Annotated in this window: 59 protein-coding genes and 1 other RNA gene (2 of these 60 only partly in view); 36 read left to right on the top strand and 24 right to left on the bottom strand. The window is 57.6% G+C overall.

Annotated elements, in window-relative coordinates; genetic code table 11:
- The 3 genes from GOW09_RS04800 to GOW09_RS04790 form a co-directional block, all read left to right on the top strand.
- Window positions 1-1,623 carry the 3' portion of an ATP-binding protein gene (locus GOW09_RS04800; RefSeq protein ID WP_371807735.1) on the top strand. It extends 60 nt beyond the left edge of the window, so 1,623 of the gene's 1,683 nt are visible here — the last part of the coding sequence; its start codon lies beyond the left edge, outside the window; the stop codon is at window positions 1,621-1,623.
- A 12-nt stretch (window positions 1,624-1,635) separates the two neighbouring features.
- The gene (locus tag GOW09_RS04795) at window positions 1,636-2,970 is read left to right on the top strand and encodes a sigma-54 dependent transcriptional regulator (protein ID WP_050603452.1); all 1,335 of its coding nucleotides are present in this window, start codon (window positions 1,636-1,638) and stop codon (window positions 2,968-2,970) included.
- Between the two features lie 508 nt (window positions 2,971-3,478).
- Complete coding sequence (locus GOW09_RS04790; protein WP_171116055.1) at window positions 3,479-6,349, top strand: ribonuclease E/G; 2,871 nt, start codon at window positions 3,479-3,481, stop codon at window positions 6,347-6,349.
- 49 nt (window positions 6,350-6,398) lie between these two features.
- On the opposite strand, the gene GOW09_RS04785 is transcribed toward GOW09_RS04790, so the two are convergent.
- The gene (locus tag GOW09_RS04785; protein ID WP_152457900.1) at window positions 6,399-6,632 is read right to left on the bottom strand and encodes a sulfurtransferase TusA family protein; all 234 of its coding nucleotides are present in this window, start codon (window positions 6,630-6,632) and stop codon (window positions 6,399-6,401) included.
- Window positions 6,633-6,738: 106 nt separating this feature from the next.
- Between GOW09_RS04785 and GOW09_RS04780 the strand changes: the two genes are divergently transcribed.
- From GOW09_RS04780 to GOW09_RS04765, 4 genes are all read left to right on the top strand, one after another.
- Window positions 6,739-7,491, top strand: a complete 753-nt coding sequence (locus GOW09_RS04780) for a cytochrome c biogenesis CcdA family protein (protein ID WP_171116053.1) — start codon at window positions 6,739-6,741, stop codon at window positions 7,489-7,491.
- A gap of 62 nt (window positions 7,492-7,553) precedes the next feature.
- Complete coding sequence (locus tag GOW09_RS04775; RefSeq protein ID WP_171116051.1) at window positions 7,554-8,756, top strand: hypothetical protein; 1,203 nt, start codon at window positions 7,554-7,556, stop codon at window positions 8,754-8,756.
- Between the two features lie 2 nt (window positions 8,757-8,758).
- Complete coding sequence (locus tag GOW09_RS04770) at window positions 8,759-10,108, top strand: cytochrome P450 (RefSeq protein ID WP_171116562.1); 1,350 nt, start codon at window positions 8,759-8,761, stop codon at window positions 10,106-10,108.
- A gap of 73 nt (window positions 10,109-10,181) precedes the next feature.
- Complete coding sequence (locus GOW09_RS04765) at window positions 10,182-11,063, top strand: fructose bisphosphate aldolase (RefSeq protein ID WP_171116049.1); 882 nt, start codon at window positions 10,182-10,184, stop codon at window positions 11,061-11,063.
- Window positions 11,064-11,067: 4 nt separating this feature from the next.
- Here GOW09_RS04765 and GOW09_RS04760 read toward each other — a convergent pair whose 3' ends face one another.
- Genes GOW09_RS04760 through fumC form a run of 4 tightly spaced genes read right to left on the bottom strand, consistent with a single transcriptional unit; the run spans window position 11,068 to window position 13,517 of the window.
- Window positions 11,068-11,670 carry a DNA-3-methyladenine glycosylase I gene (locus GOW09_RS04760; protein ID WP_171116047.1) on the bottom strand — a complete coding sequence of 201 codons (603 nt, stop codon included), beginning with the start codon at window positions 11,668-11,670 and terminating at the stop codon, window positions 11,068-11,070.
- Between the two features lie 58 nt (window positions 11,671-11,728).
- Window positions 11,729-11,950: a ribbon-helix-helix domain-containing protein gene (locus GOW09_RS04755; RefSeq protein WP_171116045.1), complete on the bottom strand. Its 222-nt coding sequence runs from the start codon at window positions 11,948-11,950 to the stop codon at window positions 11,729-11,731.
- Window positions 11,947-12,123 carry a DUF4169 family protein gene (locus GOW09_RS04750; protein WP_171116043.1) on the bottom strand — a complete coding sequence of 59 codons (177 nt, stop codon included), beginning with the start codon at window positions 12,121-12,123 and terminating at the stop codon, window positions 11,947-11,949. Before GOW09_RS04750 ends, GOW09_RS04755 begins: the two co-directional genes overlap by 4 nt.
- Window positions 12,123-13,517, bottom strand: a complete 1,395-nt coding sequence (gene fumC / locus GOW09_RS04745) for a class II fumarate hydratase (RefSeq protein WP_171116041.1) — start codon at window positions 13,515-13,517, stop codon at window positions 12,123-12,125. The genes GOW09_RS04750 and fumC overlap by 1 nt, the downstream gene beginning before the upstream one ends.
- A 205-nt stretch (window positions 13,518-13,722) precedes the next feature.
- Between fumC and GOW09_RS04740 the strand changes: the two genes are divergently transcribed.
- The gene (locus GOW09_RS04740) at window positions 13,723-14,286 is read left to right on the top strand and encodes a hypothetical protein (RefSeq protein WP_171116039.1); all 564 of its coding nucleotides are present in this window, start codon (window positions 13,723-13,725) and stop codon (window positions 14,284-14,286) included.
- Between the two features lie 27 nt (window positions 14,287-14,313).
- On the opposite strand, the gene GOW09_RS04735 is transcribed toward GOW09_RS04740, so the two are convergent.
- The 10 genes from GOW09_RS04735 to GOW09_RS04690 form a co-directional block, all read right to left on the bottom strand.
- Complete coding sequence (locus GOW09_RS04735; protein ID WP_171116037.1) at window positions 14,314-14,772, bottom strand: SspB family protein; 459 nt, start codon at window positions 14,770-14,772, stop codon at window positions 14,314-14,316.
- A gap of 76 nt (window positions 14,773-14,848) precedes the next feature.
- Window positions 14,849-16,102, bottom strand: a complete 1,254-nt coding sequence (gene chrA / locus GOW09_RS04730) for a chromate efflux transporter (protein WP_171116035.1) — start codon at window positions 16,100-16,102, stop codon at window positions 14,849-14,851.
- Complete coding sequence (locus GOW09_RS04725) at window positions 16,099-16,914, bottom strand: sulfurtransferase/chromate resistance protein (RefSeq protein ID WP_171116033.1); 816 nt, start codon at window positions 16,912-16,914, stop codon at window positions 16,099-16,101. The genes chrA and GOW09_RS04725 overlap by 4 nt, the downstream gene beginning before the upstream one ends.
- Before the next feature lie 125 nt (window positions 16,915-17,039).
- Complete coding sequence (locus GOW09_RS04720) at window positions 17,040-17,471, bottom strand: ester cyclase (protein WP_171116031.1); 432 nt, start codon at window positions 17,469-17,471, stop codon at window positions 17,040-17,042.
- A gap of 101 nt (window positions 17,472-17,572) precedes the next feature.
- Window positions 17,573-17,920: a transfer-messenger RNA gene (gene ssrA, locus GOW09_RS04715) on the bottom strand.
- Between the two features lie 36 nt (window positions 17,921-17,956).
- Window positions 17,957-18,319, bottom strand: a complete 363-nt coding sequence (locus tag GOW09_RS04710; protein WP_171116029.1) for a DUF4345 family protein — start codon at window positions 18,317-18,319, stop codon at window positions 17,957-17,959.
- Between the two features lie 17 nt (window positions 18,320-18,336).
- Window positions 18,337-18,987: a TenA family protein gene (locus GOW09_RS04705; protein ID WP_171116027.1), complete on the bottom strand. Its 651-nt coding sequence runs from the start codon at window positions 18,985-18,987 to the stop codon at window positions 18,337-18,339.
- 59 nt (window positions 18,988-19,046) lie between these two features.
- Window positions 19,047-19,700, bottom strand: coding sequence for a hypothetical protein (locus GOW09_RS04700; RefSeq protein WP_171116025.1), 654 nt, complete (start codon window positions 19,698-19,700; stop codon window positions 19,047-19,049).
- Between the two features lie 13 nt (window positions 19,701-19,713).
- Window positions 19,714-21,114: a selenium-binding protein SBP56-related protein gene (locus tag GOW09_RS04695; protein ID WP_171116023.1), complete on the bottom strand. Its 1,401-nt coding sequence runs from the start codon at window positions 21,112-21,114 to the stop codon at window positions 19,714-19,716.
- Window positions 21,115-21,231: 117 nt separating this feature from the next.
- The gene (locus GOW09_RS04690) at window positions 21,232-21,963 is read right to left on the bottom strand and encodes a FadR/GntR family transcriptional regulator (protein WP_171116021.1); all 732 of its coding nucleotides are present in this window, start codon (window positions 21,961-21,963) and stop codon (window positions 21,232-21,234) included.
- A gap of 115 nt (window positions 21,964-22,078) precedes the next feature.
- On the opposite strand from GOW09_RS04690, the gene GOW09_RS04685 reads away from it, so the two are divergent.
- The 19 genes from GOW09_RS04685 to GOW09_RS04600 all read left to right on the top strand — a co-directional run bounded on the left by GOW09_RS04685 (window position 22,079) and on the right by GOW09_RS04600 (window position 38,849).
- Window positions 22,079-22,843 (top strand): DUF2182 domain-containing protein, encoded by a 765-nt coding sequence (locus GOW09_RS04685; RefSeq protein ID WP_171116552.1) that lies wholly within the window; start codon window positions 22,079-22,081, stop codon window positions 22,841-22,843.
- A 4-nt stretch (window positions 22,844-22,847) separates the two neighbouring features.
- Window positions 22,848-23,552 carry a DUF1326 domain-containing protein gene (locus tag GOW09_RS04680; RefSeq protein ID WP_171116019.1) on the top strand — a complete coding sequence of 235 codons (705 nt, stop codon included), beginning with the start codon at window positions 22,848-22,850 and terminating at the stop codon, window positions 23,550-23,552.
- Entirely contained in the window at window positions 23,552-24,079 is a 528-nt protein-coding gene (locus GOW09_RS04675) for a DinB family protein (protein WP_171116550.1), read from the top strand. Before GOW09_RS04680 ends, GOW09_RS04675 begins: the two co-directional genes overlap by 1 nt.
- Window positions 24,080-25,183 carry a dimethylsulfoniopropionate demethylase gene (locus GOW09_RS04670; RefSeq protein ID WP_171116017.1) on the top strand — a complete coding sequence of 368 codons (1,104 nt, stop codon included), beginning with the start codon at window positions 24,080-24,082 and terminating at the stop codon, window positions 25,181-25,183.
- An 89-nt stretch (window positions 25,184-25,272) separates the two neighbouring features.
- Complete coding sequence (gene acuI / locus GOW09_RS04665) at window positions 25,273-26,268, top strand: acryloyl-CoA reductase (protein WP_171116015.1); 996 nt, start codon at window positions 25,273-25,275, stop codon at window positions 26,266-26,268.
- A 181-nt stretch (window positions 26,269-26,449) separates the two neighbouring features.
- Window positions 26,450-27,013 carry a ribosome recycling factor gene (gene frr, locus GOW09_RS04660; protein WP_171116013.1) on the top strand — a complete coding sequence of 188 codons (564 nt, stop codon included), beginning with the start codon at window positions 26,450-26,452 and terminating at the stop codon, window positions 27,011-27,013.
- A gap of 9 nt (window positions 27,014-27,022) precedes the next feature.
- Window positions 27,023-27,754 (top strand): isoprenyl transferase, encoded by a 732-nt coding sequence (locus GOW09_RS04655; RefSeq protein ID WP_171116012.1) that lies wholly within the window; start codon window positions 27,023-27,025, stop codon window positions 27,752-27,754.
- Window positions 27,751-28,533: a phosphatidate cytidylyltransferase gene (locus GOW09_RS04650; RefSeq protein WP_152457923.1), complete on the top strand. Its 783-nt coding sequence runs from the start codon at window positions 27,751-27,753 to the stop codon at window positions 28,531-28,533. Before GOW09_RS04655 ends, GOW09_RS04650 begins: the two co-directional genes overlap by 4 nt.
- Complete coding sequence (gene dxr / locus GOW09_RS04645; RefSeq protein WP_171116009.1) at window positions 28,533-29,705, top strand: 1-deoxy-D-xylulose-5-phosphate reductoisomerase; 1,173 nt, start codon at window positions 28,533-28,535, stop codon at window positions 29,703-29,705. Before GOW09_RS04650 ends, dxr begins: the two co-directional genes overlap by 1 nt.
- Before the next feature lie 4 nt (window positions 29,706-29,709).
- Window positions 29,710-31,062: an RIP metalloprotease RseP gene (gene rseP / locus GOW09_RS04640; RefSeq protein ID WP_171116006.1), complete on the top strand. Its 1,353-nt coding sequence runs from the start codon at window positions 29,710-29,712 to the stop codon at window positions 31,060-31,062.
- Between the two features lie 78 nt (window positions 31,063-31,140).
- Window positions 31,141-31,269 carry a hypothetical protein gene (locus tag GOW09_RS22770; RefSeq protein ID WP_256367495.1) on the top strand — a complete coding sequence of 43 codons (129 nt, stop codon included), beginning with the start codon at window positions 31,141-31,143 and terminating at the stop codon, window positions 31,267-31,269.
- Window positions 31,270-31,504: 235 nt separating this feature from the next.
- Window positions 31,505-33,757, top strand: coding sequence for an outer membrane protein assembly factor BamA (bamA, locus tag GOW09_RS04635; RefSeq protein WP_371807866.1), 2,253 nt, complete (start codon window positions 31,505-31,507; stop codon window positions 33,755-33,757).
- Window positions 33,758-33,763: 6 nt separating this feature from the next.
- Window positions 33,764-34,342 (top strand): OmpH family outer membrane protein, encoded by a 579-nt coding sequence (locus GOW09_RS04630; protein ID WP_171116002.1) that lies wholly within the window; start codon window positions 33,764-33,766, stop codon window positions 34,340-34,342.
- A 73-nt stretch (window positions 34,343-34,415) separates the two neighbouring features.
- Complete coding sequence (fabZ, locus tag GOW09_RS04625) at window positions 34,416-34,889, top strand: 3-hydroxyacyl-ACP dehydratase FabZ (protein WP_152457928.1); 474 nt, start codon at window positions 34,416-34,418, stop codon at window positions 34,887-34,889.
- A complete protein-coding gene (gene lpxA / locus GOW09_RS04620) occupies window positions 34,886-35,671 on the top strand; it encodes an acyl-ACP--UDP-N-acetylglucosamine O-acyltransferase (RefSeq protein WP_171116000.1) in 786 nt (261 codons plus the stop codon). Before fabZ ends, lpxA begins: the two co-directional genes overlap by 4 nt.
- Before the next feature lie 4 nt (window positions 35,672-35,675).
- A complete protein-coding gene (locus GOW09_RS04615) occupies window positions 35,676-36,470 on the top strand; it encodes an LpxI family protein (RefSeq protein ID WP_171115997.1) in 795 nt (264 codons plus the stop codon).
- Window positions 36,470-37,636: a lipid-A-disaccharide synthase gene (gene lpxB / locus GOW09_RS04610; protein ID WP_171115995.1), complete on the top strand. Its 1,167-nt coding sequence runs from the start codon at window positions 36,470-36,472 to the stop codon at window positions 37,634-37,636. Before GOW09_RS04615 ends, lpxB begins: the two co-directional genes overlap by 1 nt.
- Complete coding sequence (locus tag GOW09_RS04605; protein WP_171115993.1) at window positions 37,629-38,204, top strand: hypothetical protein; 576 nt, start codon at window positions 37,629-37,631, stop codon at window positions 38,202-38,204. Before lpxB ends, GOW09_RS04605 begins: the two co-directional genes overlap by 8 nt.
- Before the next feature lie 99 nt (window positions 38,205-38,303).
- The gene (locus GOW09_RS04600; RefSeq protein WP_171115991.1) at window positions 38,304-38,849 is read left to right on the top strand and encodes a carboxymuconolactone decarboxylase family protein; all 546 of its coding nucleotides are present in this window, start codon (window positions 38,304-38,306) and stop codon (window positions 38,847-38,849) included.
- Here the strand turns inward: GOW09_RS04600 and mnmA are convergent.
- Window positions 38,846-39,991 (bottom strand): tRNA 2-thiouridine(34) synthase MnmA, encoded by a 1,146-nt coding sequence (mnmA, locus tag GOW09_RS04595; protein ID WP_171115989.1) that lies wholly within the window; start codon window positions 39,989-39,991, stop codon window positions 38,846-38,848. The two genes, GOW09_RS04600 and mnmA, sit on opposite strands and share 4 nt — an antisense overlap.
- A 128-nt stretch (window positions 39,992-40,119) precedes the next feature.
- Here mnmA and GOW09_RS04590 point away from each other — a divergent pair, with 128 nt between their 5' ends.
- The 5 genes from GOW09_RS04590 to GOW09_RS22765 all read left to right on the top strand — a co-directional run bounded on the left by GOW09_RS04590 (window position 40,120) and on the right by GOW09_RS22765 (window position 45,914).
- A complete protein-coding gene (locus GOW09_RS04590; protein WP_152457935.1) occupies window positions 40,120-40,413 on the top strand; it encodes a DUF1153 domain-containing protein in 294 nt (97 codons plus the stop codon).
- Window positions 40,414-40,499: 86 nt separating this feature from the next.
- Complete coding sequence (gene ctrA, locus GOW09_RS04585; RefSeq protein ID WP_152457936.1) at window positions 40,500-41,216, top strand: response regulator transcription factor CtrA; 717 nt, start codon at window positions 40,500-40,502, stop codon at window positions 41,214-41,216.
- 123 nt (window positions 41,217-41,339) lie between these two features.
- Window positions 41,340-43,592 (top strand): NAD-dependent DNA ligase LigA, encoded by a 2,253-nt coding sequence (gene ligA, locus GOW09_RS04580; protein WP_171115987.1) that lies wholly within the window; start codon window positions 41,340-41,342, stop codon window positions 43,590-43,592.
- Complete coding sequence (gene recG / locus GOW09_RS04575; protein ID WP_171115985.1) at window positions 43,589-45,679, top strand: ATP-dependent DNA helicase RecG; 2,091 nt, start codon at window positions 43,589-43,591, stop codon at window positions 45,677-45,679. Before ligA ends, recG begins: the two co-directional genes overlap by 4 nt.
- A 112-nt stretch (window positions 45,680-45,791) precedes the next feature.
- Window positions 45,792-45,914, top strand: coding sequence for a hypothetical protein (locus GOW09_RS22765; RefSeq protein WP_256367496.1), 123 nt, complete (start codon window positions 45,792-45,794; stop codon window positions 45,912-45,914).
- 183 nt (window positions 45,915-46,097) lie between these two features.
- On the opposite strand, the gene GOW09_RS04570 is transcribed toward GOW09_RS22765, so the two are convergent.
- Window positions 46,098-46,736 (bottom strand): MarC family protein, encoded by a 639-nt coding sequence (locus GOW09_RS04570; protein WP_152457939.1) that lies wholly within the window; start codon window positions 46,734-46,736, stop codon window positions 46,098-46,100.
- Between the two features lie 59 nt (window positions 46,737-46,795).
- The gene (locus GOW09_RS04565) at window positions 46,796-47,248 is read right to left on the bottom strand and encodes an iron-sulfur cluster assembly scaffold protein (RefSeq protein WP_152457940.1); all 453 of its coding nucleotides are present in this window, start codon (window positions 47,246-47,248) and stop codon (window positions 46,796-46,798) included.
- A gap of 48 nt (window positions 47,249-47,296) precedes the next feature.
- Between GOW09_RS04565 and hisI the strand changes: the two genes are divergently transcribed.
- Complete coding sequence (hisI, locus tag GOW09_RS04560; protein WP_171115982.1) at window positions 47,297-47,686, top strand: phosphoribosyl-AMP cyclohydrolase; 390 nt, start codon at window positions 47,297-47,299, stop codon at window positions 47,684-47,686.
- A gap of 10 nt (window positions 47,687-47,696) precedes the next feature.
- Here hisI and gluQRS read toward each other — a convergent pair whose 3' ends face one another.
- The 4 genes from gluQRS to GOW09_RS04540 all read right to left on the bottom strand — a co-directional run bounded on the left by gluQRS (window position 47,697) and on the right by GOW09_RS04540 (window position 51,606).
- Window positions 47,697-48,578: a tRNA glutamyl-Q(34) synthetase GluQRS gene (gene gluQRS, locus GOW09_RS04555; protein WP_171115980.1), complete on the bottom strand. Its 882-nt coding sequence runs from the start codon at window positions 48,576-48,578 to the stop codon at window positions 47,697-47,699.
- The gene (locus GOW09_RS04550) at window positions 48,575-49,189 is read right to left on the bottom strand and encodes a class I SAM-dependent methyltransferase (RefSeq protein ID WP_171115977.1); all 615 of its coding nucleotides are present in this window, start codon (window positions 49,187-49,189) and stop codon (window positions 48,575-48,577) included. The genes gluQRS and GOW09_RS04550 overlap by 4 nt, the downstream gene beginning before the upstream one ends.
- Window positions 49,190-49,226: 37 nt before the next feature.
- The gene (trmFO, locus tag GOW09_RS04545) at window positions 49,227-50,567 is read right to left on the bottom strand and encodes a methylenetetrahydrofolate--tRNA-(uracil(54)-C(5))-methyltransferase (FADH(2)-oxidizing) TrmFO (RefSeq protein WP_171115975.1); all 1,341 of its coding nucleotides are present in this window, start codon (window positions 50,565-50,567) and stop codon (window positions 49,227-49,229) included.
- 253 nt (window positions 50,568-50,820) lie between these two features.
- On the bottom strand, window positions 50,821-51,606 hold the full coding sequence (locus GOW09_RS04540; protein WP_171115973.1) for an enoyl-CoA hydratase: 786 nt from the start codon (window positions 51,604-51,606) through the stop codon (window positions 50,821-50,823).
- A gap of 58 nt (window positions 51,607-51,664) precedes the next feature.
- Here GOW09_RS04540 and GOW09_RS04535 point away from each other — a divergent pair, with 58 nt between their 5' ends.
- The gene (locus GOW09_RS04535) at window positions 51,665-52,108 is read left to right on the top strand and encodes a PaaI family thioesterase (protein ID WP_171115971.1); all 444 of its coding nucleotides are present in this window, start codon (window positions 51,665-51,667) and stop codon (window positions 52,106-52,108) included.
- Between the two features lie 61 nt (window positions 52,109-52,169).
- Here GOW09_RS04535 and GOW09_RS04530 read toward each other — a convergent pair whose 3' ends face one another.
- Entirely contained in the window at window positions 52,170-52,397 is a 228-nt protein-coding gene (locus GOW09_RS04530) for a DUF1127 domain-containing protein (RefSeq protein ID WP_171115969.1), read from the bottom strand.
- A 99-nt stretch (window positions 52,398-52,496) separates the two neighbouring features.
- Here GOW09_RS04530 and GOW09_RS04525 point away from each other — a divergent pair, with 99 nt between their 5' ends.
- Window positions 52,497-53,900, top strand: a complete 1,404-nt coding sequence (locus GOW09_RS04525) for a PLP-dependent aminotransferase family protein (protein ID WP_171115967.1) — start codon at window positions 52,497-52,499, stop codon at window positions 53,898-53,900.
- Window positions 53,901-53,903: 3 nt separating this feature from the next.
- Here the strand turns inward: GOW09_RS04525 and GOW09_RS04520 are convergent, their stop codons facing one another.
- Window positions 53,904-54,269, bottom strand: coding sequence for a nuclear transport factor 2 family protein (locus GOW09_RS04520; RefSeq protein ID WP_171115965.1), 366 nt, complete (start codon window positions 54,267-54,269; stop codon window positions 53,904-53,906).
- Between the two features lie 243 nt (window positions 54,270-54,512).
- On the opposite strand from GOW09_RS04520, the gene rplM reads away from it, so the two are divergent.
- Window positions 54,513-54,569 carry the beginning of a 50S ribosomal protein L13 gene (gene rplM / locus GOW09_RS04515; protein ID WP_039536983.1) on the top strand. The gene runs 402 nt beyond the window's last position, so only the first 57 of its 459 coding nucleotides appear in the window; it begins with the start codon at window positions 54,513-54,515; the stop codon falls past the right edge of the window.

The following is a 54,569-nucleotide window of genomic DNA, read 5'->3' as shown; positions in this document are numbered from 1 at the left end:
GAATCCACCCGCAACCGGGCCGAGCTTCGCCTTGCGCTGTATTCCGGCAATTTGCTGAGCGAACTGCGCCGCAACTCGATCGTGCCCCAGTTGCTGGCGCGGGACCCGACACTGATTTCGGCGCTGCAATCCAGGGACTATTCGTTGTCGACGCAGCGTTTGATTTCGTTCGTTGAGGAAATCGGTGCGGCGTCGTTGATGCTGTTGGATGGTGACGGGCGAACGGTTGCGGCGACGGATCGGAACAGGCTGGGCGAGGCGCACAGGAATATTCCGTATTTTGTGGACGCGATCCGGTCAAACGCGACGATCTTTTCCGTTATTCCCAAGGAATCCGGCGGATACAGCTTTGTCTATTCCCGCCGGCTTGAAAACAGTGCGGAAATACTGGGCGTGATCGTTGTCGAAGTTGATCTGCAAAAGTTTGAGCAGGCATGGGCCGGTATTTCGGATGCGGTGATGGTCACTGACAGCACCGGAACCATCATTCTGTCCACCGAACCGCGCTGGCGGGGTCTGGATGAGGGGGCGGCCCTGCTGCGTCAACCGCCGCAAGGGGCGATCCAGCGGGCCATTCGCGCGACGACCGATTGGACCGCTTTGCCACCTGACGCCTACCTGCAAGGCGAGGCCGTGATGCGTCTGGAAACGCGCATCCCGTTCCGCGGCTGGCAAATGACATCTTTCACGACCTATGCCTCGATCCGCGAGAAAGTGAACAGTGTTCTGGCGCTCGAGATCATGGGCTTTGCGATTCTTCTGGCGCTTGCGTTCTACGCGCTGAGCCGACGCGCGACGCTGCGCATGACCCTGTTTCAGCGCGAGTCGGCAGAGCTTCGCGCATTGAACGCCAGGCTACAGCGGGAAATCGCTGAACGCGAACGGGTTGAAAAGACGTTGGATTTGGCCGAACAGACCCTTGCTCAAAGCTCGAAACTTGCAGCTCTGGGTGAGATGTCAGCGGCGGTCAGTCACGAGCTGAATCAACCTCTGGCTGCAATGAAAACCTATCTGGCCGGCGCCCGTCTGCTGTTGCGTCGAAACCGGCCGGAAGAAGCGCTTGCAAGTTTCGGTCGCATCGATGGTCTGATCGAGCGGATGGGGGCGATTACGCGGCAGCTCAAATCTTACGCTCGCAAGGGGGCAGATGCGTTTTCACCTGTAAATCTTGGCGAAGCGCTGGCCTCGGCCTTGTCGATGATGGAGCCGCAGTTGCGTCAGCGCCATGTGAAGATCACCCAGATCCTGCCGGAAGAACCAGTGGTGGTGATGGGGGATCGGATGCGGATCGAGCAGGTGATGGTCAACCTCTTGCGCAATGCGCTGGACGCCACCAAATCAGTGGCAGAGCCGGATGTGGAAATCATCTTGGCGGCGGGTGACACGGCTGTCCTGACGGTACGCGACAACGGGCATGGGATCGAGGATATCGAGAACCTGTTCGAGCCGTTCTACACCACCAAACAGCCCGGAGACGGGGTGGGCCTGGGGCTTGCCATCTCGTCGGGGATCGTGAACGACCATGGGGGACGGCTGACTGCGCGCAACGGCCAATACGGTGGCGCGGTGTTTGAAATGCAGTTGCCAGCACTGGGAAGCGACGGCCTTGAGGCCGCGGAATAACGAGGAATGACTATGGCACAGGCCATGAAAATCGCCATTGTGGATGACGAACAGGACATGCGCCAATCGATCAGCCAATGGCTTGCTTTGTCCGGATATGACACGGAAACCTTTGCCAGCGCGGAAGACGCGCTCAAGGTTCTGGGGCCGGATTATCCGGGGATCGTGATCTCGGACATCAAGATGCCGGGTATGGATGGCATTCAGCTTCTGAAAAAGTTGATGGGGGCTGACAGCACCTTGCCGGTGATCATGATCACCGGGCACGGTGACGTGCCGATGGCGGTTGAAGCGATGCGCGTTGGCGCGTTCGACTTCCTTGAAAAACCGTTCAACCCCGATCGAATGTCCGAACTGGCCAAACGCGCCAGCAATGCGCGCCGTCTGACTCTGGACAACCGCGCCTTGCGGCGCGAACTGTCCGGCGGCACCCAGATCATGAACAAGCTGATCGGTGCCAGCCCGGTCATGGAGCGGCTGCGTGAGGATATTCTGGATCTCGGCCAGGCTGACGGCCATGTGTTGATCGACGGTGAAACCGGTACCGGGAAAACGCTTGTGGCTCACGCGCTTCATGCCGTTGGCAGCCGTGCCGGCAAGAAGTTTGTTCTGGTGTCCTGCGCCGCGCTTGAAGAAGACGCACTGGCCAAGCGTCTGTTTGGCCCCATGATGCCCGAAGATGCGCAACTGCCCGCCATCGAAGAGGCGCGTGGCGGTACGCTGGTTCTGGAAGATGTGGAAGCGTTGAGCGATACGTTGCAGGCCAAGCTGCTGAGCGTGATGAACGAGCAGGGCACACCTGCGGAGACCCGGATCGTTGCCATTTCGAACTTGCAGGAGGCGGGAAAGACATCGGAAGACGTTCTGCGCCCGGACCTGTTCTATCGCCTGGCAGCACTGCGCATCACCATGCCGCCACTGCGGCAGCGGGGCGAAGATATCCTGACCCTGTTCACCCGTCTCAGTGAGCAGTTTGCCGAAGAATACGGTTGTGATGCACCCCAGGTGAGCGCGCAGGAGGCTGCGCAATTGTTGCAGGCCCCTTGGCCCGGCAATGTGCGTCAGTTGATCAACATTGCCGAACGGGCGGTTCTGCAATCGCGCCGTGGCTCGGGCACCATCGCGTCTTTGTTGATGTCCGATCACGAAGAGATGCAGCCGGTGATGACCACCGAGGGCAAGCCGTTGAAGGAATATGTCGAAGCGTTCGAACGTATGCTGATTGATAATACGATGCGCAGGCACAAAGGCTCTATTGCGTCAGTCATGGACGAGCTTTGCCTTCCTCGCCGGACGCTGAACGAGAAGATGGCCAAATACGGCCTTCAGCGTTCGGACTATCTGTAAGCGATGCGATTTGGGGGCTCTGCCCCCGTCGCCTATGGCGCCTCCCCCGGGATATTTTTGGCCAGATGAAGGGGATCCGTTGCGCTGGTTGGTGGCGGAGTGCAGTTTGCCCATTGTCTTTTCCACAGGGTTGCTTTTATTGTGTCGGAACGGGCCGGGCGATTTTGACGCCTGCAAGTCCCGAATCTTTGAGTTTCGCTGCTGATCCGTTGGTGAGGGTCAAGACCTCGCGGTTCAGCAGACCGATTATGCCCCTCAAGGGGCAGTGGAGTACCTGAGCCCGGGATCACTGGGCGAAAGGAATAAATGGGCAGGCTGCGTTCAGACGCGCCTGTCGGAGAAGAACCGCGATGACGCGCGCGCAACGATTGAGAGAACGGGCAGGGGGCCACAGCGCCAGACCCTGCCGCGCGCCGTCTGATATCGCCCTGACAAGACACCTCCCCAAAAGCGCCTGTCCGCCTGGACAGGTCAGGACAACGCGGTTGGCGCGGTGCACCAAGGACAAATGGCTAAGAAAATGCTTATCGATGCCACCCACGCGGAGGAAACCCGCGTCGTGGTGGTTGACGGAAACAAGGTCGAGGAGTTCGATTTTGAATCCGAAAACAAACGCCAGCTTGCCGGCAACATCTATCTTGCAAAAGTAACGCGGGTTGAGCCGTCGCTTCAGGCGGCCTTTGTGGATTATGGCGGGAACCGGCATGGCTTCCTGGCATTCTCTGAGATTCACCCGGATTATTACCAGATCCCCGTCGCCGACCGTGAGGCGTTGATGGAGGAAGAGCGCGCCTATGCCGAGGCCATGAAGGCGCGGGATGAGGCTGAGGAGGCCAAATCCAAGAAGCGGCGGACCCGGTCTCGCGCGAAGGCCGCTGACGTGAAATCGGATGATCCGGTTGAAACGATGGAGGTTTCGACCGAACCAACCGGCATGGAAACCATCGATCTGGACGAGGGTGAAGAAGCAAATGTTGATGTTCCGGAAGGAACGTCGCCGATGGAAGTCGTCGCTGAAACTCCGGTAGAGGAGCCGGTTGACGATGACGCGCCGGCCACTGAAGAAGCAACCGAAACCGCATCGGATGAGGCTGCGTCAGACGACGTTGCCGAGGAAGCCACTGAACAGGCCATTGAGGCGTCGGGTGACGACGCGGAGGATCAGGCCGAAGAGCCACTGGAAGCCGTTGAAGACGTTCAATCGGAGGGGGATGAAGCCCAATCCGAGCCGGAGCAAGCAGAAGAACCTGTTGAAGCTGCGGATGATGAACAAGACCCTGATGAGGACGTTGACGAAACCAAAAGCACAGACGCTGCATCAAAAGACGCATCGATTGAATCGGTTGCTGATGATGATGACAGCGAAGACATTCGTCCGCCGCGCAAACCGCGCCCGCGTCGTTACAAGATTCAGGAAGTCATCAAAGTACGTCAGGTCCTTCTGGTGCAGGTTGTCAAGGAAGAGCGCGGAAACAAGGGTGCTGCGCTGACCACCTATCTTTCGCTGGCAGGACGGTATTGTGTTCTGATGCCCAATACCGCACGTGGTGGTGGCATCAGCCGCAAGATTACCAACGCGGCGGACAGGAAAAAGCTGAAAGAAATCGCAACGGATATCGATGTGCCGACCGGGGCGGGTTTGATCATTCGAACTGCCGGGGCCAAGCGAACCAAATCCGAGATCAAGCGCGACTATGAATACCTCCAGCGTTTGTGGGAGCAGATCCGGGCGCTGACACTGGAATCCATCGCGCCGGCAAAGATTTATGAAGAAGGTGATCTGATCAAACGGTCGATCCGAGACCTTTACAACCGTGATATCGACGAGGTCTTGGTCGAAGGCGAGGGCGGGTACCGCATCGCCAAGGACTTCATGAAGATGATCATGCCGTCGCACGCCAAGAACGTGAAACGGTACGAAGATGCGCTGCCTCTGTTCGCGCGCTATCAGGTGGAAAGCTATCTGGCCGGGATGTTCAATCCCACCGTACAGCTGAAATCCGGTGGCTATATCGTAATCGGCGTGACGGAAGCACTGGTGGCGATCGACGTGAACTCGGGCCGTGCCACCAAGGAAGGTTCGATCGAGGAAACCGCACTCAAGACCAACCTCGAGGCCGCTGAAGAGGTTGCACGTCAGCTGCGCCTGCGCGATCTCGCTGGTCTGATCGTCATCGACTTTATCGACATGGACGAGCGCAAGAACAACTCGGCTGTCGAAAAGCGTTTGAAAGACAAACTGAAAACGGACCGCGCCCGCATTCAGGTCGGTCGTATTTCGGGTTTTGGTCTGCTGGAGATGAGCCGTCAGCGTCTGCGCCCCGGCATGATCGAGGCAACGACACAGCCGTGCCCGGCCTGTCACGGCACCGGTCTGATCCGCTCGGACGACAACATGGCCTTGTCGATCCTGCGTCAGATCGAAGAAGAAGGTACCCGCCGCCGTTCGCGCGAAGTCCTGGTGCGCTGCCCTGTCAGCATCGCCAACTTCCTGATGAACCAGAAGCGAGAGCATATTGCGCAGATCGAGGCGCGGTATGGGCTTTCGGTGAGGATCGAAGGGGATATCCATCTGGTCAGCCCGGACTTCTCGATGGAGAAGTTCAAGACGGCCAGCCGGATTGTTCCCGAGGCCACGGCGCCTGTTGTTTCTGTCGATGCGTCGCTGATGGATCTTGTCGATTCATCGGACGCGGAAGAGACCGAAGAGGAAATCGCTCAGACCGAAGAAGAGGCAAAGCCCAAGCGCAAGCGCCGTCGTCGTCGTCGCAAGAAAGGCGCGGGCAATGGCGATGCGCCGGAGCAGGCCGCGGAAGAGGGTGAAGCGCCAGCACAAGAAGACGCAGAGAGCGATACGCCTGACGTCGAAAGTGCTGAGCCGGCTGAAGCTGAGGCTTCGGAGGAAGAAAAACCGGTAAAGCCCAAGCGCAAACGCGCCCCGCGCCGTCGCAAGAAAGATGCGGTTGCCGAAGAAGTTGCGGATCAGCCTGAAGAGCCATCCGCCACGACGGCCGACGCTGCAACGGAAGAGCCGGCAACCGAGGAAACCGGCGAGAGCATCGCGGGCGAAAGCGCAGAGATCGTGGCAGAGCCGGTTGAGGAGGCCGCTGAACCAGCCGAAGCCCAGGCTGACGCTCCGCCGTCGGAAGAGCAACCTGCAAACGGTGTGGATGCGGCACAAGCGGTTGAAGAAGCGGATGAGGCGGAAAAGCCATCTGCGGAAGCTGTAGAAGCCTCTGACGTTGCAGAAGCCGAAGATCCTGCCGAAGACTGGCCAGCAGAAGCAACGCCCGAGCCGGTTCTTGAAAGCGTGGCGGAAGAGCCTGAACCCGTACCCGCCAAGCCCAAACGACGCGGTTGGTGGTCGCTGGGAAGTTAATGAAAAAGGCGGGCTGATCGGCCCGCCTTTTTTTGACCTGCAACAAAGGTCAGCTGGATTTTTGGATCAGATAGATCTGATGTGCGCCGTCAGTGTCCTGCGAAAGCAGTGTATGCCCGGCCTCGGCACAAAAATGCGGAACATCCACGATGGCCGCAGGATCATCGGCCAGCACCCGCAGAACGGCACCCTCCGGCATGGATTTCAGTCGTTTGCGGGCTTTCAGGACGGGCAAGGGGCACAACAGGCCCAAAGCGTCCAGGGTATCTGTAATCTCTGACATGATTTTCGGGATAGGGTGAAGTTGTAATATTGTCCAGATTCCGAGCACGAGGATGTGACTGTTTGGCCCCGTGACGGATCGCTCTTCATCACATATGTGCAGAAACATGTTCGGAATCGAAATCATCGACGCGGGACTGCTGCCCGCCATGTTCGTCGCGCTGCTGGGTGGCCTGATCAGCTTTCTGTCGCCTTGCGTATTGCCAATCGTACCGCCTTATCTGGCGTATATGAGCGGCGTTACCATACATGAGATGCAGGACGAGGCCCGTGCGCGGCGCAAGGCAACCCTGTCGGCGCTGTTCTTTGTCATGGGCTTGTCGACCGTGTTTCTGCTGCTTGGCTTTACCGCATCGGCCTTTGGTGCGTTTGTGCTGCAAAATCAGGTGCTGTTCGCCAAGTTGTCCGGTGCCGTTGTCATCGTCTTTGGCCTTCACTTTCTGAATGTCTTCCGGATTCCTTTTCTGGATCGCGAAGCACGGATTGAAACCGGTGATTCCGGTGGGTCGGTCTTTGGCGCTTACATCCTTGGCCTGGCTTTTGCATTCGGCTGGACCCCGTGCATTGGGCCTCAACTGGGTGCGATCCTGTCACTGGCGGCGAACGAAGCGTCTGTCGCGCGTGGCACGTTTCTGCTGGGGGTTTACGCTGCGGGTTTGGGTATTCCGTTTTTGTTGGCGGCCATGTTCCTGAATCGCTCCATGACCGTGATGAACCGGATCAAACCGTATATGGGCACGATCGAAAAGATCATGGGCGGGCTGTTGCTGTTTGTGGGCATCATGCTGATAACCGGGCTTTTCACCCGTTTCAGCTGGTGGTTGCTGGAGACTTTTCCGGCGCTGGCAAATTTCGGGTGATCAACTGACCCTCTTACCTTGGCTTCAAGCCTGCGTTAACCTGCGCATCAGAAGGTAAGGGCATGAGCAGTCACACAAATCAGCCGCAGGTGCGCAGACGTCGGGTGTTCTATATACCCGGCTATGATCCGATGCCGCCCCGGCGATATCGCGAGCTGTATCGCACCGAGTCTCAGAAGCAGGCCCGGATCTCGGGGTGCGAGATCGCAATCGCCCCAAAGACAACGGACGGACGTTTTGGCTGGCGTGTGAACTCGGAACAAGATGGGCTGACTGTTGAAACGGAATTCGAGGTTCTGGTGTGGTCCGACATCGTGCGCGACAGCATGTCGGCGTCGATCCCGGCGACCTATTGGCAATTGGCCCGCACGGCGTGGATTTACGTATCAACCGGTACGTTGTGGCGTCTGATGCGATTGCGCAAGGGCCCGGTGATCGCTGCGTTGTACCCAGTGGCGATGTTGGTGTCTCAGCTGCTGATCGCGCTTGCGTTGACATGGGCGTGCATAGCCATGGCTGGTTGGTGGGGGATATTCCCCGGAGCGGCCATCGCCGTCGCGTTACTGCTGTGGTTTCGCAAGGTTGATAACCGGCTGTTTGCGTATTACCTGATGCATGATTACGCCTATTCAGCGCAGCTGAGCGGGCAAATGCCGGTCGAGCTGCGGGAAAGGTTGTCGTCGTTTCGTGAAGCGATCCAAGACGCGTTGAATTCCGATGTGGATGAGGTGCTGGTCGTTGGCCACAGCTCGGGCGCGCATCTGGGGGTATCTGTTCTGGCCGAGCTGATCCGAAAATCGAAAGTGCACGAGCAAGGCGCGGTGCTGTCGTTTCTCAGTCTGGGACAGGTGGTTCCCATGGTCTCGTTTCTGCCCCAGGCACACGATTTGCGGTCCGATCTGCATTTCCTGTCCACACGGTCTGAGCTCAGCTGGATCGATGTCTCGGCCCCCGGTGATGGCTGCGCCTTTGCGCTGTGCGATCCGGTTGCGGTCACGGGGGTGGCCGATGCTGATAAACGCTGGCCGCTGGTCCTGTCAGCGGCTTTTTCGCAAACCTTGTTTCCGGAACGCTGGAAAGCTTTGCGATGGCGGTTTTTTCGCCTTCATTTTCAGTATCTTTGCGCCTTCGACAAGCCGGAAAGCTATGATTATTTCCGGATAACGGCTGGCCCGTTGACGCTGGGGCAAAGGTTTGCGGATCGTGAGGCTTCTCGCAGCCGTATCGAGACGCCTGCCTCCAAGTTCACCTCGGTACAGCCATGACCATGACCCCGCCCAAGCCAGACCCGCGCCCCGAGAAGGTTTCGTTGCTGCGCTATGTGAAACTGTTCAGGCAAGACCTGCTGTCGGCGCAGCCAGCCCGGCTGTATCGCGCGTGGATGGCAGAATTCAAAACTCCGTTCTTCCGGTCGTTCCTGATCAATCAACCGGATCTGGTTCAAACCGTCCTCAAGAAACGGCCTGACGATTTTCCCAAATCCGGCAGGATCAGCGAAGGCCTGCGCCCGTTGCTTGGCAATTCGGTATTTCTGACCAATGGCGAGACCTGGAAACGACAGCGGCGGATTATCGATCCCGCGTTCGAAGGGGGGCGTCTGAAGGATACATTCCCGGCCATGCTGGCCGCTGCCGAGGCGTGTGTGGAACGGCTGCGGCCTCATGTCGGAGGGGAACTCGAATTCGAAGAACAGACAAGCCATGCAGCGGCGGACGTGATATTTCGCACCCTGTTTTCCGTTCCTATCGACAACGCTATCGCCAGCCAAGTGTTCGAAAAGTTCCGGGCCTATCAACGCGCGCAACCTTTGCTGAATCTGGCAGCTTTTGTTCCCTTGCCAAAGTGGCTGCCCCGGCTTCATTCCGGGGCGACCAAACAGAACGCGCGGGATATCAGGGCGCTGATTGCCGAACTGACCAGAACACGCGCAAAGGCCATTAAGGACGGAACGGCACCTGACGATCTTGCGACCAAGATCATGACGACGGCTGATCCCGAAACCGGGCAGTTCTTCGACCCCGAGGAAATGGTTGATCAGGTGGCGATCTTTTTTCTTGCCGGGCATGAAACCAGTGCGTCAGCCTTGGCCTGGACGCTGTACCTGATGGCGCTTTATCCGGAATGGCAGCAGAAGGTTGCAGAGGAGGCCGCTGTTCTGGATGATCCTTCATTTGCCTCTGTTTCAAAACTCCGGATCAGCCGGGATGTGTTTCGCGAAGCGCTGCGCCTTTATCCTCCGGTGCCGATGATGGTCCGCGAGACCACGTGCCTCGAACGGTTCCGTAACCGGGATGTACCGGTTGGCGCGCAGATCGTGATCAGCCCGTGGCATTTGCACCGTCAGGCGCGTTTGTGGGACGATCCGGACGGTTTTGATCCCAACCGTTGGGTCACGGAAAACGGCAAGCGGTGTCAGCGCGACGCTTACATCCCGTTCTCTGCGGGCCCCCGAGTGTGCACCGGGGCCGGGTTTGCAATGGTCGAAGGGCCGCTGATCCTGTCGATGCTCTTGCGCCGCTACCGGTTCGAAACAATCCCGGGAAAAACACCTCTTCCGGTCGCTCACCTGACGGTTCGATCCAAAGATGGCATATGGTTACGCCTGTTTGAGCGCTAACAACCTACCATCGGTTCACGCCCTGTTGTATGCGGGGAAGAACATCGGAATCATCATTGAACGGGAAAACAATATGTCCAAAGCAGAACAGCGCGCGCAGATGATCAACGGCACGGGCTTTATCGCGGCACTGGATCAAAGCGGCGGATCAACCCCGAAAGCGCTTGCGTTGTATGGTGTCGAGGCATCCGACTACAGCTCGGAGGAAGAGATGTTCGGTGAAATCCAGAAGATGCGTGCCCGCATCATTCTGGCCGACGATTTCACAAAGGACAAAGTGATTGGCGCAATCCTGTTCGAACGTACCCTGGGCGAAGAGATCGAAGGCCGCAAGGTTGCCGATTACCTTTGGTCGGTCAAAGGTATCGTGCCTTTCCTGAAGATCGACAAAGGCCTGGAAGAACAGGCAAATGGCGTTCAGATGATGAAAACGATCCCCGGTCTGGCCGAGACCCTGGCCAAGGCCGATGGTGTGTTCGGCACCAAGGAACGTTCGGTCATTCACGAAGCGAATGCCGATGGCATCGCGGCGGTGGTTGCCCAACAGTTCGACGTCGCCCGCGAAGTCACCGATGCCGGTATGGTTCCGATCGTGGAACCCGAAGTGAACATCCATTCGGCAACCAAGGCCGAGGCGGAAGACATCCTGAAGGCTGAAATCCTCAAGAACCTCGATCAACTGGCCGAGGGTCAGGAAGTGATGCTGAAGCTGACGATCCCGACAAAGGCAAACCTGTATGACGCGCTGGCTGACCACCCGCGGGTCTTGCGCGTTGTGGCCCTGTCGGGCGGTTATTCGACGGAAGAAGCCTGTGATCTGTTGGGCCGGAATGGCAAGATGATTGCATCCTTCTCGCGGGCCTTGACCGAAGGCCTGTCGAAGCAGCAGTCAGATGCCGAATTCAACGCGGCGCTGGGTGGCAACATCGACAAGATTTACGAAGCCTCGGTCTGATCCGTCAGACAGGTTTGGCGAAAGAGCGGCGCAACTGTGCCGCTTTTTTTCTGCCGATGCAGGTCTCGGCATGATCATTGACCAGCCCCATGGCCTGCATGAACGCAAACACGGTTGTAGGGCCAACAAACTTCCATCCCCGTTTCTTGAGATCTTTCGACATGGCCACCGACTCGGGCGATGTGGACGCCGTTTGCGGAGGCGGAGGCGTTTCAGCCTCGTAACGCCAGACATAGGCCGCCAGAGATCCTTCGGCCGCCACAAGGTCCTGCGCACAACGCGCATTGTTGATCACCGCTTCAATCTTGCCGCGATGACGGATGATCCCGGAATCCTGTAGCAGCCGTTCCACATCTGCATCAGAAAACGTGGCCATCCTGTTGAAATCAAACCCGCAAAAAGCCTTCCTGAAGTTTTCGCGCTTGTTCAGGATCGTTCGCCAGCTAAGACCTGACTGAAAGCTTTCGAGGCACAGTTTTTCAAACAGCCGTTGGTCGTCGCCGACAGGGTAACCCCATTCATTGTCGTGATATTCAAAGAATTCGGGCGCGGCCTGACACCATGCGCATCTTTGCTGCCCATCCGGCCCGGTAATGGTGTCGCTCATGGTTGTACCCTTTTTGTTCCCGCTCACGTTACACGTCGAGGCGAGGGCGTGACAAGTCTCAATCAGGGTTGCGGAACCAGTTCAGCACAAAGACGCGTATGGCCGATGCAAGACCCGTTTCCGGGTCGCGGGCCACATCTATTTCGGCCGCCAAGACATTGATTGGCTTGCCTTGTTCCTGAGCGATCTCGCGAAAAGCACGCCAGAATTCATCCTCGAGTGATACCGAGGTTCGGTGTCCTTGCAGGGTCAAAGAGCGTTTGACAGGACGGCCGCTCATTCGTCCAGCTCATGATCGTCGAGGTCGCGCTTTTGTTTTTTCTGTTGAAGCTTCACGACTTCTTTTTCAGCTTTTGTACGCCCAAACGCGACGGCGTTCCGGTCAGCGCGGGCCTTTCTTTCGGTCCGCGCTTTTTCTTTTCGATACCGGTTCAGATTGACCGGCTTGCCCATCAGTCTCTTGGGCCGATCATCTGTTCGGGACGGACGACGGCATCAAAGGTCGCTTCGTCCACAAAGCCCAGCGCGATGGCTTCTTCCTTGAGCGTGGTACCGTTCTTGTGGGCGGTTTTCGCAACGGTGGTCGCATTGTCATAACCGATGGTAGGGGCAAGCGCCGTGACCAGCATCAGCGATTCCTTCATCAGCTTGTCGATGCGCGGCTCGTTCGCTTTGATGCCCATCAGCATCCGCTCGGTAAAGCTGTCGGTGGCATCCCCCAACAGCTGGATCGATTGCAGCAGGTTGTAGGACATCATCGGATTGTAGACGTTCAATTCGAAATGCCCTTGCGACCCGGCAAAATTCATCGCTGCATTGTTGCCCATCACATGCGCGGCGACCTGCGTCAGCGCTTCGGCCTGCGTCGGGTTTACCTTGCCGGGCATGATCGACGAGCCGGGCTCATTTTCCGGCAGGATCAGTTCACCCAGGCCGGAACGAGGCCCGGAGCCCAGGAAACGAATGTCGTTTGCGATCTTGTAGCAGCTGCCGGCAATCGTCGCCAAAGCGCCCGAAAGGAAGACCATGGCATCATGGGCGGCCAGCGCTTCGAACTTGTTCGGCGCCGTCACGAAGGGCAGGTCGGTGATTTGGGCCATATGGCCTGCGACGGCTTTGTCCCAGCCGTGCTGGGTGTTCAGGCCGGTGCCAACGGCCGTTCCGCCCTGGGCCAGTTCATAAATCCCCGGCATCGCCGCATGTACGCGTGCGATCCCCTGACGAATCTGGTGGGCATAGCCACTGAACTCCTGACCCAAGGTCAGCGGTGTCGCGTCCTGTGTATGGGTTCGGCCGATCTTGATGATGTCCTTGAACTCCTCGGCCTTCTGCTCGAGACCGGACGCCAGTTTTTCAAGGCCGAGAAGCAGCACATCGCGTACGCTCATCGCTGTTGCGATATGCATGGCGGTTGGGAAAGTATCGTTCGACGATTGCCCCATGTTGCAGTGGTCATTCGGGTGTACCGGGTCTTTGGATCCGATCTTGCCGCCCAGAATCTCGATGGCTCGGTTGGCGATGACCTCGTTCGCATTCATGTTCGACTGGGTGCCCGAACCCGTCTGCCACACGACCAACGGAAAGTTGTCGTCGAACTTGCCCTCGATCACCTCGCCTGCGGCCTGAATGATCGCATCTGCTATCTTTGCGTCAAGCTTGCCCGTTGCCTTGTTTTCCATGGCGCAGGCTTTCTTGATCACGCCCAACGCGCGCACGATGGCGACCGGCTGTTTTTCCCAGCCGATGGGAAAGTTCATGATCGAGCGCTGCGTTTGGGCGCCCCAATACTTGTCGGCAGGAACCTCGAGCGGGCCAAAGCTGTCGGATTCTGTGCGGGTTTGAGACATCGGTCACTCCGTCTGGTATGCAGTTGTATGCCGTTTAGCCGCAGCCACGCCGTGACGCAATCGGCCAGTTGCGCGCACCTTAAACTTAAGGGCGTCAAAGGTATAGGCGCGGGGTGCGTCACTTTAATCGTTGTTGGCGGGGAATGTGCATTGTTTGCGGATACCTCTGGGCTACAATGGAGCAATAGACGCCATGGAGGACAAAATGCCAAATTTCCATCGCCTTACGCTTGGAAAAGCAGTCGCGATACTTGCAGTTTGCGCTTTGTGGCTGTCGGTTCTGAGCGCAGCGGCCCGCGCGGCAGACATTACACCGTTCATAGGAGATTATATCGGTTCAGCCGAAGTCGTGGACGCGGATGGCACGACAACGCCCCGTGACATGAGCGTTTCCATCGTCGAGACCAAGAACGGTTTCAACGTCAGTTGGCGGACGACGACATACAAACTGGATGGACGCGTAAAGGAACAGAAGTTCTCGATTGATTTTGTTCCGTCAGACCGCCCGGATGTGTTTTCGGCGGCGATGAAACGCAATGTCTTTGGTCACGAAGTCCCGCTGGACCCGATGAAGGGCGAGCCATTTGTATGGGGCCGCATCGTCGACGAAACACTAACCGTGTTCTCTTTGTTCATTGACGAGGACGGAGGATATGAGTTGCAGCAATTCGACCGCACGCTTGCCCAAGGCGGGCTGAACCTCGCGTTTTCACGATTCATAGATGGTCAAAAATCACGATCGGTCGAGACTTTCCTGATGAAACGATAAACCCCGCGCCGGGCGGGGTTTGAAGGTTCATTTCCGAAAGCTGTCCAGCGATACGATATCCGCATCGTGATGTATTTCTTCTTCTTCGACTTCGATGTCGTCTTCGATGAATTGATCTTCTTCGATTTCGTCTTCCGGGCTTTCGAAGCGAAGGCCGAATTCCACGGATGGGTCCACGAAAGTCTTGATTGCAGAATAAGGGACGTACAGCGGTTCCGGGGCATCGCCAAAGTTCAAAGTGATGCCAAAGCCGAGGTCACCAACTTCGAGGTTCTCGAACCAGTGCTGCATGACGATGGTCATTTCTTCGGGATATCGTTCACGCAGCCAGTCGGCGATTTCCACACCATCTTCACGTGTGTCGAAAGTGATGAAAAAGTGGTGCGCCCCGGGTAGACCGGTTTCAGAAACTTCCTTCAGCACTGTTTTGATCAGGCCGCGCATGGCGGTGTGCATCAGGTTTCCATAATCGATGCCTTGCGACATGTGTGATCCTCAAAAGTGGTTATGCTCAGCATAGGGGTTTTGTTCGGAAACGAAAGGGCGGGTACGACCGGATTGATCAGATATTGTGTGCAGCCAGGCCGGCAATCGACATCAGGGCAAGCACGGTTCCCATCCCTAATTTCAGTCGAAAAATCAAGGTCCCAGCAAGGATAGTTAGACCGAATGCGGTAAAATTCAACGCGGAAATCTGCGGCATGGGGATTGCCAGAGGACCCCATGATTTTTCAGACACTGATTCGAAAAGAACATTCAGGGCGAACCACACGGAAAGGTTGAGAATCACCCCGACGACGGCCGCAGTGATTCCATGCAGGGCCGCAGACAGGCGGGGACGCGCGGCCAGACGGTCGAGATATGGGGCCGCAAGAAAAATCCAAAGAAAGCACGGAACGAACGTCGCCCACAATGCAACCGCACCGGCTGCAAGTGCCAGCGTGAACCCGCCGGTCAGTTGCCCGGTCAGCATGGCGACAAACTGTGTGACAAGTATGAGCGGCCCCGGAGTCGTTTCCGCCAGCCCCAGCCCATCAATCATCTGATCCGTGCTGATCCAGTGGTACTGGTCGACAACCGTTTGGGTCATGTAGGCCAATACGGCATATGCGCCGCCAAAGGTTACAACGGCGAGCCGGGCAAAAAACCACCCCAGATCGCTCAGCAGTTGATGGCCTGTGACGCTCAGAGCGACGAGCGGGCCCAACCAAAGGGGCAACCAGACAGCAATCGTTCGCAGAGACCGCGCCAGATGTGGTGTTCCTTCTCGCGTGGGAGTTTCTACGGGTCCTTTGAAGGTCACGTACCCCCAGGCTGCGGCAACGAATATGATCGCCGGAAAAGGAAGGTTCAGCAGAAAAATGGCCAGGAAGGACAGAATTGCGATTGTTCGATGCTCGCGATCATTCAATGCCTTGCGCGAAAGATTGCGGAGCGCCTGCAAAACGATGACGATGACGGTTGCCTTGATGCCCGTGAAGGCCGACTGCACCAAGGGAACATCGCCAAATGCTGAATAGAGCGCGACCAGAACCGCAATCACCAACGCGCCGGGCAACACGAACAAGCTGCCGGCAATCAGCCCGCCGGCAACGCCGCGCAGACGCCACCCCGCATAAGTTGCCAGCTGCATCGCCTCGGGGCCCGGCAGCAACATGCACAGAGACAGGGCGCGCAGGTAAGTCTGTTCATCCAGCCAGGGTCGGCGTTCTACCAATTCCTGATGCATCAAGGAGATCTGAGCCGCAGGGCCGCCGAAAGACAGCAAACCGATCCTGCCAAAGACCTTGGTAATCTCGGCCAGTGTCGGTGTCATGACGTTCGCCCGGTGGGCCAGTCATGGCTTTCGTCAAATCCATCGCGCGCCCAGCGATACATCGCGTCGTAAAGATTCATCCCGGCTTTCAGGTTTTCATGGTCATCGCGATACTGCCTTGAAAGCCCGACGGACACCGCCAACAATCCGGCCGCTTCAGGCGCAAGCGCGTGCCGGTTCGTGTCCGCTGCCCGGATGACTGTCGCCAACCGGTCCAGCGCAGGGGAGTGAAGCCCGAATTCATCCAGCATGGTGTCAAACGTGCAATTGTCGCCTCGGTGGCTCCAGAACGTGTTCTCGATATCAAAAGGTGACGCCCCGAAAACAGTCGCAACGCTTTCGACTTCGCCGGGTGCCACAAACAGGAACTTGGCGTCGGGATCAACAAACCTGCGTATCAGCCAGGGACATGCGATTCTGTCGATCTTTGGCCGGTGACGCGTGACCCACAGCGTATGGCCACCAATTCGATCAGGAATGCGGGCTGCGGGCACACGTGGTGCATCGGCCATGTCGCGCCAGGCATGCATTCCACCTTCCAGATATTCGGCTTGATGCCCTTCGCTGCGCAACCAGGAGACAACGCCCTGGCTCAGCTTTTTGCCTTTCTGACAGATAATCACGGCTGGGCGATCGGAGATCTTGCACGAAAGCTCCCGAAGATCTGCGGCCGGGTGCCGGATTGATGCGGGGATCAGATAGGGATCTTCTTCAAAATCGTCATTCAGGCAGACGTCGAATAGAACGGGCACGTTCGGAGTACCAATCAGACGCAGGAGCTGTTTGGGAGAAATAGAGTTGGGCGATGCCATGGCATGTTTCCTTGTGACCGCGGATACATGCGAAACTTGGGCTGTCGCCTCACGGGGCGTTCGCAATCTTACCCCATGGCAATTGCTAGCGCGCAAGGGTCATGGGGGTCAAGATTGCTTTGGGTTCACGCCCAGTCCAGACGTTGCCCGGTCATGCATACGGGCAGGGTGTCCGATGGAAACTGGCCCAGTTCTTCAAAAAACGAGATGAAGTCAAAATGGTTGTAGGCTTCAACCATCTTTTCGTCCTTGAACCGCGCCATGACCTGGCCGGTGACTTCCATTGGCGCGCCATTGTCAGCCCGAAAAGTACGCACATGCAGAATGGCGGACACCCAGTCGCCGTTTTCGATGATCTTGGGCAATTCGACCTTGATGTCCCCCAGAATATGGCGGAACGCCATGACCAGATCCCGGAAATCGTCCGCACCGACCTGCATTTCCGGAATCAGCCCCTCGGCCATCGTTTCGGGTGCGAAGAACTGATCAATTGCTTCGGTGTTTCCATTTTCCCAAACCTCGGAGTACCACTTTCTGAGTATCTCTGAATTCGTCATCCCAGTTCTCCTGTCCAAGTGCTGGCAAGATGGCAAAAAGGAATGAATAAACTCTGAATCCGCGTAGGGCCGGACGAATAAATTCAGACATGTGGGAGATTAATGCAGGTTTCTGTTGCCAGGTACCTGCGAACCCCGCCTTACGCGGCTAGGCGCAAGGGCTTAAGTTTCGGTCTTGCTACTGCTTACGCAGCAACTGCAACCGGAGCACGATTGTCGTTTGCAATTGTACTGTTTTCGCCGGTAACGGTGGCAGACAGCCGAGACAAAGCTAACCCCTTTAGACGTTCGTCGATCCTGTTTCGGCCCCAAAATCCCCAAACGAAGGATGGTTGGTGGAGCCGCCGGGTACCGCCCCCGGGTCCGATCCGCTTATTACGAGCGCGTTTATGTCCATAGTCCCGAAGGACGACTCTTATATAGGTGAGGTGATGGGTGGATGCAAACTCAGAATGAACGCAACCGTGTTTAACATTTCCAATCTGTTAGGTGGCTTTGTTGAAGTTTGCAGCAATCAGCCAGACGGCCAGAACCAGTTCGATTCCCCCAAAGATCAACGCCTTGGCCAAGGGGGGATTGTCCAGCGCGACCGACACAAACCGGCCCAGCGCTGCACCGGAATAGACAATGCCCAGCATGACATAGGCCATTGGGTTGTTCAGCCAGATAACGGCAATCCCCGTCGCAACAAACAAACCACCGACCGAGGCGCGCATCTCGGACAACCCCATCGTGCTGTTGGTCGGGGCCAAATCCAGGGCCGACGCGGTGTGGGCCGGCGCCAGAAACCCGAATGCGCCGAACCCGATGGTCAGCAATGCCGCGATGACGTTCAGAGTTGCGACCATTCCGGCCCCCTTATGGTTCAGGCCGCGTAGGCGGCGTCAAAGAAATCACGTTCCAGTTCGACAGCGCGATGGAACAGTCGCGTGACCTCGGCCTGTTCGGCCGCATCCAGCGTCGGCCAGACGTTGTCCAGCTGACTGCGCAGATATTCCACGACGCTTTCGAACCCTTCGCCCGCATGTAGCGTGATCCATTCCGCAAACCAGAACGGCAAGCCGTCTTTGGGCGGGTTTTCCGGGCTGGCCCAGCTCAGGTAAACCCATTCCGCCACGACGAGTACCGCCAGCATGTTCTGATAACGGCCAGAGGCTGCGGCTTCGGCCATCAGATCCTGAAACGCGCGTGTGGCGGGCGCGGGCTCGGTGCTGGGCTCAGTGCCCAAAGCGTCCATCGCGCGCAGGAAATAGGTGTTCTCGGGGCCTGTGATCACCGCCAGAAACTGTGCGGCCGGTACGCTGTCAGCAAGGGTCGGCGCATGCGCGATGGCGCTGGCCAAAAGACGCACGAAACCGTCGACGAACTGATAGTCCTGTTGCAGATACCAGCGCATCTTGTTCTCGGGCAGGGTGCCGTCAGACAACTCGCGGGTAAAGGCATGGGATGTGGCGGCCGTCCAGTCGTCGATTTTGCCCTGACGCAGCACTTCGGTTGGGCGGGTTTGGTCCTGCATTCGGAAGCTCCAGTTTTGTTTCGATGCAGACAAAGCGCGTTTCAAAACAAAGTACAAGGTCAGCCAAGTACGGACCAAAGACCCAGACCACCGACCAGAATGAGACTCAGGGCCCAGAGGAGCTCCAGGTTGAACCAGCTGCGCGACAGGAATTGCAGTCCGAGCCAACGATAGACCGCAAAGGCCAAAAAACCGCCCCCCAGAACCATGGCGGCCGTATGCAGCGCGGCGACGCCCAGAACCAAAAGGGTGTTCGTGGTCATGATCTGAGAAATCGCTTGATGGCCCGCGTCCAGTTCATCCACGGCACACAGGCCCAGATAGATTGGAACCAGCATCAGGGCGGCCCCGTGGGCAAGCGCCACAAGAAAAGACCAAAGCGCGAGCCTGCTTGGCGGGATCCGCGAAAGAAAGCGGGGATGACGGCGGGTTATCGCGATGTACAGGCCCATGCCAATCACGACCAGAGCCGCGCCGATGCGGATTTCACTTTGATAATCGACCAGTACGGCCATCAGGGCAAAAGGAAGAAGTACGCCGAGCATGGCTACGAAATGCCCGCCAGCCAAAGCCGCGAGTGCACCCCAAAGCGCGGATTGGCGTTGTTCCATCAAAGCCGAAGACACTGCCAGTGGCCAGCCCATGCCGGGGTTCAGGCCGTGATAGGCTCCGCTCAGAACAACGGCCAGCCACAGGCCAGCCGTTGATGACATCAAAAATTCCAACTCAGACCGACGGATAGCAGAAGCTGTCGGTTGAACAGTCTCCGCCTTCCAACCGGATCTGGTGGCTGCGATAGCCCTTGGGAAACTCTACCCAGAACTTCGGATCCAATGTCAGACCACCATTCTCGCCGACATCAGCCTTGACCATGGCCGCACCACCTTCCTCGGGGTAGAACTGATCGTCCCACGTGGAATAGAGCGAATTGGTCCAATAGACGCGTTTGCCGTCGCGGCTGATTTCGACCATCTGTGGACCATAGCCAAAGGTTTGACCATTTGGATGCTTTGTCTTTTTGACGATTCCGCCGATCTCGACCTTGCCTGCCAGGGTTGGGTTCATCGGGTCGGATACATCGTATTGATGCATCTCGCCGGTTCCCCAGCACGCGACATAGAGGTACTTGTCGTCCAGGCTCAGGTCGATATCAGTGACCAGCGGCGGAACGGCTGAGAAGCCCTTCAGAAGGTCAGGAAGATCATCAGGATCAGCGGGTTGCGGATCGATTGTTATGGTCTTCTTGGCTTCGAACGTGCCGTCATCATTGCGCCACCAGGTGAAGATCGCACCTTGCAGGTTGGTCGTATCGACGACAACGCCGCAGAACCCGTATTGTTTTACGGGATCATGCGCGGGGCGGATTTCCAAGGCCATCTGATGGTTTTCGCCCAGATCGATGGTTTGAATATTCGTCCGGTTCCGAAGGTTCCAGAAATGGATCCGGTGGCCGTATTTGTTGGACAGCAGATCCTCGGCCACCAGCCCGTTTTCGAATTGCGGCGGCAGCCCCCATTCGGAACTGACCATGTAGTCACGCGGCAGGTTCCACCAGAAATCATAATGCTTGTCCTGCACGCCGCGCTCGATCTCATAGCGCCCGATGATATCGAAGGTCTCGCAATTCATGATGAATATGCCCGGAGGGCCATCTGTGCCGTCGGGGCCGCCGCCACCAAGGGTGCTGACATAGATGCCCTCAGGCCCGCAATGGATCGTGTGCGGACGGGAATACCCTGTCTTTGCAAAGACTTCTTCGGGTTCGATGATCTTGTGAATCTTGGCTTCTAGCGGGTTCTTCACGTCAATGACATAAATCCGGCTGGACCGGATGCCCGGGATGATCAGATAGCGCCGCTCCAGAAACGCGTGACCGCTCAGCGGCGACAGGGAAGAAGAACAGGCGTTCCAGCCGAAATGGTGAAATTCGTCACCCTTTTCGGGCATGATCACCTGATGCACGATCTTTCCGAAATCGTCCGAGCTTGGATCGACATTCACAACCGCCAGCCCGTCGGGTTGAGAAAAGTCAGGGCTGAGCATCAGCGTGAATGCAAGCGTCTCAGCGGGGCCCTCCATCGCCAGTTTTGCGGATGGATAAAAACTTGGGTCCGGTCTTTGGTTCATAACGTCCTCCCGTAAGTCATTGAACTTCAATTCATATTGAGAGTTCCGATCTTGGCGCCGGATGACAATCTGCCCGCTTTTTTGCCCCTTGTTCTGATCTTGTTTCGAATGCGGCCCTCAGGTCGGTTTACGTTTGCTTTCGGCCACGTCATGGGCCAGCCGTCGTGTGTAATGTTCCAGATCAATAAGTGCGGTGTCTACGGTGTCTGCGTCTTTTGCCTCAAGCGCGTCCACTATTCTGCTGTGCAGTCCGATGATCTCTTCGCGGGATCGCGCGGTAAACGTGATCATGTTCATCAACGGTTGCATCGCTTCCACGGCGCCTGCCAGCTGATAGGACAGGACCGGGTTGCCAGCCCCATCCACCAGCGCGCGATGGAAAGTCACGTCCGAGGCGCAAAATGCTTCGTCCGTCAGGCCCGGTTGGGACTGGCGGAATATTTCTGCCCGCATGGTCGCCAGGTGATCTGCCGTGCGCCGCTGCGCTGACAAAGGCGCACAGGCCCTTTCCAGGGCATATCGCGCTTCGCATGCGGTATCGAAGCTGACCGCATTCATCGACAGCAGCAATGTCGAAGTCGTGACTTGCTGAGAATAGGCATCCTCAAAGCTCAGGCGATTCACGAACGCTCCGCCAGAAGCGCCGCGTTGCGTGCGGATCAAGGATTGCGCGGCCAGCCGTTTCAATGCCTCACGTACGGTCGGGCGAGAGACCTGGAACTGATCCGACAGTTCGGCTTCGGATGGCAGGCGCGCGTCCACGATCAGTTCACCCGATACGATCGCATCCCGAATGGCCTGGGCGATCTGGGCAGACAGGTCTGCGGTTTTCCGGGGCGCGGTTTTCATCTTTAGACGACCTTGGGCAAATTTTTATTTGTCTGACATTTAAAAGTCTGACATTTGAAAAGCAAGGGAGTTGAGTCGGGAGGCCGAAGTGAGTCGTACGTGGCTGCGCAGCGGAATGTGGCTGGGCTTTTATGTTCTGATCTTGTGGGCGTGGTGGGTCATGTTCTCGATGAGCCGGGAAATGGACCTTGATCTGATCGGCCGTCCGGGGCCGATGGGGCAGGCGATGGCCGCGATGGATCCGCGCATGGATATGTACATGCCCATGGCCGAGTTCGGGCCGCTGTTTTCAATGTGGGCGATCATGATGGCGGCCATGATGCTGCCGACCCTGATCCCGACCCTGCGCAGTTACGATGACCTGATCCGCAGCGCAAGTGGCAGCCGCGCCGGCTGGCTGGGGGTTCTGGCCGGGTATTCCGTCGTCTGGGTCGGGTTTGCGGCCGTGATCGCAGGAATTCAGTTGGTTCTGCTGTTTGGCGGTGTTGTCGATATGCTGGGAATTGCCAAATCCGGATGGGTCGCGGGCGGCTTGATGATTGCCGTGGGCGCCTTTCAGTTTTCCCGCGCCAAAGAGGTGTGCCACGGTGTCTGCCATGCCCCGATGACCTATTTCCTGGGACATTGGAGAACCGGTTTTGCAGGTGGCGTGCGCATGGGCCTGGGTCTTGGCGCCTTTTGCGTCGGCTGTTGCTGGGGCTTTATGGCACTCGGCTTTGTCGGCGGTGTTATGAGCCTGTTGTGGATGGGGCTCGCGACCCTGTTCATGGTTTTGGAGAAACTTCCTCAGATCGGGCACGCCGTGACCCGTCCAATGGGGTTTGTGTTGATTGCGGGCGGTCTTGTCCTGCTCGTGTATCCAATTAGCTACGGAGGATAAGCCAATGGCTAAAAACAGAAAACCAGACGCCGATCGGCTGCCCGTCAGCCAGCGTATCGACAGCCGCATGCCCAATCCCAAGCGGCGAGAGATGAGCCCGACGGAATGGGCCATCAAGGGCGAGTTAATCCTGAATTGTTCATGCGACGTGTTCTGCCCCTGCGTGGTGTCGCTAGGCTCACATCCCCCGACCGAAGGTCACTGCCATGCTTGGATGGGCATCATCGTTGATGAAGGCCACTATGAAGGCGAGGATCTGTCGGGTTTGAATGTCGGACTGCTGGTCGATATTCCGGGCCGGATGGGGGAAGGCCAGTGGAAAGTCGCCGCTTATGTCGACGAGCGCGCAAGCGGCAAAGCTTATAACGGTTTGTTGCAAATCTTCAGCGGTCAGGCGGGCGGCACGACCGGTCTGTTTACCATGCTGGTCAGCGAGATCATTGGTGCGGAACGGGCGCCGGTCCAGATTGAGCGCGACGGAAACAAACGTCGGATCGCGATTGGTCGCAAAATCCAGGGAGAGATCGAGATGCTTGCGGGCAAGGACCCGGAGCATCCGGTGATGGTCTCAAATTCCAAATATTGGATGGGACCTGACATCATCGTGGCGCGTGGCACCAAATCGAAGGTGCGCGACTATGGCCGGGTCTGGGACTTTGGCGGCAAGTCCGCTGAAATCTGCCCCATCGACTGGCACGGGCCAAAATGATGATCACGGGCGCGTATGCGCAGGAAATGGCGCGGTACAATCACTGGCAGAACAAGCAGTTGGCAGAGTTTTTGCAATCTCTGACATCCAAGGAACTGACCCTCGAACGCGGGGCGTTCTTTGGCTCGATCATGGGCACGGTAAACCATTTGTTGTGGGGCGACTGGATGTGGATGTCGCGTTTCGAAAAGCGCGACGGGCCCGACGGCACTATTCACAAGGCCGGCGGGGGTATCCATGAAAGTGTATACCTGTGCCCGGACCTGCAAAGCTGGTTGGCGTTACGCGAAAAGATCGACGCGCGTATCCTGAACTGGGCCGAAGGGTTGGGGGACGATCCGCTGACCGGCTCGTTCACGTGGTATTCCGCCGCGAAAGAGGCTGATGTCACAATGTCTTACGCGTTGTGCGTGATCCATTTCTTCAATCACCAGACCCACCACAGGGGGCAAGTGCATAAAATGCTGACCGAGACGGGCTCGGAAGCGCCTGTGAGTGATATCGTCTTTATGCCTCAGGAGGTATGAATGCCACAGATTTCCGCGTCACGCCGCTTGCGGCGCACTCCGTTCTCTGAAGGGGTCGAAGCTGCCGGGGTCAAGGGCTATACGGTCTACAACCGTATGTTGTTGCCGACGGTTTTTGAAAGCGTTGAAGCCGATTACCGGCACCTGAAGAACCATGTGCAGGTCTGGGATGTGTCGTGCGAGCGGCAGGTTGAATTGCGTGGCCCTGATGCTGCGCGCCTGATGCAGATGCTGACCCCGCGTGATCTGCGCGGTATGCTTCCGGGGCAATGTTTCTATGTGCCGATCGTTGACGAAACCGGCGGCATGCTGAACGACCCGGTGGCGGTGAAGTTGTCCGAAGACCGATGGTGGATCTCGATTGCCGACAGTGATCTGTTGCTGTGGGTCAAGGGTATCGCCGTTGGGTACCGTCTGGATGTGCTGGTGGATGAACCGGACGTGTCGCCGCTTGCCGTTCAGGGCCCGAAGGCGGACGAGCTGATGGCCCGTGTCTTCGGGGACCGAGTGCGCGACATCCGTTTCTTCAAATTTGATATGTTCGAGTTCGAGGGGCGCGATCTGGCCGTCGCGCGATCCGGTTATTCGAAACAGGGTGGTTTCGAGATATACGTGGAAGGTGTCGATATCGGCATGCCTTTGTGGAACGCCCTGTTTGCCGCGGGCGAAGACCTGCATGTGCGCGCGGGTTGCCCGAACCTGATCGAACGCATTGAGGGCGGTCTGTTGTCCTATGGGAACGACATGACCGACGACAACACCCCGCATGAATGCGGTCTGGGAAAGTTCTGCAACACGCACACCGCAATCGGCTGCATCGGTCGGGACGCTCTGTTGCGTGTCGCCAAGGAAGGGCCGGTGCAGCAAATCCGACCTATCGCCATTGATGGTGATCCGGTGCCGGGTTGCGATCGTCCCTGGGACCTGTTTGCAAGCGGCAAGCGCGTGGGGCAGGTGACATCGGCGGCTTGGTCTCCGGATTTTGAAACCAATGTGGCGATCGGTATGGTGCGCCTGAGCCATTGGGATGCCGGGACGGAACTGGAAGTGGAAACACCGGCCGGGATGCGCCGCGCGACCGTGCAATCGCATTTCTGGATCTAGCAGAATCAAGGACGCTGCCGCGTCGACCTCGGGATATTTTGAACCAGCTGACGACATGGGCTGGTCGCTGAACACGAAAGGAATGACAAATGTTCAATGCACTTGTGATGGACAAGGATGAAGAGAGCGGACTTGCCACCGGCTCGATCAAACAATTGTCGGTGGATGATCTGCCGCATGGTGATGTCACGGTTGCGGTCGAATATTCCACGGTGAACTACAAGGATGGCCTGTGCCTGTCTCCGAAAGGGGGCGGGCTGGTGCGGGCCTATCCGCATGTCCCGGGCATTGACTACGCCGGCACGGTCGAGGCCTCATCGGATGACCGCTACAAACCCGGTGACAAGGTTGTTCTGACCGGATGGCGCGTCGGTGAGGCACACTGGGGCGGCTATTCGCAAAAAGCCAACGCGCGGGCCGATTGGCTGGTGCCGCTGCCCGATGGGCTGACAACGCGTCAGGCAATGGCTGTGGGCACCGCCGGGTTTACTGCGATGCTGGCGGTCATGGCGCTGGAGGATCATGGGCTGACCTCGGATCGTGGACCGGTATTGGTGACCGGAGCCGCGGGCGGCGTCGGATCGGTGGCCACGGCCATTCTTGGCAATTTGGGCTATGAGGTCGCCGCGGTCACCGGACGGCCCGAAACCGGTGACTATCTGAAATCACTTGGTGCGACGACCATCGTGCCGCGCGACGACCTGAACGAGACCACAAAACGTCCACTGGAAAGCGAAACATGGGCGGGCTGCGTTGATGCTGTGGGCGGCGCCATGCTGGCGCGTGTTCTGGGCCAGATGAAATACGGATGTTCAGTTGCTGCGGTTGGTTTGGCAGGGGGCGCTGCTTTGCCAGCGACGGTGATTCCGTTCCTGCTGCGCGGCGTGAACCTTTTGGGCATCGACAGCGTGATGCAGCCCTATGACAACAGGGTGCGCGCGTGGAAACGGATCGCCACGGATCTGCCGATGGACAAGCTTGAAGCGATGGTTCAACCGGCCGGTCTGTCCGATCTGCCGCAACTGGGCGCCGACATTCTGAAAGGTCAGGTCAAGGGGCGCGTCGTGGTGGACGTGAACGCCTGAGGCTGACCCATGAACTCAACCTGGCCGAAGAAACTCGGCCAGGTTCCGGAAAAGATGTTTGCCCAAATTGGTCGCAACACCTCTGGCCATTGATACAATTCCCGATCATGATTGCTATACATCCCAATTGCGATGGCGTAAGACCCATCCAAAGATTACCTGAAGACGGGGAGTGAGCAGAATGTCTGACGACTTCGAACTGGACACCGATGATCTGCAGCGCCGCATGGATGGCGCAATGGCCAATCTGAAAACCGAATTTGCATCATTGCGAACAGGGCGTGCTTCGGCCTCGATGCTGGAACCTGTCATGGTTGACGCTTACGGTTCGATGACACCGATCAACCAGGTGGGCACCGTGAACGTGCCCGAACCGCGAATGGTCACTGTAAACGTCTGGGACAAGTCACTGGTGGGTAAGGTGGAAAAGGCCATCCGCGAAAGCGGCCTTGGGATCAATCCGCAATTGAACGGCACCATCATAATGCTGCCGATACCCGAGTTGAACGAAGAACGTCGCCGCGAGTTGAGCAAGGTCGCCGGTCACTACGCGGAAAACGCGCGCATTGCGATCCGGAACGTGCGTCGCGATGGCATGGATCAGATCAAGAAGGCCAAGGCGGACGGCATGTCGGAAGATGACCAGAAGCTTTGGGAAAGTGAAGTTCAGGACATGACGGATGAGATGATCAAGGCCGTAGATGCTGCGCTCGAAACCAAGCAAGCCGAAATCATGCAGGTCTGAGCCGAACTGATGCCAAAAGACCCGCAAACCGAGCTGGAGTCCGGCCCGCGCCATGTGGCCATCATCATGGATGGCAATGGTCGTTGGGCGCAGGCACGCGGCCGTCCCCGTCTGTTCGGCCACCATGCAGGGGCGCGGCGCGTGCGCGAGGTTGTCGAGGCCTGCCCTGGTTTGGGGATCAAGTACCTGACGGTGTTCGCTTTTTCGACCGAAAACTGGAAGCGGACCCAGGTCGAGGTGGCCGGCCTGATGAACCTGTTCCGCCGCTATATCATCAAGGAAACCCGGACACTTGCGGATAATGGCATCCGCGTTCGGTTCATCGGAGATCGGGTCCGGCTGGATTCCAAGTTGATCGAGTTGATGGACTCGCTGGAAGAAGAAACCAAGAACAACGATCTGGTTCATTTGACCGTCGCGCTGAATTACGGTGGGCGCGACGAGGTCGCTCGCGCCACAAAGCGTCTGGCACGGGATGTGGCTGAAGGGCGGCTGAAACCCGAAGAGGTGGATGAAGAAACTCTTCCTAAGTATCTGGATACGCGTGTTCTTCCTGATCCCGACCTTGTTATTCGAACCAGCGGTGAAGCACGGATTTCAAACTTTCTTCTGTGGCAATCGGCTTACTCGGAATATGAATTCATCGACACCCTCTGGCCGGACTTCACTGCTGCTGAACTGGCCCGTCTGTGCCAGAATTACGGCACCAGAGATCGGCGGTTCGGAGCGGTTCTGGCATGAGAGACGGCCGATGGTCTGACCTGACAACACGGGTTCTTTCTGCTGCAGTTCTGGTCGTGATCGGATCAATCGAAGTCTGGCTTGGCGGGTGGTGGTTCGAAACCTTCATTGCCGCAGCCTGTGGTCTGATGACGTGGGAATTGGTTCGAATGATCGACCCGCAAGCCCGCGGCGTGGCCGTTCAATTGGGGATTCTGACAAGTATCACCGTGGTTCTCAGCTATCATCTCCCGCCAATTTACACTTTGCCGGTCGTGCTTGCGCCAGCGCTTGTGGGAGTGGGGCAGATCAGTCGTTCGAAGGTTCTGTTCGGGATGTTCGTGGTCTGGATCGTCGGAGCCGGGCTGGGTTTCATTTCGATCCGCGAAAATTCCGGTTTTGGCTGGATGGTTTGGCTGATTGCTGTCGTGGTCGCCACGGACGTCGCGGGCTATTTCGTGGGCAAGGCGGTTGGTGGCCCGAAATTCTGGCCCAAGGTCAGCCCGAAGAAGACGTGGTCGGGAACCGCCGGAGGGTGGGCCGCCGCGGCATGTGTCGGCGCGGTTTTTGCAAGCCTGGCCGGCTTTGGATTCGCTTTTGTCGTTGTTTCCGTTTTGGCTTCAATGGCAAGTCAGGCTGGTGATATTGTTGAAAGCGCGGTCAAGCGCAAGTTCGGTGTCAAAGACAGTTCGAACCTGATACCGGGCCATGGCGGCTTTCTGGATCGGTTCGATGGCATGATGGGGGCCGCGCTGTTTGTTCTTATCGCGGGGCTGATCTATTCGCCGGGTGAAATGTAATGCGAAAGGTATCTGTTTTTGGAGCCACCGGGTCGATCGGGCAGAACACGATTGATCTGATTTCGCGCGCACCGTCCGAGTATGACGTCGTGGCCTTGACCGGTGGTGCCAATATTCAAAGGCTTGCGGATGACGCGCGTCGGCTCGATGCCGATATTGCCGTCACCGCTCATGAAGACCGGCTTGATGACCTGCGTTCCGCTTTGGCCGGCAGTGACGTCGAGGCGGCTGCGGGCCGGCGTGCGATCGTCGAGGCTGCGGCACGTCCGGCGGATTGGATCATGTCGGCCATTGTCGGCTCGGCCGGGTTGGCGCCGGGCATCGAGGCGTTGAAACAGGGGACGACCCTGGCGCTGGCAAACAAAGAGACATTGGTCTGCGCAGGATCATTGGTTCTGGATACGGCCAAACAGCATGGCGCGCGATTGCTGCCGGTCGACAGCGAGCATTCGGCAGTGTTTCAGGCTTTGGTCGGTGAAGACGTCGAAACCGTCGAGCGCGTGATCATCACCGCCAGCGGCGGGGCGTTCCGAGATTGGCCCCTGAGAGAACTGGTGAACGCGACTGTTGAACAAGCCTCCAGCCATCCGAATTGGGATATGGGGCAGCGTATCACCATCGACAGCGCATCGATGTTCAACAAAGCGTTGGAAGTCATAGAAACAAAAGAATATTTCGGTGTCGAACCGGATCAGATCGAAGTGCTGGTGCATCCGGAATCCATAGTACACGCCCTGGTCGGGTATCGTGATGGTGCGATGATGGCCCATATGGGGGCACCCGATATGCGCCACGCCATCGGTTACGCGCTGCATTGGCCCGAAAGACGGGAATTGCCGATACAGCGCCTTGATTTGGCCAAGCTGGGGCAGTTGCGTTTCAACGCGCCGGATCTGGCACGTTATCCCGCATTGAAACTGGCCCGGGACGTGATGGCGCGTGGCGGTCTGGCGGGTGCTGTTTTCAACGCCGCGAAGGAACGTGCGCTGGATCATTTCATCGCGCGCCGCACCGGATTTCTGGATATGGCTGATGCCGTCGCCGCGGTTCTCGACAGGTTCGACGCGTCAGACAGCCTTATTGATGCCCCGATGACCCTTGATAACGTACAGCAAACAGACCATCTGGCACGTCAGTGGGTCGATGACGCTGTGGTGGAACGAGCAGGATAGAATTTTGGACGTACTTTCCCTAATCCCGCAATTTGGCAATCTTCTCTGGACGATTGTCGCGTTTGTCATCGCATTGTCGGTCATCGTCGCGGTGCACGAATACGGCCACTACATTGTGGGGCGTTGGTCCGGTATCCATGCCGAAGTGTTCTCGATCGGGTTTGGCCCGGTTCTCTGGAGCCGTGTCGACAAACGGGGGACCAGATGGCAGATCGCGTTGCTGCCTTTTGGGGGGTATGTGAAGTTCCTGGGCGATGCCAATGCAGCATCGGGTAAGGATGAAAAGGCGATGGAAGGCATCGCCACCCAAAGCCCGGAAGAGCTGCGCCGCACCATGCACGGTGCCCCTTTGTGGGCACGGGCCGCAACGGTCGCGGCCGGACCTGTCTTCAACTTCGTCATGTCCATTCTGGTGTTTGGCCTGATTTTCTGGTCACAGGGCGTATCGAAAGAGCCGCTTACAGTTGGATCGTTGCAACCCTTGCCGGGCACTGTGCAGGAGCTGAGAGAAGGTGATGTGATCACCGCAATCGCCGGTATCCCGACACCTGACTATGATGAAGAGGGGGCCTGGCAGGACTTTATCGAGGCGCTGCCTGTGGAACCGGTTCTGGATTACACGGTGAACCGGGATGGTGAAACCCTGGATGTACAAGCACCATGGATGTTTCCACCCCTGATCCGCCAAGTGGCCCCACGCAGCGCGGCGATGGATATCCAACTGAAACAAGGCGATGTCATCACGGCGGTGAACGGGGAACCGATCTTTGCCTTCGAGCAGCTGAAGGATTTTGTCGAAGGGTCCGATGGCCGGGTTCTGCTGTTGGACGTCTGGCGGGAAGGGTCCGAGCTGGAATTCGCATTGGCCCCCCGACGCACGGATGAACCTCAGCCGGATGGCGGATTCGTCACCCATTGGCGGATTGGGATCATCGGGGGCATGATGCTGGAGCCGGCAACTGAACCGGCTGGTATTTTGGATTCACTGACCGGCGGTGTCAGACAGACGGGCCGCATTATCGAAGGGTCGCTGTCGGGTATTTGGCACATGGTGACAGGGGCAATCAGCACCTGCAACATATCGGGGCCGATCGGAATCGCCGAAACCTCGGGGGCAATGGCCAGTCAGGGGGCGCAGAACTTCATTTTCTTCATCGCGGTTCTGTCGACGGCGGTCGGATTGCTGAACCTGTTTCCGATCCCGGCATTGGATGGCGGGCATCTCGTGTTCTACGCCTATGAAGCCATTGCAGGGAAACCACCCAGTGATGGGGCCTTGCGGGTGCTCATGGGGGTAGGGATCACCTTAATTCTCACCCTCATGCTGTTTTCAGTGAGCAACGATTTGTTCTGCTAATTGTGGCGCGTGGCGCAAGATTGGGCCGCAATATTGCCTCATTTTGACGTTATGGTTTTTGCGTCTGAGGGAAAAGCCATGACCAAAACGCTGAAAAAATCGTATCAGAGCTTTAGCTTCCTGTTCGTGCTGAATTGGGATGTTCTGCTGAGCTTTGCGGTTACGGCGTTGGCCATGGCAGGTGCCGCCTATCTGGCGGCCATGTGATTCTTACCGAAATTAACGTCGTCAATTTGAATGGCAGTCTTCGCGGCTGCTTCTATTTCGCCTTTTGACAAGCTCATTCAATCCCGCTACTCAGCATTAAAGTCTTAAATTCTGGGTAGAGCATAAAATGACTGACAGGCGAGGGGCGGGCACATCCTGCGGGCAGCAAATGCCAACAAACAATATTTTGTGGCAGGCGCTAGCGGTTCTTTTCCTTTTTGTTGCTGCAAGCTTAATGACTTTTCCGCATGCAGCACTGGCGCAAAATTTCACGATCAATTCGTTTGACGTTGAGGGCAATCGCCGGATTGAAACCGGTACGATCATCGCCCGAACGGGAATCGAACCTGGCCAGACCGTAACTGCGGGCCAGCTCAATGATGCCTATCAGCGTTTGCTTGACAGTGGTGTATTTGAAACAGTTGAGCTGACGCCGCGGGGGTCTACGCTGGTCATCACGGTTCAGGAATATCCGACGATCAATCAGATCAGCATCGAGGGTAACGCCCGTGTCAAAGACGACGTGTTGTTGGACGTTATCGAATCTCAGCCGCGCCGCGTCTTTACCCCGCAGTTGGCCGAGTCTGACGCTGACATGATTGCTGAAGTGTATTCAGCCCAAGGCCGAGTTGCCGCGACCGTAATCCCTCGGATTATCCGCCGTAGCGACAACCGAGTTGATCTGGTTTTTGAAGTGGCAGAAGGCACGACCATTGAAGTGGAACGTGTCAGTTTTGTTGGCAACCGTGCCTTTTCGGACCGTCGTTTGCGCCGCGTTCTGGAAACCAAGCAGGCAACCTTCCTGCGGACGTTCTTCCGGAACGACACGTTCATCGGCGATCGTATCGAGTTCGACAAGCAAGTCATTCGGGATTTCTACCTTTCACGAGGCTACGTCGACTTCCGTGTGAACAGCGCCAACGTCGAGTTTACCCGTGAAAGGGATGCGTTTTTCCTGGTGATGAATGTAACCGAGGGCCAAAAATTCTCGTTCGGTAAAATCACGACCGTCAGCGAAATTCCGGGCGTCGATCCGGCACCTTATCAGGACGCGCTGAAGATCAAACCCGGCGTGACATATACGCCGACGCTTGTTGAAAACTCGATTACAAGACAAGAGCGACTGGGCCTGAAGCAAGGCGTGGATTTCCTTCGGGTGGAACCACGTGTTACGCGCAATGACCGCGATCTGACTTTGGATGTCGAATTTGTTCTGACAAAAGGTCCTCGGATCTTTGTCGAGCGGATCGATATTGAAGGCAACACAACCACCCTGGACCGAGTGATCCGCCGGCAGTTTGACACTGTCGAAGGTGACCCGTTCAATCCACGCGAAATCCGTCAGGCTGCGGAGCGTATCAATGCCTTGGGCTTCTTTGCTGTCGCCGAAGTCGAACCACGCGAGGGATCGTCGCCAAGCCAGGTCATTCTGGATGTAGACGTTGAAGAACAACCCACCGGCTCGTTGAGCCTCGGAGGCAGCTACTCGGTTACGGACGGTTTCGGGATTGCAATTGGTCTGAACGAATCCAACTTCCTGGGCCGTGGCCAGAACCTTGGTGTCTCGATCTCCACCGCGCAGGACTCGGAACAATATACGCTCAGCTTTACAGAGCCCTATCTGCTGGGCCGCAAGCTGCGCTTTGACCTTGGTCTGGGGCTGTCGGCTACCAATTCCGGGTTTGCAAGCTACGACACAAGCAGTCTTTTCTTTGCACCGCAGCTGACCTACGCGATTGGTGAATTGTCGGCTCTGCGGGTTCGCTATGGCTGGGACCGCAGCGAGATGACGCAGCAGGACAATGAAGTTAACGGTGCGGTGATTTCTTCTGAAATTGCGCAGGGCAAACGGACGTCCAGTTCCTTGGGACTGTCCTACATTTATGACAGCCGTCTCGGCGGCCTGGACCCCAACACTGGCGTTCTGTTTGAAGTAGGTGTTGATGCCGCCGGACTTGGTGGGGACAACAAATTCTTCAAGACCACGGCACGTGGCATCGCGCAAACCCGGGTTTGGAACGAAGAGGTGGTGCTTCGGGCAACGATGGAACTGGGCGCTCTGCACTGGCGCGGAAACGATTTCAGCCGTACCGTTGACCGGTTTGTGCTGGGCCCCAATACTTTCCGGGGTTTCGAACCTGCGGGTATCGGACCGCGTGACCTGTCCAACGGTCAGGATGACGCGATCGGGGGCAACTACTACTGGGTTGCCCGTTTCGAAACCGACTTCCCGCTGGGTCTTCCCGAGGAACTCGGTCTGCGCGGTGGCTTGTTCTATGATGTTGGCAACCTCTACAACATCGACAACGTCAATACGGCAGGTGCAACTATTGTCGGTGCAAACGGATCGATCCGGCACGTGATTGGGATTTCGGTGCTCTGGGAAACTCCATTCGGGCCGTTGCAGTTCAACTTCTCGCAGCCTCTCAAGAAAGAATCTTTCGACAAGGAGCAGAACTTTGACTTCACGATCCAGGCCCGGTTCTGATCCGCGATGCTGAACAGATTGCTTGGCAGAACACGGGGCCCGCTTTGGGCCCTGTGCGCATTTGTGACGATGGTCTCGGCGCCTTTGGCAAATGCACAGCAGCTTGGTGTGCCACAAGCCAGTGTTGTCACCCTGTCCAGTGAAGAGCTGTTTGCCAAGTCCGCCTTTGGACAGCGCGTTTTTCGCGAAATTGAAAAGGAAAGCGCCTTACTGGCCGAAGAAAACCAACGGATTGTCGCGGAACTGAGCCGCGAAGAAAAGGAACTCACCGAGCAGCGCGCCACCATGTCGGCCGACGAGTTCCGCCCCCTGGCCGAGGCGTTTGATCTCAAGGTTCAGTCCCATCGCGAGGGGCAAAGGGCAAAGCTGGATGTTCTGGCCCGTCGCAGCGAAGAAGCCCAGCAGACCTTTTCCGAGATTGTGCGCCCGGTGCTTGTCGATCTGTTGCGCGAAATTGGGGCCAGCGTGATGATCGAGCGATCCAATGTCGTCGTCAGCACGTCCGACATCACCGAAGCCGCAATCATCCGAATAAACGCCGCGATTGGTGACGGAAGCGATTTGCAAGAGGTTCAGGGCGAATAGGTTCGCTTGCCCTTGCAATGCTGTATTGCTAACCACGCAAAAAAAGAAACATCCAAAACGGGATATCTGCATCATGAGCACTGAAACCAAAAGCGCAGACATTCAGCTGATCCAGAGGATCCTGCCGCACCGCTATCCGTTTTTGCTGGTCGACAAGGTGGTAGATATCTCGGGCTATCAGTCGGCGCGTGGAATCAAGAACGTCACCATGAACGAACCACATTTTCAGGGGCATTTCCCCGGTACGCCGATCATGCCGGGTGTCACCATCGTCGAGGCAATGGCGCAGACCGCCGGTGTGATGCTGGGTGTGGGAATGGACGTCATCGACACCGAACTGTTGATTTACTTCATGAGCATCGACAAGTGCAAATTCCGCCGCAAGGTTGTGCCCGGTGATGTGCTGGAAATGCATGTGGAAACCGTACGTGGGAAAAAAGGCGGAAAGCTGTTCAAATTCAGCGGCCGTGCAACTGTCGAAGGCGAAGTCGCCGCCGAGGCGGAATTCTCGGCCTATGTCGACTGGGATATGGAAAAAACAACATGAACGGAGTCCATCCCAGCGCAATTATTGAAGATGGTGCGCAGATTGGACAGGATTGTATCATCGGTCCCTTCTGCCACGTGGGCCCACAGGTGAAACTGGGCGATCGGGTCGAGTTGAAATCGCATGTGGTCGTGACGGGCGACACCTCGATCGGCGACGATACCGTTGTGTTCAATTTCTCTGTGATTGGTGAGATCCCTCAGGATCTGAAATTCAGCGGCGAAAACACCCGGCTTGAGATTGGCAAACGCAACCGGATCCGCGAGCATGTTACAATCAATACCGGGACGGAAGGTGGCGGAGGGGTCACGCGGATCGGTGACGACTGTCTGTTGATGGCGGGTGTTCACGTGGCCCATGACGTTCAGATCGGCAGCCGTGTGATCATGGTGAACCATGCCGGCGCCGCCGGGCATTGTATCGTTGAAGACGACGTGATCGTCGGTGGCATTTCGGGGTTGCATCAATGGGTGCGCGTTGGACGCGGGGCCATTATTGGCGCGCTGACCATGGTGCCGAAAGATGTTATTCCTTACGGTCTGGTACAGGCGTCGAGGGGTGAGCTGGATGGCCTAAACCTCGTCGGTCTCAAGCGCAAGGGTGTATCGCGGGAAGATATCTCGGCGCTGCGCGCGGCCTTCAAGGAATTGTCCGACGGCGAAGGCACCTTTATGGATCGCGCCAGCCGGATCGGTGAAGGCAACGAAAGCGACTATGTGCAGCAGATCGTGGATTTCGTCACCGGCCACAGTGACCGATCCTTCCTGACCCCGAGGAAATAGGGTCATGCTTGCGTTGATTGCGGGAACCGGGGCGCTGCCGACCGAAGTTGTTGCGCAGTTGACAGAACGTCCTTTGATCTGCGCGATGGAGGGGTTTCTGCCGGACACACTGAGCGCGGATGTCGTGTTTCCTCTGGAACAGCTGGGCAGTTTCATCGCTGACCTGAAGGCGCGGGGCGTGACCGATATCTGTCTGGCTGGCGCTGTTCGGCGCCCGCCAATTGACTCCTCGCGCATCGACGCCGCGACGCTGCCATTGGTTCCGATCATCCAAAAGGCCATCCTGTCCGGGGATGACGGCGCTTTGCGCGCCGTGATCGGAATTCTTGAAGGGGCCGGCCTCACCCTCAGGGCCGCGCATGAGATCGCGCCCGGTTTGTTGCCGCCTGTGGGATGTCTGACCGAGGCTCAGCCCTCGGACGCCGACATGGCCGACGCTGACCGCGCCGCCGGGATTCTTCGGGCAATGGGGGCGGCGGATACCGGGCAGGCTTGTGCCGTGTCCAAAGGGCAGGCGCTGGCCATCGAGGGGGTGTTCGGCACCGCGTGGATGCTGCAATCCCTGACCCAACGCCCCGACGCTGGCGGCGGCATTCTATTCAAAGGTCCCAAACTCGATCAGGATCGGCGCGCCGATTTGCCTGCCATCGGGCCGGAAACCGTTACCGACACGGTTGCGGCAGGTTTGTCCGGGATCGTTTTGGAAAAAGGCGGTGTACTGGTTCTGGAAAAAGAGCGTGTCATCGCTGAATGCAACCGTCTGGGTCTGTTTCTCTATATTCGCGAGCGGGCGGTCTGATGCGTGTCTTTCTGGTCGCCGGTGAACCTTCGGGCGACCGGTTGGGCGGCGCGCTGATGGAGGGGTTGAAAACCCTGGTGCCCGAGGTTGAATTCGACGGTGTGGGAGGCCAGCTGATGCAAGCGCAGGGTCTGCGCAGCCGGTTCCCGATGTCCGAACTCTCGGTCATGGGGCTTGTCGAAGTGCTACCGAAGTTTTTTCACCTGAAACGGCGGATATCCGAGACGGCACAGGCGGTGCTGGATACGAAACCGGATGTTCTAATCACCATAGACAGCCCGGATTTCAGCTTGCGCGTCGCCAAAATCGTAAAAGCCAACAGCAACATCCGAACCGTGCATTATGTTGCCCCCAGCGTCTGGGCCTGGCGCCCCGGGCGTGCAGACAAGATGGCAAAGGTCATCGACCATGTGCTGGCGCTTCTTCCTTTTGAACCTCCGTACATGGAGCGGGCAGGGATGGAATGCGACTTTGTCGGCCATCCTGTGGTTGGCGAACCGATTGCCACGCCTGACGAGATCGCCGCCTTTCGCCACCGCTTTGATCTGGGCAATGCGCCGATCCTGCTGGCCTTGCCCGGGTCTCGGCGGGGTGAGATTGAACGTCTGGCAGAGTCTTTCGGCGGCGCGTTGCGGTTGTTCTTCGATGACCACCCGAATTACCGCGTGGTGATCCCGACCGTAGGTGCGACAACCGATCTGATAAACGACCTGGTGCCAGAATGGCCTGGCGCGCCCGTGGTGCTGGACCCGCGCAAGGTGGGGGCAGAGCAAGCCATGGCCGACAAACGAGCGGCCTTTGGCGCCGCAGATCTTGCCCTTGCTGCTTCGGGAACGGTTTCGCTGGAACTTGCGGCGCAGAATACGCCGATGGTAATTGCATACAAACTCAACTGGCTAACGCAGAAAATGGCGGAACGGATGGTCAAGCTGGACACCGTTACACTGGTCAATCTGGTTTCGGAAACACGCGCCGTGCCGGAATGCCTGCTGGATGATTGTCAGCCTCAAAAAATCGCCGAAGCCTTGCGAAAGGTGGCCGGCGCGCCCGATGCGCAACAGCATGCCATGAACCTGACCATGGACAGGTTGGGGCGTGGGGGCGAAGCACCCGGCTTGCGCGCGGCGCGGGCGGTTTTGAACAGAATGCAGCCAAGCAATGCTTGATCACGCGCTGTTTGCAGTCTCTGCGGGGATCGCGATGATCTCTACCAATCTGGACAATCTGGCTGTTTTGTTGGGCTTGATTCTGGTGATGGAACAGCGCCGTGCGATCGTGGGCTTTGCCGTCGCTCAGACGATCGTACTTTCCCTGGCCATGACCGTGGCCGTGGGCCTGAACCAGAGCGGCCTTCCGTTTTGGATCGGCTATCTTGGCCTTGTCCCACTGGTGTTTGGCTTGCGCGGAATCTGGCATCAGTTTCGCGAGTCGGACACCGAAGGCGCGGAGTCAAAAGGGGCGGTGACTTCGGTGGTGACGCTTTTCCTGAGCCTCTCGATAGACAGTTTTGCGGTAATGACCCCTCTGCTTGCGGATTCGGCGCCGTCCTATCGGGTTGTTGCGTTGATCGGTGCCGCCAGCGCGGCCGCCTTGCTGGTTGTTGTTGCGGCATGGGGGGCACCCCACGCCAAAAGCCTTGGCCCGCGCGTTGCCCGGCTAGATCGGATTGCGCCATATATCATGGTCTGCGTCGGGCTCTATATTCTCTTCAATTCTCCCACCGATATTTTGTGACCCGGCAAAGAGAGCGCTTCGTATCGCATATGTGACCTGCAAGGTCTGTTGCTGGGGCGCAGGTCCAAGGTATCGTGACCCAGAAAAGGAGCTTTCGACATGACCCGCATCCCCCCTTTGTCGGATCAGGAAATGACCGCCGACGCGCGCGCGTCCCACGCTGCATTGGGCGCCTATGGACCATTTGACAACTGGGCCCGCGTCGCTGCGTATTGCCCTCCGGTTCTGAACCATGTCACGGGAATGCTGACAACCCTGCGAGAGCAGGAGAACCTGCCACGCCGTGCGTTGGAGCTGGCGATGGTGACGGTATCGAAACTGAATGCCTGCGATTATTGCGTCTCGCATCACACACCGCTGCTGACCGTGGCGGGGCTGAGCTCCGAAGGGGCGGCGCGTCTGCCGGACGTCGAGGATCATCCGGAACTGGATGCCTGTGACAAGGCGGTCGTGCGCTATGCCGAAGCCGTGACGATCCGGTCGGGCCGTATGAAGGATGCCGAAGTGGCGGATCTTAGGGAATGGTTCACCGATGCCCAGATCGTTGAGCTGACCTGGCGCGTTGCCTTGTGCGGTGCGTTCAATCGGTTCAACGATGCATTGCAGATTCAGATCGAACCCGAGGTCGAGCCGGTTTCAGCCTAATACCCACGCCAGATCCAGCCGCCGCCGAACACGCGGCTGCCTTCGTTTGCGTAAAACACGCAGGCCTGCCCTGGCGAGATTCCTTCCTCGGGGGTCAGCAGTTCGACCTCGGCCGTGGTGTCCGACAGCGGCCGAATGATTGCCTCGCGTGGCGGGCGGGTCGAGCGGACTTTGACGGAAAGATGCCATTCATCGCGTGACGAAAAGGGTTCATCGCCCAGCCAGTTGATCTCGCGCACCGGAACGACGCGCGTTGCCAGCATCTCTTTCGGGCCGACAACGACCTTCTTTTTGTCGACGTCCAGTTTGACGACGTAAAGCGGCTCGCTAAGGCCGCCGATGCCAAGACCGCGACGTTGCCCGATCGTATAGTGGATCACGCCGTTGTGCTGCGCCAGTACGCGGCCATCGGCGTGAACGATCTCGCCGGGTTCCGCGGCTCCGGGGCGCAGTTTTTCGATGACGCTGGCATAGTTGCCGTCGGGCACGAAGCAGATATCCTGGCTGTCGGGCTTGTCCGCCACCGACAGCCCATACTGCGCCGCCATCTCACGGGTTGCGTCTTTTGACGGCAGGTGGCCCAGCGGGAAGCGCAGAAAATTCAATTGCTCTGGCGTGGTCGAGAACAGAAAATAGGACTGATCGCGATTGGCGTCTTCGGCGCTGTGCAGTTCCGGTCCGTTGGCGCCCATCTTGCGCTGAATGTAATGGCCGGTGGCCATGCAGTCTGCCTCGAGATCCCTAGCGGTTTCCAGAAGGTCCTTGAACTTCACGCGCTCGTTGCAGCGGATGCAGGGAACCGGCGTCGCGCCTGCCAGATAGCTGTCGGCAAACTCGTCGATCACGGCATCCTTGAAGATGTTCTCGTAATCCAGAACGTAATGCGGAAATCCCCGCTCTTCCGCCACGCGTCGCGCATCATGAATATCGATTCCAGCGCAACAGGCACCTTTCTTGGCCAATGCCGCGCCGTGGTCATATAGCTGCAAAGTCACACCGACCACATCATAGCCCTGATCGGCCAGATAGGCCGCGACAACGGAACTGTCGACGCCCCCCGACATCGCCACAACGACCCGCGTTTCCGAGGGTGGTTTGGCAAAGCCAAGCGAGTTCAGCGGGGTCTCGGTATCGAGGGCCATTGCAGATTCCAGTCCGGGTTAAGAAAGACCGGCAGAATATAGGAAAATTCTACACACTCTCAAGGGGCGGTTTCACGCGACTTTAAGTAGGCTGAGGGCAGCTTTGGTGCAGCAAGAAGGGTAAAGCGATGTATTTGCACAAAGTTGAAGGGCCAAGGTCTGTTGCTCTGCCGGATGGATCCATTTTGACGCATGCGGATTTGCCGCCGGCGAACACAAGGCGATGGGTGGCGTCACGCAAGATTCTTGTCGTGCGTGGCGTGCTTTACGGGCTGATCAGCCTGTCTGACGCAAAAAAGAAATATGGCCTGAGCGACGAAGAATTCAATGGTTGGGTTTCTTTGGTCGCGGAACACGGCGCCGAGGCGTTGAAGGCGACGGCGCTAAAAAAGTATCGACAACCTAAAGGAGAGTGTGAATAAATAATTCAACGGTAACGTCAGATTAACCATTCTTGGTCAGGTTTAAATTTAATTGGAATTATTGACCCGAATTGGAGCAGTGAAAAATGCGCATACTTCTTGTCGAGGATGATCCGACCACGTCCAAAAGCATCGAACTGATGCTGACGCATGCGAACCTGAACGTCTATGCGACGGATCTTGGCGAAGAAGGAATCGATCTGGCGAAACTCTATGATTACGACCTGATCTTGCTTGATTTGAACCTGCCGGACATGAACGGGCACGAGGTTCTGCGCCAGTTGCGGATCGCCAGGGTGGAAACGCCGATTCTGATTTTGTCCGGTGCCGATGATACCGAAAGCAAGATCAAGGGATTCGGCTTTGGCGCCGATGATTATCTGACCAAGCCCTTCCATCGCGAAGAACTGGTGGCACGCATCCACGCCATCATCCGCCGTTCCAAAGGGCATTCGCAATCGATCATTCATACAGGGCGAATTGCGGTGAACCTTGATGCAAAAACCGTGGAAGTGGATGGCAAAACGGTTCATTTGACCGGCAAGGAATACCAGATGCTCGAGCTGCTCAGCCTGCGCAAGGGGACGACTTTGACCAAGGAAATGTTTCTGAACCACCTGTATGGCGGCATGGATGAACCTGAACTGAAAATCATCGATGTGTTCATCTGCAAACTACGCAAAAAGCTCAGCAATGCGACCGGCGGAGAGAACTATATCGAAACCGTCTGGGGCCGTGGCTATGTGCTGCGAGATCCGCAAAGCAACACGCTGGACGAAACACGGATGGCAGTCGGGCTTTGAATTGAACCACCCGTGCCGCCGGTGGTCCAGGGCGGCACATTGCACTCACGGCTCAGCACGTCTGGACCTGGCCATGGCCTCGCCCTATCACTGAGGTCCAAGTACGCGTGACAGGGCGAGGCCATGAGCAACTTAATTTCCATATCCGAGCTGACGGAAGATGAGGCGCGTGCCGAGCTTGCACGTCTGGCCGAACTATTGTCGAAAGCAAACACGCTGTATCACACGGCTGATGCGCCTGACATGTCGGATGCCGACTATGACGCTCTCAAACGGCGCAATGCCGAGATAGAAGCGCGCTTCCCTCATCTCAAGCGTCCCGACAGCCCGACGGATCAAGTGGGTGCAAAGCCTGCTGATGGTTTTTCGAAAGTCACGCACGCCGTGCGCATGATGTCGCTGGGCAACGCTTTCGATGATGACGATGTGGCCGATTTCGACAGGTCGATCCGGAAATACCTGGGTCTTGGAGCGGGTGAAAGTTTGGCCTACACCGCCGAACCCAAGATTGATGGCCTGTCGTTGTCATTGCGGTATGAAAGCGGGCAGCTTGTTCAGGCTGCCACGCGCGGAGATGGTGAAGTCGGTGAAAACGTAACGGCCAATGCCCGCACGGTATCTGATATCCCGCAGCACCTGAAAAACGCGCCAGAGGTTCTGGAAGTCAGGGGTGAGGTTTACATGTCTCACGCGGATTTCGAGGCGTTGAACGCGCGGCAGGCAGAGCGCGGCGGAAAACCCTTTGCCAATCCAAGAAACGCGGCGGCGGGGTCTTTGCGACAACTGGATCCGGAAATCACGCGCTCGCGCCCGTTGCGTTTCTTTGCTTACGCCTGGGGAGAGGTTTCAGAGCCATTGTCCGACTCGCAGATAGGGGCGATCGAGCGGTTGAAATCACTTGGATTTTCGACGAATCCCCTGACCCGCCTGTGCAAAACGACGCAAGAGATGCTGGAACATTACCGGGATATCGAAGCGCAACGTTCCACCTTGGGCTATGACATCGACGGGGTCGTCTACAAGGTGAATGATCTGTCGCTTCAGGCGCGTTTGGGGTTCCGCTCAACTACGCCGCGATGGGCGATTGCTCACAAGTTCCCGGCCGAACTGGCCTGGACGAGGCTGGAGGCGATCGACATTCAGGTCGGTCGTACAGGCGCGCTTAGCCCGGTTGCCCGGTTGCATCCAGTGACTGTGGGTGGTGTTGTTGTGTCCAACGCCACATTGCACAACGAAGATTATATCGCGGGGCGCGATGCCAAGGGCGGCACGATCCGCGATGGCAAGGATATACGTGTCGGTGACTGGGTTCAGGTATACCGCGCCGGGGATGTGATTCCGAAACTGTCAGATGTTGATCTGTCCAAGCGCCCGGCCGGTTCGCAGCCCTTTACCTTTCCGACGCGCTGTCCGGAATGTCAAAGCGAGGCGATCCGTGAAGAAGGTGATGCGGTCCGCCGCTGCACCGGTGGCTTGATTTGCCCCGCGCAGGCCGTTGAAAAACTGAAACATTTCGTCTCGCGCAAGGCGTTTGACATAGAAGGCCTTGGTGCAAAACAGATCGAGATGTTCTATGATGATCCGATCCTTCCGATAAAGACTCCGGCGGATATCTTTACACTGGAGCAGCGTGACAGGGCCAATCTGGCACGGCTGAAAAACCGGGATGGGTGGGGGGAAACCTCGGCCAGAAATCTGTTTGCCGCGATCGACGAAAAGCGGACTATTCCGTTTGCGCGCCTGTTGTTCGCTTTGGGCATTCGACATGTCGGCGAGGTCGGAGCGCGCGATCTGGCGCTGTTTTACCGCGATTGGGAGACCATGACGCAGGCCCTGGACACCGCCCGCCCTGCGGCTTTGGCTCAGCGGCAAGCGGATGAGGCCGAGGATGCCGAACGGGCAGCCGCGCTGGCAGAAGGTCGTCGGGCACGTGTCAAGGAAGTGCGGGATGCGGCCATAACCGCGGCGCGTGTTCCGCCGGATGCCAATGCCGCCTGGGCTGAGTTGATTGGAATAGATGGGATTGGCGCAACGCTGGGTCTGTCCCTGTCCGATGCGTTTTCGAACGTGGAAGAGAGGCGCGCGTTCGATACGTTGCGCAAGGAACTGACAATCGTCGCACCTGATGCGCCCGCCTCAGACAGCCCGGTGGCTGGCAAGACGGTCGTGTTCACCGGTACTCTGGAAAAGATGACCCGCGCCGAGGCAAAGGCACGGGCCGAGGCGTTGGGTGCGAAGGTTTCCGGTTCCGTCAGCAAGAAAACAGATATTCTGGTCGCCGGGCCCGGTGCGGGTTCGAAAGCCAGGAAAGCGGCAGAGCTGGGTATCGAAACCCTGGATGAGGATGGCTGGTTGCAGCTGATCGAAGGCGCATGAGCGGGAGGCCGGAACAGCTGTTCCCGCTGTTTGCGGGGCTTGAAACACTCGAGGGCGTCGGCCCCAAGACCGCGCAGGTCCTGCAACAGGCCGGCGTTGAGAGCCCACGCGACGTTCTGTTCGGCCTGCCTTATGCCGTCGTCGACCGACGTCGGCGAGAGACGATTCAGGGCGTCGATCTGCCTGCGACGTTGACGGTCGAAGTGACTGTCGGCCCACACAGGCCGCCTCGAAACAAGGGGGGCGCATACCGCGTGCATGTCGAAGACAGCCAGGCCGATTTTCAGTTGGTTTTCTTTCACGCGCGCGGGGAGTATCTGAAGAAAGTACTGCCTCAGGGCGCGCGCCGTGTGATCTCGGGCAAGCTGGAGCTGTTCGACGGCATGGCTCAGATGGTGCATCCGGATCATATGTTGCCGGTCGAGCAAGCCAGTGAAATTCCGGAATTCGAACCGGTATATCATCTGACACAGGGGCTGACCCAAAAGACGGCCTTCAAGGCCACCCGCAGCGCATTGGCGCGGGCGCCAGAGCTGGCCGAATGGATCGACCCGGCGCAGATGGCACAGCAAAACTGGCCGGATTGGATCTCGGCAATTCGTGCCGGTCACAATCCTCAGGGGGCTGATGATGTCTCACCATTTGCGCCCGCGCGTCAGCGTCTGGCCTATGACGAGCTGTTCGCCCATCAGATGACGCTGGCTCTGGCGCGTCAGCGAGAGCGGAAATCCCGTGGTGTCGTCAGCGTAGGGACAGGCGCGTTGCAATCCAGGGTGTTGGCCAGCCTTCCTTATCGTCCGACCAGCGCACAAAGCCGCGCGATCGAGGAAATCGCGGCCGATATGGCATCGGATTCCCGCATGAACCGATTGTTGCAGGGTGACGTGGGGGCCGGCAAGACATTGGTGGCCTTCATGGCCCTTCTGATTGCAGTCGAGGCTAAAGGGCAGGGCGTGATGATGGCCCCGACCGAGATACTCGCCCGCCAGCACTTGGAAGGGTTGCGCCCGTTGGCGGAAGAGGCCGGAGTGGTGTTGGAACTGCTCACCGGGCGTGACAAGGGCGCAGAGCGGCGCGCCAAGCTTGAGGCTTTGAAAAATGGCAATATCCGAATTCTGGTCGGCACCCATGCCGTGTTTCAGAGTGATGTTGAATTCAAAGCGCTGCGCTTGGCCATAGTTGATGAACAGCACCGGTTTGGCGTGCGCCAGAGGATGGAGTTGTCGGAAAAAGGGCAGGGCGCGGATGTATTGGTGATGACCGCCACCCCGATTCCACGCAGTCTGGCGTTGGCGCAATATGGCGATATGGATGTCTCGGTGCTGGACGAAAAGCCGCCGGGGCGCAAACCGATCAAGACAGCGATTGTCAGTACGCAGCGCATGGACGAGGTCGTGTCGCATCTGCGTCGGGCGATTGATGAGGGGCGGCAATGCTATTGGGTCTGCCCCTTGGTCGATGAATCAGAGGTTTCAGATCTGACGGCAGCTGAAGAACGGTTCAAACGCTTGCGTGCCATATTGGGCGAAGGTGTGGTCGGGCTGGTTCACGGGCAAATGCCGCCGTCGGAAAAAGACGCGGCAATGTCCGCATTCCAGAACGGGGACACCAAGGTTCTTGTGGCCACGACCGTCATAGAAGTGGGGGTCAATGTGCCCAATGCCACGATCATGGTCATCGAACGGGCCGAAATCTTTGGTCTGGCCCAACTGCATCAATTGCGCGGCCGTGTGGGCCGGGGTGATGCGGAATCGACGTGTTTGTTGATGTATCAGCCTCCGCTCAGCGACGGGGGACGTAAACGGTTGGAGGTTCTGCGCGAAACCGAAGACGGGTTCCGTATTTCGGAAACCGATCTGGAGATGCGCGGCGCCGGGGATCTGATCGGAACTGCGCAGTCCGGTCTGCCAAAGTTCCGCATTGCGGATCTCGAGCGTCAGGCCGGCTTGATGGCCGTGGCCCAATCCGATGCCCGGGCATTGCTGAATGCGGATCCCAAGCTGACCTCGGACCGGGGGCGCGCGGCACGCGTACTTTTGTGGCTGATGAAGCAGGATCAGGCGATCCGTTTGATTTCAGTGGGTTAGGCAAAAAGTTCCAGAAAGTTCACAAATGTTCTCAAAAAGTTCTTTACCGACTCGCGTAAATATGAGAACAAAAGGTCAACAAAGGATTAAAGCTCTGACCGGAGGTGACCCTATGCTGACCCAGATCAAGACCGTATTCAGCCGCTCGCAATCGACGATCCTACAGGATGCCGTGGGCGTGATGTCTCTGGTCGTGATCCTGATGGTCGCCTTGCACCTGCCGGTTGGCTTCTGAACCTTTCTGCCTGCGATCTCGTGCCGAAAAAACCGCGCTGTCATCCCCATTTCAGTCAAGGGTGACCTGCCTGTCCCAAACCCCTTGAGGGGCCTTGCCTCGGCCCCGTGCGGTACTCCGGACCCCACGCGAGACACGCAATGCCTGCCGCCGCCCTTTCGCCCGGAAGGTGCGGCGGTTTTTTTACAACTGGCCGGTTTTGAAAATCTCAAGCAATGCGGACAGGACCGAGTTAACCGCGACCGAGGCTAGGATCATCCCCATGATACGGCTGATGATCGCTGCTCCTGAATGGCCAATCAGGCGGATGATCGGTTCGGCCAGAAGCATGAGAACGAAGGCAACTACTAAAACCGACAGCATGACCAATGCGGTAATCCCCTGATCGGCTGCACTGTATCTATGGTTGTCCGTCAGGATCACCACTGCAAGCATCGCGCCGGGCGAGGCCAGAGACGGAACCGCAAGAGGAAATATCGCGGGATTCTGCTTGTGATACTTATCTTCCTGATCCTCTTCGGCCTGACGCTGTTCTATGTCTTGTTTGCTTTCGCCAAAGATCATGGTCAGAGCGAACAGAAACAAGATGATGCCGCCTGCGACCTGAAATGAATTCAGTCCAATATCCAGCGCTTCGATCAGCAATTGCCCAAACACGAGAAAGAACAAAAGGACACCGGCGCTTATTATCGATGCCAACAGCGCTGTTTTGCGACGCGCGGCGGCCTCTAGCCCCGCAGTGACGGCAATGAAAACGGGAATAGTTCCAATCGGGTCTATTACGACCCAAAGAGTTACAAAATGCTCGAGTAGATTTTCCAAAACCCATCCCTCCTTAAATTTAAGCGGAAGGTAAACGGGTTTACATCAAATAGCTATGATCAGGCGCAATCTGCCTGTTCGGCCTGCGCCATGGCTTCGGCGGCGGCATCCAGCGCCAGCAGAATTGACGCGTGGCGGTTCTTGTAGTCCCGCGCCGGCATCAGGACCTCAAGGCCGTCAAACGGCGCATCCGGGGCGGGGCCGTCCTTTTTCAACATGGCCGCAAGCTGATCGCGCGCTGCTTCGACCTGCGCACGCGTGGCACCAATGATCGCGTCGCCAACCACCGAAGCAGAGGCCTGTCCCAGCGCGCAGGCTTTGACGTCCTGCCCGAAGGCGCTGACACGTCCATCCTGAACCTTCAAATCAACCGTTACGGTAGAGCCACAAAGAGGCGAGCGTTTCTTGACTGTTGCATCCGGGTTTTCCAACCGATCCAGATGCGGGATGTCGGCCGCCAACGCCAGAATGCGTCCGGAATACAGCTTGATCAAGTCGTTCTCGCCGCTCATGGCTTTCCCTCGTCGTGTGTTCCTCATACATAGTGGCCAGCCCAACGGATGCAAAAGGTTTTTGTCATGTCTCACCCCGTCGCGTTTGAACCATCGACTCTGAAATATAACGAGGCGGGACTGATTCCGGCAATTGCGCAGGATGCGGTGTCGGGCGAAGTTCTGATGATGGCATGGATGAACGCACAGGCCATTGAAAAGACGCTGGAAACGGGCAGGGTGACCTATTGGTCGCGCTCGCGTCAGTCTTTCTGGATCAAGGGTGAAACCTCGGGCCATGTGCAGGAACTGGTGGATTTCCGCATCGACTGTGACCGCGATTGCCTGTTGGTTCTGGTGCGTCAAACCGGTGCTGCCTGTCACACCAACCGCCGGACGTGCTTTTATACTGCGGTGCGGGACGGGGCCGAGACCGAACTGATGGCCCCGATGGAGTAACCGAGCCAGATCAAAGCCCCAACATAAGCCGGATGTCTGCCGGGCTGGCACCATCGGCCCGGTATGTCGCGATGGCACGCGCATCGTCGCGTTTCGCCAACCGTTTGCCGGCGTCATCGCGGATCAGATCGTGGTGGTAATACGCAGGCGTCGGCAAGTCCAACAGCACCTGAAGCAGCACATGGATGCGTGTGGCTTCGAACAGATCCTGACCTCGGACCACATGGGTGATCCCTTGGGCTGCGTCGTCAAGAACGACGGACAAATGGTAGGACGTGCCCATGTCGCGGCGGGCCAGAACGATATCGCCGACACTGGTTTCCAACTCATCCGGGGTAAAAGAAATTGTTCCTGTTTCGCCACCGGGGCCGGAGCCCAGTTCCAAGAATTGGAATTTGGCCGGATCGTGGATTGTTCGACAGGCCTTGGCAACATCCAGTCGCAAGACTTTGTCCCTTGGGTGAGGGTTTTGACTTAAGTCTATGCCCTGGTTAATTTTTCGACACGTTCCGGGATAGATAATTCCGTCTGGCCCAAGCAATGGCGCGCCTTCCTGGGGCGCGCTTGCGGCGGCGGCAATATCTTTGCGATTGCACAGGCAAGGATACAGAAGACCCTTCATCCACAACCGCTCCAACGCGCGATCATAGATACTCAGCCGATCTGATTGACGCAGCACCGGTTCCGGCCATGTCAGCCCCAACCAATTGAGGTCATCATAGATCTGATCCTCCCAATGCGGACGCGAGCGGGACCGATCGATATCTTCGATGCGCAGCAAGAACCGGCCGTGTTCGGATCTGGCCATGTCGCTGGCGATCATCGCAGAATACGCGTGACCAAGGTGAAGCGGGCCAGTCGGGGATGGCGCGAAACGCGTTACGAAAGTCACGCTTTTTCTATAACATACACGTCAGAGTTAAGGTTGATGCCGGGCAAGTGCGGCCCGTGTTCACGAAATAGCAAACGTGCGGCACCCATGTCGACCCAATCCGTCAGTCGGCAGGTGAATTTGTGATCTTTCAGCGTATGATCGTTCAGGGAAAACGCCAGCAACCCACCTTTGGGCAAGGTGTGCATCAACTGGTCGAATGTCTCGGGCGGGGCCGCGCCCTGACCGATGACACCAATGGCGGTGATCACCGAATACGCGCCGCGCCTGAGGGGGGCCGGTTTGGTGATGTCAAACCCGGTCAAACTTCGGTAAACACCCTTGGCCTCTGCCTCTTCCAGCATTTTGGGGGTGGGGTCGATACCATCGATGACCTCAAATCCCGCCGCCCGCAAGGCGAGACCGGAAAGCCCCGTTCCGCAGCCGAAGTCCAGAATCGGCGTTTGGGGGTGAGGGTGGAATTGCCACAAAGCCGCGGCCACCCGTCCCGGGGTTGCATATCCCTGTTCCGCGACCTCTTCTTCATAGGTCGCGGCCCAGTTCTGATAATGCGTTTCAGTGTCTTCAGGCGTGTCGAGATTGTAGGTGCTGTCCAGGAACTTGTCGCTCATCCGGTCATGCTAGGCCGAGATCACGCCGCGCGTCCAGTCAGCATTGATCCAACCAGGTTTGCCATTCTGTCTTGGCACGATCGGTATAGGCCTTGTACCGGTCCTTCCGGCCGCGCCGCCCGCCTTTCAGGCCGTCCACGGGGCGGAACAGGCCAAAGTTTACGTTCATCGGCTGAAACGTCTTGGCTTCGGCCCCGCCCGTAATGTGATGGATCAACGCACCCATTGCACTGTCTTTCGGCACTTCGGGCAAGTCACGCCCCAGTATTTCCGCGGCGGCCATGCGACCGGCAAGCAATCCCATAGCGGCGCTTTCAACATAGCCTTCGACGCCCGTAATCTGGCCGGCAAAGCGGATGTTGGGCTTGGATTTCAAGCGCATCTGTGCATCGAGCAGGGTGGGAGAGTTGATGAACGTGTTGCGGTGGATGCCGCCCAGCCGGGCAAAGCTGGCGTTTTCCAGGCCGGGGATCATGCGGAACACGTCGGTCTGGGCGCCGTATTTCATCTTGGTCTGAAACCCCACGATATTGAACAATGTGCCCAACGCGTTATCGCGCCGCAACTGAACCACGGCATGGGGTTTGACGTCAGGTGCATGGGGGTTTGTCAGCCCAACAGGCTTCATCGGACCATGGCGCAGTGTCTCGCGCCCGCGTTCGGCCATGACTTCAATGGGAAGGCAGCCATCAAAATAGCCTGCAGTCTCACCTTCGTGAAACTCGGTTTTTTCCGCTGCCAGAAGGGCGTCGATGAAAGCCTCGTATTGATCACGGTCCATCGGGCAGTTCAGGTAAGCCGTGCGTTCTTCCTCGGTCTCGCCTTTGTCATACCGGGATTGCATCCACGCTTTGCTCATGTCGATGCTGTCGGCATAGACAATGGGCGCGATTGCATCGAAGAACGCCAGCACGTCCGATCCCGTTTCCGCCCGGATGGCTTCCCCCAATGCGGGTGAGGTCAACGGGCCGGTCGCAAATATCCAATGGCCGTCATCAGGCAGCGAGGTGACTTCCTGATCGGTGACGCTCACGCGTGGGTGGGCGCGCAGTTTTGCGGTGACCGTCTCGGCAAACGGGTCGCGATCCACGGCCAGAGCCCCCCCTGCAGGAAGCCTGTGCGCGTCGGCGGTTGTCATGATCAGCCCATTGGCTGCCCGCATTTCCCAGTGCAGCAGGCCGACGGCATTCTGTTCATCATCATCCGATCGGAACGAGTTCGAACACACCATTTCCGCCAGGTTTCCTGTCTGATGTGCGAAGGTGCCAACGTTGGGGCGCATTTCATGAATGACCACGTCAACGCCCATTTCAGCGGCTTGCCAGGCCGCTTCGGACCCGGCCATTCCACCGCCCACGATATGCAAAACTTGTGTCATGTGCAGCCACATAGGGCACCGCACAGACAGGCGCAACTGCCGTATTTTTTGCGACTGATCTGGTGGAGGGGTCTTGGGGTCGCCGCTGCGGGAATGTCAGCGCTGGTGAGAGAGACCAGCTGGAGGGACCTTCCGCCCACGGCGACCCAAAAGTGTACTGAGGCCTTAGCCTCGACCCAGCTTTGCCACAGAGTTGCCCTTTTGGAAAGTGCTAAAATGAAAACAGTGGCAAAAAATGTTCAAAACAATTGCGTCATTGGGTCCAATTCGGGGGGCGCTTTTCAATAAAGGCGGAAATGCCTTCTTCTGTATCGCGGTACAACATATTCTGCGCCATTGCGTCTCCGGTATAGGCATAAGCCTGATCCAAAGGCATTTGCAGCTGTTGATAGAACGCTTCCTTGCCGATCTTCACGGCCACGCCAAGCTTGGATGCGACCAATTCCGCCAGCCCGTTGGCTTCTTGTTCCAGCGCCTCTTCAGGAACGACACGGTTTACCAGGCCCAGATCGGCGGCGCGTTCCGCTGAAATGAACTCGCCGGTGGTCAGCATTTCAAAGGCCTGCTTTCTGGGGATGTTGCGGCTGAGAGCCACCATCGGCGTGGAACAGAACAGGCCGATATTGACCCCGTTGACGCCAAACCGTGTACCTTCCGCAGCCACCGCCATGTCGCAGGTTGCAACCAGCTGACACCCGGCGGCGGTCGCAATGCCATGGACTTGCGCGATAACGGGTTGCGGCAGGGATTGGATGGACATCATCATCCGGGCGCAGCGGGAAAAGAGATCTTGAAAGTAGGCCTTGCCGCCATCTTCCGACTGGCGTCCGGCCGTCATCTGTTTCAAATCATGCCCGGCACAAAACGCCTTTCCTGCCCCCGACAGGACCACGGCCCGGATCGCGCTGTCGTCGCGCAGTGCATCAAGCTCGGCTTGCAGCGCAGCCAGCATCTCATCACTCAATGCGTTCAGCCGGTCCGGGGCGTTCAGTGTCAGCCGTGCCACCGCGCCCGTGTCGTAACGTTCCAGAATTGCCATCTTGCCCTCCGTTCCCAAGTTGGGCCAACTCTAGGTCGGCAAGAGCAGGAGGGGAAGTATGGCTTTGGCAATGAATCGGGACGAACTGTCACAATACCTCAAAGAGGTGTTCCCGCAGGTGCACAAGGATTTCGTCGTTGAAGATTTGACCGAAGACTCGATCACCATGCGCCTTGTGGTTCAGGATCAACACCTGCGTCCCGGGGGTACGGTATCAGGCCCGTCGATGTTCGGGCTTGCCGATGTCAGTGTCTATGCGATGGTTCTGGCAAGGAAAGGGCGTCAGTCTTTGGCCGTCACCACCAACAGTTCTTTTGATTTCCTGCGCAAACCGGAAGGCGGCGCCGATATGATTGCGGCCTGTCGTTTGTTGAAGCTGGGAAAAACACTGGCCGTTGGGGATGTGCTTTTATATTCGGAAGGCAGTGATCTTCCGGTTGCACGGGCAACGATGACCTATTCCCTGCCGCCAGCAGGGTCAGCTGCCGCGAATTTCGGATAAAAAAGGCCGGGGACAGGCCCCGGCCCAGGAAGAGGTCCCAATAATTGGGACTGGGGATCAGTCAGGGCTGCCAGAAAAAGCGCTTTGTTTCCCGGCCAGCCTGATGGCGGGTCAGCCCGACGTCCTGAAGCAGACGGTCATCCAGATAGCTCAGATTGACGCGACTGCGGCGACGGCGTTCCCATTGAGTGACCGCCGCCGCAAACCGCACGGCCAGAGCCGCGAGCAGAGGCAGCCGTGGGCTGTCGTTCAGCAGCAGAAGGGCGGTGGTGTGCATTGTGCGTGTCATCTCGGAATTCCTTTCAAATTGTATTGACACAAAACAGTATTGCTTGGTACATAGTATTGATACATTCGAAATTGTGTCAAAGGCAAAGGAAGAATTGTAATGGATACAATTTGGCCGGAGGCTCTGCCAAAATCCAAGGGTCCGAAATATACATTGGTTGCTGACGCAATAAGAAAAGCCATTGGTGACAAGAAATTAGATGTTGGCGCCAAGCTTCCGCCGGTTCGTGAACTGGCGTATCGCCTGCAAATCACACCTGGTACAGTCGCACGTGCCTATACGATCCTGACCGACGAAGGCTTGCTCCACGCCGAGGTTGGGCGTGGTACATTTGTGGCCCCGCCGAAATCACCGATTCTGGATGATGTCTGGGCCAGGCAACTGCATCTGAGGGAAGACAAGTACAACGCCAATGTCAGCCTGTTCAGCCCGCGTTTGCCGGATGCGGGGCAGGTCGCGCTTATCCGGGAATGCCTGCAAAAGGTTTCGCAAGCTGATCCCGGGCAGTTTCTGAATTACCCCACGCGGGACGCGTATATACCCATGAGGCAATCGGTCGTGGATTGGCTGTCGGATTTGCCGCTGGGCCCGCTGACCCATGATGACATCGTGTTGACCCATGGCGGTCAGAACGGATTGTGTCTGGTGTTCCAGACCATCCTGCGCGGACCCAAACCAATCGTGTTGGTTGAGGACCTCTCTTACGCCGGGTTCCGTCGGGCCGGAGAGTTGATGCGCGCCGAAGTCATTGGCGTCAAGATGGACAAATGGGGCATCGATCCGGCGTCGATGGAGCATGTTTTGCGGCAAACCAATGCTCAGGCCGTTTGCGTCTCGCCAGAAGTTCAGAACCCCACCGGCATCCACACGCCGCTGGAACGCAGGAAAGAGGTCGTGGACGTCGCCCGGCGCTTCGACCTTCAGATCGTGGAAGACGATTGCTATCGCATGGGAGAGGCGCGCGAACCCAGTTATCGCGCGCTCGCCCCCGAGCGGGGCTGGCACGTGTCGTCCATTTCAAAGATACTCACACCGGCTTTGCGCGTTGGCTTTGCCATTGCCCCAAAGGATCGCAGCGTCGATCTGCGCCGATCGGCCGAATATGGGTATTTTGGCCTGGCTCAACCCTTGGCCGAACTGACCCGGCTGCTGCTGTCGGATCCGCGTACCCGCCAAATTGCACAGGATGTGCGCAAACGGATGGGCGATTATGTTCGGATCACCGTCAATGCGCTGGGTGGGTTCGATCTGAACTGGGCACCGGATGTGCCGTTTGTCTGGCTGAACCTGCCATCGGGGTGGCGGTCTGCCGCGTTCAGCCGCGCGGCAGAGCGGGAAGGCATTCAGCTCAGATCAGCGGATGAGTTCGCCCTGCGCGACGGGCGCGCCCCAAACGCCGTACGTATCGCAATGAATGGCCACGTTTCGTTGGAACGGTTCGAGGACGCAATGCTGAGGTTGCGCGCTTTGCTGGACAATCCGCCTGAACAGATCAGCGTCTAGCATTCAACTCAGCGGCGGCGGGTCGCCAAAGAAACCGGCCAGATGGGCAATTCTTCCGTCCTTGTCCAATCGAATGAAATCATGCCCGGCCACCATGATTGCGCCGTCCGGGGCCACCATATGCCACGTGAAGTGGACGACATCATGGTGCGACACAGGATTGCTGGTGATTTTGACACGCCCATTCGAAGTCAAAAGGACTTCGCCGATATGTGCACTCAACTGCTCTCGGCCTGAAACATCGGCTGTCGGATCCACGTACCGACCGTTTTCCGCAAAGCACCGGGTCAGAAGCGCAAGCCGTTTATCGGCGGACTTTTCCTGCCAGGCCGCGCCATAGTTTTCAATCGTGCGCATCAATTCCTGCATGCGACCCTCCGAGGTTGTGCATGATCAATTCCAACCGAGTGTATCAGAGTGTCGAAATTGGGGCGATTTCCGTGCTGACGATATGGGGTAAAATAATACCGATTTAACAAGTTATTGTTTTAAAACATTTTAAATGGCGTTTGGTCGCTTGACGTGGCGATCATGGGTGTCTAGATACGCATCCATCGAATTCGGGCCGCCTCGCTTGGGGCGGTCTTTCACATCAAACAGGACTATCCTGCCATGAAAACCTTTTCTGCAACACCTGCAGACATCGACAAGAAATGGATCCTGATCGAC

This window comes from Ruegeria sp. HKCCA5463 (genome assembly GCF_013034175.1).
In the GTDB taxonomy this organism is placed as follows: Bacteria; Pseudomonadota; Alphaproteobacteria; order Rhodobacterales; family Rhodobacteraceae; genus Ruegeria.
The sequence above is the reverse complement of the archived record's forward strand: the minus strand, read 5'-3'. Positions and strand labels throughout refer to the sequence as shown.

Bases quoted from the DNA above. Each gene is read 5' to 3' on its own strand.
- GOW09_RS04795 (WP_050603452.1), top strand. From the start codon at position 1,636: ATGGCACAGGCCATGAAAATCGCCATTGTGGATGACGAACAGGACATG.
- GOW09_RS04790 (WP_171116055.1), top strand. From the start codon at position 3,479: ATGGCTAAGAAAATGCTTATCGATGCCACCCACGCGGAGGAAACCCGC.
- GOW09_RS04785 (WP_152457900.1), bottom strand. From the start codon at position 6,632: ATGTCAGAGATTACAGATACCCTGGACGCTTTGGGCCTGTTGTGCCCC.
- GOW09_RS04780 (WP_171116053.1), top strand. From the start codon at position 6,739: ATGTTCGGAATCGAAATCATCGACGCGGGACTGCTGCCCGCCATGTTC.
- GOW09_RS04775 (WP_171116051.1), top strand. From the start codon at position 7,554: ATGAGCAGTCACACAAATCAGCCGCAGGTGCGCAGACGTCGGGTGTTC.
- GOW09_RS04770 (WP_171116562.1), top strand. From the start codon at position 8,759: ATGACCCCGCCCAAGCCAGACCCGCGCCCCGAGAAGGTTTCGTTGCTG.
- GOW09_RS04765 (WP_171116049.1), top strand. From the start codon at position 10,182: ATGTCCAAAGCAGAACAGCGCGCGCAGATGATCAACGGCACGGGCTTT.
- GOW09_RS04760 (WP_171116047.1), bottom strand. From the start codon at position 11,670: ATGAGCGACACCATTACCGGGCCGGATGGGCAGCAAAGATGCGCATGG.
- GOW09_RS04755 (WP_171116045.1), bottom strand. From the start codon at position 11,950: ATGAGCGGCCGTCCTGTCAAACGCTCTTTGACCCTGCAAGGACACCGA.
- GOW09_RS04750 (WP_171116043.1), bottom strand. From the start codon at position 12,123: ATGGGCAAGCCGGTCAATCTGAACCGGTATCGAAAAGAAAAAGCGCGG.
- fumC (WP_171116041.1), bottom strand. From the start codon at position 13,517: ATGTCTCAAACCCGCACAGAATCCGACAGCTTTGGCCCGCTCGAGGTT.
- GOW09_RS04740 (WP_171116039.1), top strand. From the start codon at position 13,723: ATGCCAAATTTCCATCGCCTTACGCTTGGAAAAGCAGTCGCGATACTT.
- GOW09_RS04735 (WP_171116037.1), bottom strand. From the start codon at position 14,772: ATGTCGCAAGGCATCGATTATGGAAACCTGATGCACACCGCCATGCGC.
- chrA (WP_171116035.1), bottom strand. From the start codon at position 16,102: ATGACACCGACACTGGCCGAGATTACCAAGGTCTTTGGCAGGATCGGT.
- GOW09_RS04725 (WP_171116033.1), bottom strand. From the start codon at position 16,914: ATGGCATCGCCCAACTCTATTTCTCCCAAACAGCTCCTGCGTCTGATT.
- GOW09_RS04720 (WP_171116031.1), bottom strand. From the start codon at position 17,471: ATGACGAATTCAGAGATACTCAGAAAGTGGTACTCCGAGGTTTGGGAA.
- GOW09_RS04710 (WP_171116029.1), bottom strand. From the start codon at position 18,319: ATGGTCGCAACTCTGAACGTCATCGCGGCATTGCTGACCATCGGGTTC.
- GOW09_RS04705 (WP_171116027.1), bottom strand. From the start codon at position 18,987: ATGCAGGACCAAACCCGCCCAACCGAAGTGCTGCGTCAGGGCAAAATC.
- GOW09_RS04700 (WP_171116025.1), bottom strand. From the start codon at position 19,700: ATGTCATCAACGGCTGGCCTGTGGCTGGCCGTTGTTCTGAGCGGAGCC.
- GOW09_RS04695 (WP_171116023.1), bottom strand. From the start codon at position 21,114: ATGAACCAAAGACCGGACCCAAGTTTTTATCCATCCGCAAAACTGGCG.
- GOW09_RS04690 (WP_171116021.1), bottom strand. From the start codon at position 21,963: ATGAAAACCGCGCCCCGGAAAACCGCAGACCTGTCTGCCCAGATCGCC.
- GOW09_RS04685 (WP_171116552.1), top strand. From the start codon at position 22,079: ATGTGGCTGGGCTTTTATGTTCTGATCTTGTGGGCGTGGTGGGTCATG.
- GOW09_RS04680 (WP_171116019.1), top strand. From the start codon at position 22,848: ATGGCTAAAAACAGAAAACCAGACGCCGATCGGCTGCCCGTCAGCCAG.
- GOW09_RS04675 (WP_171116550.1), top strand. From the start codon at position 23,552: ATGATCACGGGCGCGTATGCGCAGGAAATGGCGCGGTACAATCACTGG.
- GOW09_RS04670 (WP_171116017.1), top strand. From the start codon at position 24,080: ATGCCACAGATTTCCGCGTCACGCCGCTTGCGGCGCACTCCGTTCTCT.
- acuI (WP_171116015.1), top strand. From the start codon at position 25,273: ATGTTCAATGCACTTGTGATGGACAAGGATGAAGAGAGCGGACTTGCC.
- frr (WP_171116013.1), top strand. From the start codon at position 26,450: ATGTCTGACGACTTCGAACTGGACACCGATGATCTGCAGCGCCGCATG.
- GOW09_RS04655 (WP_171116012.1), top strand. From the start codon at position 27,023: ATGCCAAAAGACCCGCAAACCGAGCTGGAGTCCGGCCCGCGCCATGTG.
- GOW09_RS04650 (WP_152457923.1), top strand. From the start codon at position 27,751: ATGAGAGACGGCCGATGGTCTGACCTGACAACACGGGTTCTTTCTGCT.
- dxr (WP_171116009.1), top strand. From the start codon at position 28,533: ATGCGAAAGGTATCTGTTTTTGGAGCCACCGGGTCGATCGGGCAGAAC.
- GOW09_RS22770 (WP_256367495.1), top strand. From the start codon at position 31,141: ATGACCAAAACGCTGAAAAAATCGTATCAGAGCTTTAGCTTCCTGTTC.
- bamA (WP_371807866.1), top strand. From the start codon at position 31,505: ATGACTTTTCCGCATGCAGCACTGGCGCAAAATTTCACGATCAATTCG.
- GOW09_RS04630 (WP_171116002.1), top strand. From the start codon at position 33,764: ATGCTGAACAGATTGCTTGGCAGAACACGGGGCCCGCTTTGGGCCCTG.
- fabZ (WP_152457928.1), top strand. From the start codon at position 34,416: ATGAGCACTGAAACCAAAAGCGCAGACATTCAGCTGATCCAGAGGATC.
- lpxA (WP_171116000.1), top strand. From the start codon at position 34,886: ATGAACGGAGTCCATCCCAGCGCAATTATTGAAGATGGTGCGCAGATT.
- GOW09_RS04615 (WP_171115997.1), top strand. From the start codon at position 35,676: ATGCTTGCGTTGATTGCGGGAACCGGGGCGCTGCCGACCGAAGTTGTT.
- lpxB (WP_171115995.1), top strand. From the start codon at position 36,470: ATGCGTGTCTTTCTGGTCGCCGGTGAACCTTCGGGCGACCGGTTGGGC.
- GOW09_RS04605 (WP_171115993.1), top strand. From the start codon at position 37,629: ATGCTTGATCACGCGCTGTTTGCAGTCTCTGCGGGGATCGCGATGATC.
- GOW09_RS04600 (WP_171115991.1), top strand. From the start codon at position 38,304: ATGACCCGCATCCCCCCTTTGTCGGATCAGGAAATGACCGCCGACGCG.
- mnmA (WP_171115989.1), bottom strand. From the start codon at position 39,991: ATGGCCCTCGATACCGAGACCCCGCTGAACTCGCTTGGCTTTGCCAAA.
- GOW09_RS04590 (WP_152457935.1), top strand. From the start codon at position 40,120: ATGTATTTGCACAAAGTTGAAGGGCCAAGGTCTGTTGCTCTGCCGGAT.
- ctrA (WP_152457936.1), top strand. From the start codon at position 40,500: ATGCGCATACTTCTTGTCGAGGATGATCCGACCACGTCCAAAAGCATC.
- ligA (WP_171115987.1), top strand. From the start codon at position 41,340: ATGAGCAACTTAATTTCCATATCCGAGCTGACGGAAGATGAGGCGCGT.
- recG (WP_171115985.1), top strand. From the start codon at position 43,589: ATGAGCGGGAGGCCGGAACAGCTGTTCCCGCTGTTTGCGGGGCTTGAA.
- GOW09_RS22765 (WP_256367496.1), top strand. From the start codon at position 45,792: ATGCTGACCCAGATCAAGACCGTATTCAGCCGCTCGCAATCGACGATC.
- GOW09_RS04565 (WP_152457940.1), bottom strand. From the start codon at position 47,248: ATGAGCGGCGAGAACGACTTGATCAAGCTGTATTCCGGACGCATTCTG.
- hisI (WP_171115982.1), top strand. From the start codon at position 47,297: ATGCAAAAGGTTTTTGTCATGTCTCACCCCGTCGCGTTTGAACCATCG.
- GOW09_RS04550 (WP_171115977.1), bottom strand. From the start codon at position 49,189: ATGAGCGACAAGTTCCTGGACAGCACCTACAATCTCGACACGCCTGAA.
- trmFO (WP_171115975.1), bottom strand. From the start codon at position 50,567: ATGACACAAGTTTTGCATATCGTGGGCGGTGGAATGGCCGGGTCCGAA.
- GOW09_RS04540 (WP_171115973.1), bottom strand. From the start codon at position 51,606: ATGGCAATTCTGGAACGTTACGACACGGGCGCGGTGGCACGGCTGACA.
- GOW09_RS04535 (WP_171115971.1), top strand. From the start codon at position 51,665: ATGGCTTTGGCAATGAATCGGGACGAACTGTCACAATACCTCAAAGAG.
- GOW09_RS04530 (WP_171115969.1), bottom strand. From the start codon at position 52,397: ATGACACGCACAATGCACACCACCGCCCTTCTGCTGCTGAACGACAGC.
- GOW09_RS04525 (WP_171115967.1), top strand. From the start codon at position 52,497: ATGGATACAATTTGGCCGGAGGCTCTGCCAAAATCCAAGGGTCCGAAA.
- GOW09_RS04520 (WP_171115965.1), bottom strand. From the start codon at position 54,269: ATGCAGGAATTGATGCGCACGATTGAAAACTATGGCGCGGCCTGGCAG.